The organism is Curtobacterium sp. 458, from assembly GCF_030406605.1.
Taxonomy (GTDB): domain Bacteria; phylum Actinomycetota; class Actinomycetes; order Actinomycetales; family Microbacteriaceae; genus Curtobacterium.
In genome coordinates this window covers 1,610,662-1,666,659 of record NZ_CP129104.1, presented here as the reverse complement: position 1 = coordinate 1,666,659, position 55,998 = coordinate 1,610,662, and the positions used below count along the sequence as shown (strand labels likewise).

Genomic DNA, 55,998 nt, shown 5'->3' with positions numbered 1-55,998 from the left:
ACGCCTCGCCCGCCCCGCGATCCTCGCCGCCGCCCTCAGCGGCGTGCTCGTCCTCTCCGCGTGCTCCGCCACGTCCACCGCCTCCACCGACTCGGCGGACGACTCGGCCGGTGTCACCCACGCGACCAGCCAGATCGCGGCCGCGAGCGTCGACCCCGAGTTCACCTTCGAGGGCAAGCCCTTCGACCTGTCGGGGATCGCCGGCAAGACCATCTTCAACATCCCGAACTCGTCCGCCGTCCCGTTCATCGTCTCCGTCGACGAGGCGGGTGAGGCGCTGGCGAAGCAGTACGGCGCGAAGTGGATCGAGTACACGAACCAGGGCACCCCGACCGAACAGTCGGCCGGGATCGACCAGGCGATCAGCCGGAAGGCCGACATCATCGTCCTCGCGCAGGGGGTCAACGGCGAGCTCATCGTCCCGGCGCTGAAGCGGGCGAAGGCGGCCGGCATCCCGGTGCTGATCAGCCACACCTACCAGACGGGCGAGTCGCTGCCGTCGCAGCTCCAGCCGCTCGTGGCCGCGCAGGTCACCGCGCCGTTCCACGAGGCCGCGAAGCTCAACGCCGACTGGGCGATCAAGGAGACGAAGGGCAAGGGCGACGTCCTCATCATCACGTCGTCCGAGGTCCCACCGTCCGACGGGATCGTGAAGGCGATGCAGGAGGAGTTCGACCAGCACTGCTCCGGCTGCAAGGTCAAGGTGACGAACGTCCCGGTCGCCGACTGGGCCACGAAGATCTCGTCGACCGTGCAGTCCGCGATCCAGTCGGACCCGAACCTCGACTACGTCCTGCCGATCTACGACTCGATGGCGCTCTTCGTCGAGGCCGGGGTCACGGCGGCGGGCAAGACCGGTCAGGTGCACACGTCCTCGTACAACGGGACGCCCGCGGTCATGAAGATCCTGCAGCAGGGGAACGTCATGACGATGGACATCGGCGAGAACATGGAGTGGCTGGCCTACGCCACCATCGACCAGGCCGGCCGCGTGCTCACCGACACCCCGATCATCGAGGACGGCAACGAGGAGACACCCCTCAAGGTCTTCACGAAGGAGAACGTCGACGAGGCCGGCACGCCGCCGGCCCCGAGCAAGGGCTACGGCGACGCCTACAAGACCGGGTACGAGAAGATCTGGGGCGCGGCGAAGTGACCGACACCCGGGAGGCACGGCTCGGCCCCGCAGCATCCGCTGCGGTCGCCGGGGCCGGAGCGGACAGCGCACCGGTGCTCCGCATCAGCGGACTCACCAAGCGGTTCGGCGGGCTCACCGCGCTCGACGACGTCGAGCTGGAGGTCCGGCCGGGCCAAGTCCACGCCCTGCTCGGCGAGAACGGCTCCGGCAAGTCGACCCTGATCAAGATCCTGTCCGGCACCTACGCGCCGGACCCCGGAGCGACGATCGAGGTCCGTGGCGCCCGACTGCCGCTCCCGGTGCCTCCCGGGTACTTCCGTCGCGTCGGCATCAGCTTCGTCCACCAGGACCTCGCCCTCGTGCCGTCGCTCGGGGTCACCGAGAACCTGCGGCTGGCGACCGTCGTCGCCGGACACGGGCCGTTCGTCCGGTGGCGCTCGGAGCACCGTTCCGCAGCCGAGCTGTTCGCCCGGTACGGCGTGGACATCGACCCCCGCGCCCGGATCGAGCAGCTCACCGACACGCAGAAGGCGCTCGTGGCGATCCTCCGGGCCGTCGCCGAGCTCGGGGACGAACGGGCACTCATCGTGCTCGACGAACCGACCGTCTTCCTGCCGAAGGAGGACGCGGACCTGCTCTTCCGCGTCGTGAAGGACCTCGTGTCCGACGGCCGCACCTCGGCGTTGCTCGTGTCGCACGACATGGCCGAGGTCCTCGAGCACGCCGACCGCGTGACGGTCCTCCGCGCCGGGAAGGTGCAGGCGCACCGCGACACCGCCGACACCACCGCCGACGAGCTCGTGTCGCTCATCGTCGGCCGCGGTCTCGAGGCCCCGGTCGCCCGACGCACGCGTCCGGCGACCACCGGTGACGCGGTCGTGCGCGTCCGTGACCTCCGGGTCGGGGTCGTCGACGGGCTCGCGTTCGACGTCGCCGACGGCGAGGTCGTCGGCGTCACCGGGCTCGCCGGCTCCGGCGTCGAGGACGTCCTGCCCGGCCTGTACGGCGCGCGGTCCGCGACCGGGTCGCTCGTCGTGCACGACGTCGACACCGACCTCGCCCGCGCGACCCCGGCGGCGTCGATCGGCCGCGGCGTCGTCTACGTCCCGGCCGACCGCAAGCGGGAGGGCGGGGCACTGGCCCTGTCCGTCGAGCAGAACGTGACGCTGCCCGTCCTCGGGAAGCTCCGCGGACTCCTCGGCCTCTCCCCCGCCCGCGAGCGGTCGCACGTCGAGGGCCTCGTCCGCGACTGGGACGTCCGCCCCGCCGACCCCGCCGCGCTCTTCGGCACCCTGTCCGGCGGCAACCAGCAGAAGGCCGTCCTCGCCAAGTGGATGCAGGACGACCCACGGCTCGTGCTGCTGCAGGAGCCGACGCAGGGCATCGACGTCGGCGCCCGCGCCGCCATCTTCGCCATGCTCCGGAAGACCGCCGAGCAGGGCGTCCCGATCGTCTGCGCCTCGACCGACTACGACCAGCTCGCCCAGATGTGCGACCGGGTCGTCGTCCTCGCCCACGGCCGCGTCCACGACGTGCTCACCGGCGACCGCATCGACCGTGACGTGATCGCCGCGGCGGTCGTCGCCAGCCTGGTCGACCCGCCGACCCCCACCCCCGTCGACTCCTCCCGACTCAAGGAGAACGCCTGATGTCCACCACCGCCGACAAGGTCCTCGAGACCTCCGTCATCCGTGCAGCACGCCCGCGCTTCTCGTGGGGGCACACCGAGCGGTACGCGCTGCTCGGTGCCTGGCTCGTCATCGTCATCGCGTTCAGCGTGGCGCTCCCCGACACCTACCCGACGCTCGGCAACCTGCAGAACATCCTCGGGTCACAGTCGGTGCTGCTCATCCTCGCGCTGGGCTTCCTGTTCCCCCTGACCGCCGGCGAGTTCGACCTGTCCGGCGCGTCCACCATGTCGCTCTCGGCGATGACCATCGCCGTCCTCAACGCCAAGATGGACGTCCCGCTCCTGCCGGCGATCGCCGTCGGGCTCGTGATCGGCGTCGTCGTCGGCCTCGTCAACGGCCTGCTGACGGTCGCGTTCCGGATCGACTCGTTCATCGTCACCCTCGGCACGTCGACGTTCATGATCGGGATCGTCCAGTGGATGAGCGCGTCGTCGTCGGTCACCGGCGTCGACGCCGCGCTCGTGAACGCCACGGTCGGCTGGCGCGGGCTCGCGGGGCTGCCGCTCGCATTCGTGTACGGCCTCGTCGCGACGATCGTCGTGCTCGTCGTCCTGAGCGCGACGCCCGTCGGACGCCGCCTGCTCTTCGTCGGGACCGGCCGCGCCGTCGCCGAACTCTCGGGCCTGAACGTCCGCCGCCTCCGTGTCGGCGCGTTCGTCGGCGCGGGCTTCACCGCCGCGGTCGCCGGGGTCGTCTACGCCGGCACCCTCGGCGGCGCGGACCCGTCGAGCGGGCAGTCGTTCCTGCTCCCCGCGTTCGCCGCCTGCTACCTCGGTGCGACGGCGATCATCCCCGGCCGGTTCAACGCGATCGGCACGTTCATCGCCGTGTACTTCCTGTTCTCCGGCGTCGTCGGCCTGCAGATGCTCGGCGCCGACAACTTCGTGCAGCAGCTCTTCTACGGCGGCGCACTCATCGTGGCCGTCGCCGTGTCGCAGACGATCCGCCGTCACGCCGTCGCGAGCGCCGCCAAGGCCGCCGCGAAGCAGTCCTGACCCTCCACCACACACAGAAAGCGAGTCCCCCATGGACATCGGAGTCTTCATCCCGATCGGCAGCAACGGCTGGCTCATCTCGACCACCTCGCCGCAGTACAAGCCGTCGTTCGACCTCAACCTCGAGATCGTGCAGAAGGCGGAGGCGTACGGCTTCGACTTCGCGCTCTCGATGATCAAGCTCCGCGGGTTCGGCGGTCCGAGCGGCTTCTGGGACGAGAACCTCGAGTCCTTCACCCTGATGGCCGGGCTCGCCGCACGGACGGAACGGATCCGACTCTTCGCGACCACCGCGGTGCTCACGATCCCGCCGGCGATCGCCGCCCGCATGGCCGCGACCGTCGACTCGATCTCGCACGGCCGCTTCGGACTGAACCTCGTCGCCGGGTGGCAGAAGGCCGAGTACGACCAGATGGGGCTGTGGCCGGGCGACGAGGTGCACTTCGGGCGTCGCTACGCGTACCAGACGGAGTACATGCAGGTCATGAAGGAGCTGTGGGAGGACGGCGTGAGCAACTTCCAGGGTGAGTACTTCCAGATGAACGACTGCCGGATGCTCCCGAAGCCGTCCGCGCACATCCCGATCGTGTCCGCCGGACAGTCGTCGCAGGGCATGGCGTTCGCCGCGGAGTACTCGGACTACAACTTCTCGATGGGCGTCGGCGTGAACACCCCGACCGCGTACGCCGAGCAGAACACGGCCCTCCTCGAGGCCCGCGCGAAGACCGGACGCGACGTCGGCTCGTACGTGCTGTTCATGGTCATCGCCGCCGAGACCGACGAGGCCGCGCAGGAGAAGTGGCAGCGCTACAGCGACGGCGTCGACGTCGAGGCCATCGCGTGGATGACCGGTCAGGCCCTCACCGACACGAACGGCGAGGACGGCAACACCGCGAAGCGCATCTCCCTGCCGGAGGGCGCCGTCAACATGAACATGGGCACACTCGTCGGGTCGTACGAGCACGTCGCAGCGATGCTCGACGAGGCCGCCGGGGTCGAGGGCACGAAGGGCATCATGCTCGTGTTCGACGACTTCCTGCAGGGCATGGACGAGTTCGGCACCCGCATCCAGCCGCTCATGCGCACCCGTGAGGGTGTGGACTCCGTCGCCCCGAGCGCGGTCACGGCATGACGGCCCCGACGAGCCGCCCGGTCATCGAGGTGGCGGTCGTCCAGGCGGGCGAGACCCCCGCGGACGCCGGTGCCGCCCTCGACGAGCTCATCGCGCTCTTCGAACGGGCAGCGGAGGGCGCCGACCTCGTCGTCTTCCCGGAGCTCGCGACCACGCCGTACTTCTGCGGTGTGGTGAACGACAGCCGGAAGTCGTGGGCACAGCCCGTCCCCGGTCCCGCCACGGCGCGCTTCGCCGAGGCCGCCCGCCGGCTCGGCACCGCGGTCGCGTTCGGGCTGTACGAGGACGCCGGCGACGTGCAGTACAACAGCGCGGTCCTGATCGACGCGGACGGCACGCTCGTGCACGGCACCGACGTCCACGGCGAGACCGTGGCGACGTACCGGAAGACGTCGATCCCCACGAACGCGATCTCGGACGTCGACGAGAAGCACTACTTCGCACCCGGGTCCGGCCCGGTCGTGTTCGACGCGCTCGGCACCCGGTTCGGCATGCTCATCTGCTACGACCGGAGCTTCCCCGAGTACTGGCTCGCCTCCCGCGCCGCGGGGGCCGAGGTCATGCTCGTGCTCGTGTCCTCGATGGGCTTCCGCGAGACGCTGTTCACGCAGGAGCTGCAGGTGCGCGCGCTGGAGACCCAGACGTGGGTCGTCGCGCCGAACCGCGGTGGGCAGGAGACGATCGACGGCAAGACCGTGAGCTACTTCGGTCGGTCGTCGGTGGTCTCCCCCCGTGGTGACCTGCTCGTCTCGGCTCCGGCGCACGAGGCGGGGCCGATCGTCCGCGCCACGCTCGACGTGGCCGAGGTCGCGGCAGCGCGCGAGGACTTCCCGCTCGGCCGTGACCGTCAGGCGGGGGTCTTCCGCTACCTGGCCGACGCACACGAGGCCGACGCGCACGAGGCCGACGCGCACGAGGCCGACGCGCACGAGGGCGCCGCCCAGGCGGTGCCGGTGTGACCGGGGCGACCGAGGCGACGGACGTGTTCACGGTGGTGCGAGGCACGATCGCACCGGAGTTGGAGCGGGCGCTGGCCGCCAGCCGCGCCCGCCCGCTCCCGGCTGCCCCGTCCGCACTCGCCGCCGAGCCCGGGCACAGCCACACGCTGTTCGCCCGGCTCCTCGACGGGACGCCGGACCGCCCCGGGACCAGCCGGACGCCACCGCCCACGAGCGCTGCCGACACGGCACGCACCGCGGCGGACGCCGCCGGCGCCTCGGTCACCGAGCTCCTCGCCGCCTTCGCAGACGGCGCCACCACCCCCGCGGCGGTCCTCGCGGCCCTCGAGCCGCACTGGACGGCCGACGCCGTCTGGTCCGACGCGGTCCTCCGACTCGTGGACGGTGCCCGTGCGGCCGCCGCCGGGTCGAGCCGACGCTGGGCCGACGGCACCGCGCGACCGCTCGAGGGCATCCCCTTCGCCGTGAAGGACATCATCGACGTCGCGGGCGCCGTCGTCACGAGCGGCTCCCTGCAGACCGGGGACCGGGTCGCACCGACCGACGCCACCGTCGTCGCACGCCTCCGCGCGGCCGGCGCGATCCCCGTGTTCATGGCCGCGACGACGGAGTTCGCCTGCGGCGGCCCGCACAACGCCCGGTACGGCGCGGTCCGGAACCCCTGGGACGCCGAGCGCTGGACGGGCGGGTCCTCGACGGGCTCGGGCTCGGCGCTGGCCGCACGGATCGTGCCGCTCGCGCTCGGCACGGACACGGGCGGTTCGATCCGCGTGCCGTCGGCGTTGTGCGGCACGACCGGCATCAAGCCCACGTACGGACTCGTCCCGCGCACCGGCGTCACGAGCCTGTCCTGGACGCTCGACCACGTCGGGCCGATGGCGCGCACCGCCGAGGACCTCGCGCTCGTGCTCGACGTCATCGCCGGCGGCGACGACCAGGACCCGACGTCCCACCCGACGGTACCCGGCCTCACGGCGGACCCGGACCGGGTCGTCGGGATGCGCATCGGCGTCCCCCGGACCTGGTTCACCGAGCGGGTGGACGCCGCCGTGCTCGAGGCCCACGCGGCCGCGGTCGAACGCTTCCGCGAGCTCGGTGCCGACATCGTGCCGATCGAGTTCGACGACCTCGAGGCCGTCGACTCCGAGTGCTGGACAGTGTTCTACGGCGAGCTCGCCGCGAACCAGGAGGCGAACGCCCCGACCGCCGAGCGCTTCGACGACGGCACGCGCGCCCGCTTCGACGTCTCGTTCACGCCGACGGCGGCCGACTACCTCCGGGCGCTCCGTCGGCGGCCGCTCGTGCAGGCGGCGATGGTCGCCCGGATGGAGGAGGCCGGCGTCGACGTCGTGCTGACCCCCGGGATCGGGGCGACGGCACCGCGGCTCGACGACCTGACCATGTCGGTCGACGGGGAGCGGTTCAACCTGCACGAGGTGGTCCCGCGGAACACCCGCCTGTTCGACTACGTCGGCTTCCCCGCGCTCATGATGCCCGCCGGCACCGCGCCGGACGGTCTCCCGGTGGGGGTGCAACTCGTCGGCCGACCGTGGTCCGACGGCACCGTGCTGTCCGCGGCGGTCGCGTTCCAGCGCGCCACCGACCACCACCTCCGGGTGCCGCCGGCATCCGCCTCGGGAGGGCCGTCCCATCCGTAGTCGCACCACCGACGAGGGCGCCGCCCGCCGCCGTGCCTGGCAGGTGCTCTGCGCCTCGAGCCTCAGCGTCGTCCTCGTCTTCATCTCCTCCAGCGCCCTGCTCGTCGCGCTCCCGGACGTCAGCGCCGACCTCGACGCGAGCGCACTCCAGTCGAGCTGGGTCCTGCTCAGCTACATGCTCACCACGACGACCCTCATCCTCGTGTTCGGTCGCATCGCCGACCTCGTCGGCCGCCGTCGGCTGTACCTCGCCGGGATCCTCGTCTTCCTCGTCGCCTCGCTCGCCTGCGGGTTCGCGCCCGACGCCGCAGTCCTGATCGCAGCCCGGCTCGTCCAGGGCATCGGTGCGGCGGCGATCGTCACCAACACCACGGCCCTGTTGACCGACGTCTTCCCGGAGTCGATCCTCTCGCTCGGCCTCGGCGTCAACGCGACCGTGGCGGCGGTGGGGCAGGTCGTCGGTCCCGTCGTCGGCGGCCTCGTCGCCGAGTCGCTCGGGTGGCGCTGGATCTTCCTCGTCGGTGTGCCGGTCTCGCTCGCCGGACTCCTGTGGTCGATCCGTCTCGTCCCCCGCAGCGTGCACCCGCGCACCGGCGAACGGCTCGACCTGCCCGGTGCCGTGCTGTCGATCGCGACCGTCGGGCTGCTCGTCGCCGCCGTCTCGATCGGCGGGTCCTCGGGGTGGACCAGCCCCGGTGCACTCGCGTCCGGAGCGAGCGCCGCCCTGCTCGGGTGGCTGTTCGTCCGGACGCAACGCCGGGTCGCCCACCCCCTCGTCGACCCCGGGATCTTCCGCGACCGCGCCACGATCACGCTGTTCGCCGCGGCCGGGCTCTGCGCGCTGTCGAGCTACGCGCTCGTGCTCCTGGCATCGCTGACGTTCCAGGCCGTCTCCGGCAAGGACGCGGTCGAGGCGGCACTCTGGGTGCTCCCGACCCCGATCGGCACGACGATCGCCGCGGCGAGCGCCGGGGTCCTCGCCCGTCGGGTGCCTGCACGGACGCTGTCCACGATCGGCATGCTGCTCATCGCGCTCGGCGCTGCGGTGCTCGCGGGTTCGCTCGCGGACGACGGCGCCTACACGCTGACAGCGGTCGGGCTGGGCGCGGTCGGCGTCGGGACCGGCGTCTTCATGACGCCGAGCACGTCGGCCCTGATGGTCCGGGTACCGGTGCACCGCCGCGGGATCGCCAACGCGATCCGGTCGGCACTCCAGAACGCCGGGTTCCTGTTCTCCACCGCGCTCGGTCTCGCCATCGCGACGAGCGGCCTGTCGGCGGCGCAGCAGGCGGCCGCGTACGACGGCAGTCTGCTCGCGCTCTCGACGACCGAGGTGCAGGCGTTCGTCGACGGCGTCCGGGCCGCTGCGCTCACCTTCGCCGGCTGCGCCCTCGTCGGGGCGCTCATCGTCGCGTTCGGCCCGTTCGGTCCGCCCGACCGGGAGGCTCCGGTCCGGCCCGAGACACCGGGTCCGGTTCCCGAGGCGGGAGCCTCCGGATGACCGGGCCGGTGCCGGTACCGGCACGGACGACCACGGCGGAGGCGGCCGCGACCACGGGCCGGACCGCTGGCCGACCCGACGGGCCCGGACCGGGCCTCCAGGCCGACACGACCAGACCACACGACGGGAGCAGGACCGCATGACCGACGACCACGAGGACTACGCGGCGGCCGGGTACACCGGTTCGCTGGAACCCGGACGGCAGGCGGCGCTCGTCGTCGTCGACCCGGTGACCGCCTACGTCGACCCGACCTGCGGGCTCTACGCGGGGGTCGAGGAGCCGGTCGACCGCATGCGGGAGCTCGCCGCGGCGGCGCGGACCGCGGGCGTGCACGTCGCGGTGACGACGATGGCGCTGTCGGCCGACGGGTCGAACGCCGGGGTCTTCTTCCGCAAGGTGCCCGCCCTCGCGGCGTACCTGCCGGGTGCGCCGACCGGGGCGTTCATCGAGGGGCTCGCGCCGGAGCCCGGCGACACGCTCGTCCCGAAGCAGTACCCGAGTGCGTTCTTCGGGACCTCGCTCGCGGCAGACCTCGTCGCACGCGGCGTCGACACGCTCTTCATCGCGGGCCTGTCCACGAGTGGGTGCGTCCGGGCCACGGCGACCGACGCGATGCAGCACGGGTTCGTGCCGATCGTTGTGCGGGAGGCCGTCGGCGACCGGCTGCCGAGCGTGCACGAGGCGAACCTGTTCGACATCGCCGCGAAGATCGGCGAGGTGTGGCCGATGGACCGTGTGCTCGAGCACTGGAGCGCCGCGTGACCGCCGTCGACGTGCGTCCGACGACCGCGCCGCGCGGCCGTCCCCGGGACACCGGCGTCGATGAGGCCGTCCACGCGGCGTGCACGGCGATCCTCGCCGCCGGTGGCCCTGGCGACGTCACCGTGCGGGCGATCGCGGACGCCGCCGGGGTCGGTCCGGCGACGATCTACCGTCGGTGGTCGAGCAAGGACCTCCTGCTCACCGACACCGTCATCCGGCTGATGGAGGAGTCGATCCCGACCGTGCTCGACGCACCGATCGACGAGGGGGTGCTCGGACTCACCCGGGGCTGGGTGCACGCCCTCGTCGCGACGCCGGTCGGACGCGCCCTGCCGATCATCGTCGAGCTGGCCGCGCACGAGCCACGGGTCGCGGAGGCCGTCGCAGCGTGGCACCTCGACCGCCGCGTGCGGGTGAACGCGATGCTCCAGCGGGCGATGGACGCCGGGGACCTCCGGCCGGACGTCGACCTCGGCATCGCCGTCGACCTGCTCGGAGGGCCGACGTTCTACCGGCGGGTGTTCGTCTCGCTGGACATCCAGGACCCGGACTACGCGGTCCGGCTCGCGCGGGAGTTCCTGCGCTGGGCCGGCTGGACCGGGGACACCGCGACCGTGGGGGTGGCCTCGTGACCGACACCGTGCCCGAACCCGACTTCGCGCTCGACGAGCGCGACCACGACGACTCCATGACACGCCGACCGACCCCGCCGTGGACGGACATGGGCATCGGTGACGTCCGGCCGGGTCACTGGATCGGCTTCAACCGTCGGTCCGACGCGGCGCGGCAGGTCTCGGACCTCATCCGCGCCGACATCGTCGCCGGGCGCTTCACCGGTCCGCTCCCCTACGAGTGGGAGCTGCTCGACCTGTACGGGACCACGCGGAACGTCCTCCGTGCGGCCCTCACCCTGCTCAAGGAACAGCGGCTCATCACCCGGGCCCCGCGGTCCGGGACCTTCGGCGTCCGCCCGGTCGCGTCCGTGAACCTCGCGCGCACGACGGACGAGGTGACCATCTACGGCGAGACCGCCGGCGGCAGCATCTTCGACTCGCCGCGGTTGAGCATCGTGCACCTCTGCGTGCAGCTCGTGCCGGCGCCGGAGACCGTCCGGCGCAACCTCGAGATGTCCGGGGACGCGGCGTACTTCGTCGAGAGCCTCATCTCGTTCGACGGCGAACCGAGCCGCGTCCGGACGAGCTGGGTGCCGCAGGAGCGCTTCCCCGACCTCGTGTCGGAGCCGCTCACGGAGTACGTACCCGACGTGCTCGTCCGGCGCAGTGGCGAGCGTCCGGTCGCACGTCGCCTCCTGCTCAGCACGGTGAACGCGGACCAGTGGACCGCGGACCTGCTCGACATCGACCCCGGTCAGGCGATCTTCCACATCGAGCGACTCATGTGCCTCGCCGACGGCACCCCGGTCGAGTACGGGTTCTCGCGGTACCGGGGCGACCGGGCGGTGATCGACTCTCGGATCGTGTGAGCGGTCGTGGCCGCCTCGTGCGGTCGGTGGCCGCCGTGACGCGGCCGCACTGGAGGCCCGGATCACGTGCGCGGGTCGGCTCACGTGCTCCGGGCCTCCCGACCGGCCGTCGCGTCCAGCCGTCGCGTCCGGCGGGCGCGTCCGGCCGTCGCGTCCGGCGGGCGCGCCCGGTCAGTGGAACGCGACGATCGGGCCGCGGTCGACGGCGCGAGGCGTCAGCTTCACGAGTCGGTACTGCGTGTCGCCGCGGTAGGCGAGGACGACGGTGTGCGCGCCCCACGTGTACGGGTACGCACTCGTCCGCGGCGTCGCGGTGGCTGCCGAGAGGACGGCGGACCGGGTGATGCCGTGACCGGTCGACTCGTACAGGGCGACCTCGTCCGGGGTGCTACCGGTCGCCCCGTTGCAGGTCGTGTCGACGAGGTACCCCGTGTGCCCGTCGCCGCGCAGGTCGCCCGTGGCGGTGACGAGCGACGCGAAGTCGCCGCTGCAGAGTTCGAGGCCGGGGTGGCTCGCGCGGTCCACGGCACGGGTCAGACCCGGCACCGAGTCGGTCGACCGGTAGTGGTCCTGGCGACCCGGCTTCGGCGGCTGGGCGGTCCGAGCGGCGAGGACGTGTGCGGCAGCGTGGACCGTGGTGTCGTGCGCGGGTGCCGCCTGGGCGGAGGCCGACGTGACGACCCCGCCGAGCACGGCCACCGCGGCCGCCGACGCCAGGAGCGCTGTGGTGGAGAGCTTCATGGTGGTCTTCCCTTCCGTCCGCGCCAGTCGTTCGCTCGCGCCGGACAGGTGGGACGGTAGGGACCGTGCGTCGCAGGTCCGCGGCGGACGGTCCGCTCGGCGGCGGTCGACGGTGGCCGATCGCCGTGGCCGCGCGGACGACGTCGTCACCGGATCGTCACACGGCGGCCGGGGCCGTGCGGGTGCTCCGGAGTGTCGGCGTTCGTTCGGCTCGCAGCACTACGTTCGGCCACGATCGTCCGCCGTCGTCTGTCATGATCGGGCAGTCGGCACCCGAGGGAGGGCTTCGTCCAGTGCAGATCCGGTTCACGACGACCGACGACTCGCGGCTGTGGGATTCGCTCGTCGCAGCGAGTCCGGGCGGGACGAGCTTCCACGACTGGTCATGGCTGCACCTCATGACGGACATGTTCGGGTGGAGGTTCACCCCGCTCCTCGTCCTGCGGGACGGTGAACCCGTCGGGGTGTTCCCCGTGATGATGCGATCCTCCCTGGTGCCGAGGGCCGTCGAGCCCCCGTTCCCCTACGTCGGACCGCTCGTCCCCGAATCCCTCCTCGTGCCCACGCTGCGGGCGTTCCGGAGCTGGCAGGTCCGGCACGGGCGCCCCTTGGTCCGGTTCGAGTTCGGGCCGGGGGTGGCGGGCAGCGCCGAGCGTGCGCTGGCTGAGACACGGTGCGAGTGGCACGCCGACCGCACGATCACGGTGGACCTGGTCGGTGCCACCCCGGAGTCGCTCACGGCCGGGATGAAGAGCAACACCCGGTACCACCTGCGCTCCGGCCTGCGGCGGGGCGTCGAGGTGCGGCCAGCGCTCCCGGGCGAGATCACGACGCTCCTGCCCCAGCTCCTCGAGGAGGCCTACCGCAGCCGCGGGGTGCCGTCGCCCTACCCGACCGACCTCGGCGCACGCCTGGAGCGCTGGTCAGCGGGCCGCGACGACTTCTACGCGTCGACCGCGGTGATCGACGGCGAGGCGGTGGGGTTGCTGGTGGCGCTGGCGAGCCACCCCGTCGTCTGCGGGTGGGTCGGTGGGTCCCTCCGCGCTCACCGCGCAGCCAGTCCCAGCACGGTCCTCTACCACGACGCACTCCAGTGGGCGCTCCGCCGAGGGCACACGGCGGTCGACCTCGTCGGCTACATCGACGACGGCGTGGCCAAGTTCAAGACGGGGTTCGGAGGCAAGGAGGAGCCGTACCTCCGAGCCGTCTCCTCGACCGTGCCCGGTGTCGTCCGGTCGGCCGTCGGCGCCGTCCGCGCCCGCACCTGAGTCGACGCGGGCGCGGCCGGTCATGCCGCGCCGAGCACCTTCCGCCAGGCCGCGGTCAGTGTGTCGTACTCATCGTCGGAGACGAGGTCGCGCACCCCGGTCGCGAGCACCGCGGACCGGACTGCTTCCTCGGCACCGGCGCGGTCGCGCAGTCGCGCGTCGGAGTGCCGGACCGCGCGCCCGGCCTCCTGCGCAGCTTCGATCTCCTCGACGCGTCCCGCTGCGCCGGCGGCGTCCAGCGCGTGCTGCCAGGCAGCGATGAGGTCGGCGTTCGTGACCATCCGCCCGTCCGCACCGCCCTGGATGGCGAGCGACGCACTCGGTTCCGGGAGCAGGATCCCCTCGTCGGCCTTCCAGGTGACGTCGAGCGTCTCTGCCTCGTCAGCAGTGATCCGCCCGGCGCGGTCGATCATCGCCTGCAGGGCGGCGTTGCTGGTGTCGTCCGACACGGTGTCCTCTCCGACCGACGCGCTCGCGTGGTCCGGTCCATCTTGCTGGGTGGCCGCCCTCGCGCGTCCAGCGGTCACACAAGGGCGTGCGTGACCGGGGTGCCCGGTCAGAGCATTCCGAACGCCGCCTGCACCCCGAGGCTCGTCCCCGCCACGAGCGCCCACAGCACGATGCCGAGCACCATCGGCCGGAACCCCGCCCGCCGGAGCGCACCGAAGTCCGTCGACACCCCGATCGCGGCGAGCGCCACGGTGATGAGGAACGTCGCCACGGACGCGAAACCGGGGGCAGCGGCCGCCGGCAGCACCCCGACGGTCCGGAGCAGCACGACCACGAGGAACCCGATCAGGAACCACGGGACCAACCGGAACACGCGGACGCCCCCGGCGCGACCGGCGGCGTCACCGACCGCAGCCTGTGTGCGGGCGGTGCGCCGCGCCTCCAGTCCGGCCAGCCCGATCACGATCGGGATGATCATCAGCGTGCGCACGAGCTTGACGACGACGGCGGTGTCGGTCGCCTGGCGACCGTAGACCGTCGCCGTCGCGACCACCGACGAGGTGTCGTTGACCGCCGTGCCGGCGAAGACGCCGAAGGCGTGCTGCGACAGGCCGAGCGCGTGTCCGAGCAGGGGGAAGAGGAACACCGCGGCGATGTTGCAGAGGAAGATCGTCGACATCGCGTACGCGACGTCCGCTCCGACGGCGCCGATGACGGGCGTGACGGCCGCGATCGCGGAGGCGCCACAGATGCCGGTGCCCACGCCGATCAGCGTCCGGAGCGTCGACGACACCCGGAGCGCTCGGCCGAGGAGCCAGGCACCGACCAGGCAGACGACGAGCGTGGTGAGCATCACCGGCAGCGTCTCGGCGCCGATCCGGAGGACCGCTCCGATCGAGAGCTGTGCACCGAGCAGCACCACGGCCGCCTGCAGCACCCGGCTCGACGCGAACTTCACGCCGGGGGCCAGGTTCCCGAGCTCCCCCTCCGTGCGACGGCGGACGAGCCAGCCGACGAGGACGCCGAGCACGACCGCCGGGACCGGACCGCCGACGACGGGCACCAGGGTGCCGACGACGGTCGCGACGATGCCGACAGCGAGGGCGACGACGATGCCGGGCAGGGCGGGACGGAGGGTGGCGAGGGGCGCTGGCACCGTCCCAGCATGGTCGTCTCGGACCGCGGTCGCCAGCGGCGGGGCCCGGCGACACCGCGACGACGGGGCGCGGCCCCGGCATCGCACCGGCGACGCGACCTGGAGGCACGGGTCGTGGACCGCACGCAGCACACGTGGGCAAGATGGCCGGGTGGAGTACGAGGCCGACCGGTGGGTGCAGCGGCTGCGGGACGGGGTGGCGCCTCCACGCTGGGGGCTCATCGTCGCAGTGGTCCTGCTCGTCGTGGTCGGAGGCGGGTCGCTCGCGCTCGAGGTCCCGCACCTCGACTGGTTCACGAGCGGACACCGCCGCCTGTCGTTCCTCCTGCTCCCGCTCGTGCTGCTGGTGTGGGGTGTCTGGATCGCCGTCGGGTCGCGCTCGCGCGGTCGGTCGGACCGCCGCACGCTCGCCCGCATCCGAGCACACGGGCCGGTGCGCTTCCACCTCCCCGTCGAGCCGGTCGGTGACCCCGCGCCGACGATCTGGACGGTGGACGGCAGCGGGTTGCACGGCTGGACGCCGGACAGCTCCGAGCCCGTGGCCGACCTGGCGTGGGACGACGTCGACCACATCGACCTCGTGACCGAGGAGCGACGCGGGCAACGGGTCGACGTCGCGCTCCGCATCACGCGGACGGACGACGGGGTCCTCGTGTTCCTCCCCCGGACGGCGCTCGGCCGCCCGTACACGGCCGGGCAGGTGAAGCTCGACGTCCTGATGCGCGTGCTGCGCTCGCTCCGACGCGAGCGCGCCCGCTGACGGTCCGGCGGGGTGCTGCACGTCCTGCCCGTCCTGCCACCAGCCTCGGCGACACTCCTCGCGGCCATGAGCGCGAGGAGTGTCGCTCACCGCGAGACTCGCGCGCCGCATCGCGAGACTCGCGCCCCGCTCGGGCTCCCCGGGATCGTCCGCCCGGCGCGGAACCGCACAGATGATCCACAGGTCGTGACGCACCGACGGGGTCGGACGTATCCTTGACTCCCGGAAGCAACGGCGGTTCCGCGTCCCCACCCTGATCCCTCCAGCACGAAGAGCTTCCCGTGTCCGAACACCGCATCGAGTACGTCGCCCGCGACCGCACGGGCATCACCGCCGTCGTCACGACCACGAGCGTCATCGACGTCGACACCGTGATCCGCAACATCAGCGCCGGTCACTCCGGCTACTACGTCGCCCGGAACTGGAAGCGCACGCCCGTCCGGAGTCTCACCTCGTTCGGCGGCGCGTACCTCTTCGCGAACTGGGACGGCTCGAAGCGGAACATGCTCCACGACCTCGCGTTCCCGAACCACACCCGCGCGGTACCGCTGACGGTCCGACGCCCGTCACGCCTCCGCGACGCCGTCGCGGCCCTGCTCGGCCGCCGCTGACGCCCGTCCCGCGACGGGGAGACGGCGGGAGGCCCGGACCACGTGAGCTGACCTGCTCGCGTGATCCGGGCCTCCCGTCGGTCCGTCGACGTCGTCAGACGTCGCGCGACCGCGCCGCGGCGAGCGCGATCGCGCCGATCACGACCACCTCGCCCGCGAGGACCCCGAAACCACCCCAACCGCCGAGGTGCAGGCCGTCGCCCTGCTGCGCACCCGAGTCGAACGTGTACAGCTGCGCCCCGGCGGAGGACGGCAGGAACTGCGAGGCGTCCATGATCCACTGCTGGTTGGTCAGCCCGCCGATGATCTGCACGATCGTCGGCAGGACGAGCAGGATGCCGAGCGTGATGGCGATGCCGCCCGCGCTCGACCGCACGAGGAGTCCGATGCCGAACGCCAGGAGCGCGACGAGCGTCACGTACACCGACGAGCCGAGGATCGGCATGAACACCGCCGGGTCCGCGAGGTCGGGGCGGATGTCCCGATCGGCCTGCAGCGCGGTGGTGATCGCGACGCCGATCCAGGTGGCGACGGCGCTGACCACGAAGGTCGTCAGCGCGAGGACGAACGCCTTCGCGAGCACGACGCCGGTGCGCCCGGGGTCCGCGGTGAAGGTGGACCGGATCTGCCCGGTGCCGTACTCCCCCGTGATGATGAGCACGCCGAGGACCCCGACGACGAGCGCGGTCAGCGACACACTGGCGGCGCTGACCTGCACGATGAGCTCGTTCGCCACGGCGGTCGGTGCACCACGCTGGACGCCGGTGTCGACGGCGCCGAGCAGGGAGGCCATCGCGAGGGTCAGGACGACGACGATGGCGTAGCACCAGACCGTCGACCGGATGCTGCGCAGCTTGATCCACTCGCTCCGGACGAGGCGCGGGAAGGAGAGGCTCGTGGAGCGGGGCATGGTGACGGCGCTCATCGGACGCCCTCCGATCGGTACTCGACGTCGTCGCGGGTGAGTGCCATGTAGGCCTCCTCGAGGCTGGCGCCCATCGGGGTGAGCTCGTGGATCGGTGCGCCGACCTGTGCGGCGACGTCGCCGATGCGCTGCGCGTCGGGGCCGACGACCACGAAGGCGCCGTCCTCGCGCGGGGTGATGGCGGACGCGGCGGAGCCGATCGCGCCGAAGAGCTGGTCGGGCGCGGGCGTCCGGACGAGCACGCGGTTGCCGCCTCCGTTGCCACCTCCCGCGACGAACTCGGCGATCGGGGCGTCGGCGAGCACCCGGCCGCGACCGAGCACGACGACACGGTCGGCCGTCTGCGCCATCTCGCTCATGAGGTGGCTGGAGAGGAACACGGTGCGGCCGTCGGCGGCCATGCGGCGGGCGAGCTGGCGGACCCAGAGGACGCCGTCGGGGTCGAGGCCGTTGACCGGCTCGTCGAGGATCAGGGTCTTCGGGTCACCGAGCAGTGCCGCCGCGATGCCGAGGCGCTGCCCCATGCCGAGCGAGAACCCACCGACGCGCTTCTTCGCGACCGCGTCGAGGCCGGTCATGTCGATGACCTCGTGCACCCGGGCCTTCGGGATGCCGTGCGTCGCCGCGAGTGCGAGCAGGTGGTTGTAGGCGCTCCGCCCGGAGTGGACCGCCTTCGCCTCGAGCAGCGCCCCGACCTGCCGGAGCGGGTCGGAGAAGCTGCGGTAGGGCGCGCCGTTGACGATCGCCCTCCCCGAGGTGGGGCGGTCGAGGCCCATGATCATGCGCATCGTCGTGGACTTGCCCGCGCCGTTCGGCCCGAGGAAGCCGGTGACGCTCCCGGGTCGGACGACGAACGAGACGTCGTTCACGGCGATCTTCTGGCCGTAGTGCTTGGTGAGGTGCTCGACTTCGATCACGCAGCCAACGCTAGGGGGACGCTCAGGCCACGCGCGTCCCCCGCACGACGGAGATCTGGTCCGAGCCACGCACCCCCAGAAGGAGGGGGGCCAGTCCGCCGAGCGCAGTGACCCGAACCGGGTCCACAGGCAACGTGCAGGCTGGACCGGCACAGCACACCTGGAGCACGACGGAGCAGCAGCCGGCACGGCAGGAGTTCGCACGAGCCCCTCCAAACCACCGGATGGTCCGCTCCGAAGAACCTGTGCGACTGGGACAGTTCCGTGGCGATCTCCGCCTCGGGCCCATCGAGTTCGAACCCACCGTTCGGAAGGACCGCACCATGACCGCACACACCTCCCCCGCCCGCACCGGCTTCGCAGCCACGCTGACCCAGAAGGTCGCGCTGCTGTTCGGCGTCGTGTTCCTGCTCGTCGGCATCGCCGGCTTCATCCCGGGCCTCACGATGGACATGGGCTCGATGTCGATGGCCGGCCACGGCTCGATGGCCCTGCTCGTCGGCGTCTTCCAGGTCTCCGTCCTGCACAACATCGTGCACCTGCTCTTCGGCGTCGTCGGCGTCGTCGCCGCCCGCTCCCACGTCGGCTCGCGGAACTACCTCGTGATCGGCGGCATCGTCTACTTCGTCGTCTTCATCTACGGCCTGTTCACGGCAGGCATGGCGACCGGCGCGAACTTCGTGCCGCTGAACAGCGCGGACAACGTGCTGCACCTCATCCTCGCGGTCGCGATGGTCGTCCTCGGCCTCGTCGTCCCGCGCATCGGCGCGCGCACCGCGCGCTGACGTCGTCGGGTGGGCCGGGCGACCGGCCCACCTGCGGTCGCCGGGGATCAGGGGTGGCCACACGACGGCCTGGAGGCCCGGTACCAGCTGGTACCGGGCCTCCAGTGCGTCAGGCGGTCACGTCGGCCGCGGGGCGGACGTGCAGTGCTCGGACCTCAGCCGTCGCGACGGTCGTCGCGACGTGAGCGCGTCCGCTGGAAGCGCTTGCCCGTCTCCTCGTCCACGGCGATGCTGCCGGTCGGCAGGTTCGACATGTCCGGCGCGATGACCGTCGGCTCGCGGCCGGAGTCCGGCAGACCCATCGTCGGGAGGCCCTCGGGGGTGTCGAGCACGAGCACGGGGGTCCGGGCCGTGAGCGTCCGGCCCGCGAAGAAGTCGGGCGACCGCAGCCACCACACCACCATGAGCACGACGCCGATCAGGATCGCGCCGATCCCGACCACCGCGACCGCTCCGATCCCGAGGATGGTGACGTCGTGGCCGGCGTCGTCCTGCAGCCAGTCGGGCTGAGCGAACTGCACGAGGCCGTAGACGAACGTCACGGCGAGGACGATCCCGCCGGCGAGGGGAACCAGGCCGCGCATGACGGCGTTCCGGACGCTCGAGAACAGGGTCCGCCGGTACACCCACACGCACGCGAACCCGGTGAGGCCGTAGTAGAACGCGATCATCAGGCCGACCGACCCGATGAGGGCGGTGAGCAGGTTCGTCGAGATGACGGTGAAGAGCACGTAGAACCCGATGGACGCGAGGCCCATGCCGACCGTCGACCACGTCGGGGTCAGGAACCGCTTGTGGATCCGGGCGAACTGGGTCGGCAGTGCCTTGTACGCGGCCATCGAGAGCGCGGTGCGGGCGGTGGGCAGGATCGTCGTCTGGGTGGACGCCGACGCAGAGGTCAGGATCGAGAACGCGAGCAGTGCCATCGCGGCGTGCCCGATGAACGAGTCGCCGAAGAGCGTGGGGCCGATGGCCGAGAACACGTCGTCCGCGTTGGTCTGCGACCCGAGGCCGATGCCCTTCGTGCCGACCCCGGCGAACGCGATCGCGGCGATGGACACCAGCGCGTAGATCACGAGCAGCAGCACGGTGCTGATGACCGCGGCGCGACCGGGGGTCTTCTCAGGGTCCTTCGTCTCCTCGTTGAGCGACACCGCGGTGTCCCAGCCCCAGTAGATGAAGATCGCGGTGAGCATGGCGGGCGCGATCACGGACCCGAAGTCCATGCCGCTCGGCCAGAGCCAGCTGAGCGACGGGGTGATCGATCCGTCGACGCCGTGGCCGGTGCCGACCCGGACCAGGGCGACCGACGCGAACATCACGAGGACCAGCACCTCGACGCCGAGCAGCACGTACTGCAGGCGAGCCGAGACCTCGACGCCGACGTAGCAGATGAAGGTCATCACGGCGATCCAGAGCACGCCGGCCACCGTCGACCAGAGGGTGCTGCTCCCCAGCGCGCTGATCGCCTGGTCGTTCGTCATCACCCCGACGAAGGTGTACCCGTACGAGCCGGCGATCTGCGCGAGGTTCGCCATCACGATGATGTCCGCGGCGATGATGCCCCAGCCGCCGAGCCACCCCGTGACCGCCCCGAACGCCCGGGTCGCCCACGTGAAGGTCGTGCCGCAGTCCGGGTCCTCCTTGTTGAGCTCCTGGTAGGCCACGGCGATCATCCACATCGGGATGAACGCGAGCAGCATGATCGCCGGCGCCTTGACGCCCGCGAGCAGCGCCCCGCCGCTCGCGACCACCAGGCCGAGGCTCGCAGCCAGGCTGTACGCCGGCGCCGTGGACGAGATGCCCATGACGACGCTGCCGAACAGGCCGAGCGCGCCCGTCCGGAGGCCCTTGTCGACCGCCGTCGTGTCGGTGGCCGCAGTCACCACTCCGCCGTCCCGCATGACCAGCCACCTCTCGGATGTGTCACGCGACGAAATCCGTCGCCGAGGATCCACTGCACCGTGCATCCGAGCACTGAAACTAGCGCCTCGCGACGGGATCCGCACTACCCTGTGATGATCGTGATCCGCCGCCGAGAGGAGCACCAGCGTGGGAACCGCCTCGTGGGACGTCGTCGTGGTGGGTGCGGGGGTGGCCGGGCTCACCGCGGCACGGCTGCTGCAGGACGCCGGGCGCCGGGTCGTGGTGCTCGAGGCGCGCGACCGTGTCGGCGGGCGGGTGCACACCGAGCGGACCGGCGGGCAGGTCACCGACCGCGGGGCGTCGTGGATCCACGGGATCGACGGCAGCGCGGTCGCGGACGCGGTGCGGGCGTTCGGGCTGCCGACCGTGGAGTTCACCGTCGGCGGCTACCAGGTGGACGGCCGTCCGATCGCGTACCACGCGCCGGACGGCCGCCGTGTGTCCGACGCCGAGGCCGTACGGTTCGCCGACGACGTGCACGCCGTCGACCGGACCCTCGTGGACGTCATCGCGGTGTCGGCCCCGGCGGACTCGTACCGCATGGTCGTCGAACGGGCGGTGGCCGCGCAGGGGTGGGACGCCGAACGCGCCGAGCGGGTCCGCGAACACCTCGAGCACCGCAGCGAGGAGCAGTACGGGGTGGGCGCGGACGAGCTGGCGGCGCACGGCCTCGACGACGACACCATCGAGGGTGACGAGGTCGTGTTCCCGCACGGGTACGACGAGCTGCCGGCGCACCTCGCCGAGGGGCTCGACGTTCGGCTCGGGCACACCGTCACCGCGGTGTCGCGCGGTCTCGGAGGGGTCGTCGTCACGGTCGACGACGGCGCACGCTCCACGCCGTTCGCCGCGGGCAGCGCGGTCGTGACCGTGCCCGTCGGTGTGCTGCAAGCGGGCACGATCACGTTCGACCCGCCGCTTCCTGATCGACACCGGGAGGCCCTCGGCCACCTACGGATGAACGCCTTCGAGAAGGTGGTGCTGCGGTTCCCGGAGCGGTTCTGGGACGAGGACGTGTACGCGGTCCGCCAGCTCGGTCCCGAGGGATCGTGGTGGCACTCCTGGTACGACCTCACCCGGATCGACGGCGAGCCGACGCTGCTGACGTTCGCGGCGGGGCCGGCGGGGCGGGCGATCCGCGGGTGGTCCGCCGAGCGGGTCGCCGCGTCGGTGCTCGACCAGCTGCGACGGCTGTACGGCGACCGGGTGGCCGCGCCGACCTCGGTGCTCGTGACCGCGTGGCAGGACGACCCGTGGGCGCTCGGGTCCTACGCGCACATGCTGCCGGGGTCGACCACTGCCGACCACGACGACCTCGCGGAGCCGATCGACGGCGTGCTGCACCTGGCTGGCGAGGCCACGTGGACGGACGACCCGGCGACGGTGTCGGCAGCGCTGTGCTCGGGGCACCGTGCGGCCGAGCGGGTCCTCGGGCACGCCGTGCCGGTCGAGCGGCTCTGGGCCTGATCTGCGCCCGCTGTACGCGCCGGCTCAGGCGGTCGCGGCCTCGGAGTCGTCCTCGATCCGGAGCGCCGTCGCGACGAGCTGGTCGACCTCCGGTGTGCGCCGCCCCTCGGGCCAGCCGAGCACGGTCGTGGCGATCGGCGCATCGAGCACGGGCACCGCGGAGTGCTCCGGCCACTGCCACGCACGGCTCGACCGGGGGATGACGAGGAGCGTGCGGCCGAGGGCGACGAGCTGGGCGAGCTGCGACTGCGAGTGCACCTCCGGGCCCGGACCCGGCGGGTAGCTCCAGTCGGCGAGGGGCCACCGGGCGATCGGGAGATCGGGTACGGACGACACCTCCGCCATCGTCAGCGAGCGGCGTGCGGCGAGCGGGTGCGACGACGGCACGATCGCGACCTGCGGCTCGGAGTGCAGGTCGACGGACTCGATGCCGGTGAAGTCGTCGAACGGACGGTGCATCACCGCGACGTCCGCCGTACCGTCGAGCAGGAGCCCCGCCTGCTCGCCGATCTCGCACAGCTCGACGTCGATCGGGACGGCGTCTGGGACACCGGCGTCGACGGCGGCCTGGTGTGTGTCGAGCAGGGACTGCAGGAACGCGTGCGACGATCCGGCCTTCGTCGCGAGCACGAGCCGCCGCTCCGGAGCACCCGCGCGGCGTGCCCGCCGGACGGCCGCGCGCACGCTGTCGAGGGCGGCAGGAGCGTCACGGAGGAGCACCTCACCCGCCGGGGTCAGGCGCACGCCACGTCGATCGCGGTCGAAGAGCTGCACGCCGATCCGCGCCTCGAGCTGCCGGATCGCACGCGACAACGGCGGCTGCGCCATCCCGAGTCGGAGCGCTGCTCGTCCGAAGTGTCGCTCCTCCGCCACGGCCAGGAAGTACCGGAGCTCGCGGGTCTCGACGTCGTCCACGTCCAGAGCGTACGCCCGGTGATACCCGTGGGGTACCACCGATGACCGGATTGGTGTTGGACACAGCGACCTGCTCGGACCGACGATCGGGTCATGGACGAGCACGACGACGCAACAGCCACGACAGCCACGACAGCCACGAACGACAGGACCACCGCGCTGGTGACGGGCGCGAACAAGGGCATCGGGTACGCGATCGCCGAGGGCCTCGGCGCCCGGGGCCTCCGCGTGCTGGTGGGTGCCCGTGACGACGACAGTCGGTCGGCGGCCGTCGAACGGCTGCGCACGCAGGGCATCGACGCGCACGGCGTCCGGATCGACGTCACGGACGACGACGGGGTCGTCGCTGCCGCCGCGGAGGTCGAGCGGCGGTTCGGGCGTCTCGACGTCCTCGTGAACAACGCGGGCATCTCGGGTCCGTTCGACCCCGTCACCTGGACGCAGGACCCGACGACGCTCGACCTCGACGTGGTCCGCCAGGTGGTCGACGTCAACGTCTACGGGGTGGTCCGCGTGACGAACGCGTTCCTGCCGCTGCTCCGCCGCTCCTCCGCGCCGAGGATCGTCAACGCCTCGAGCAGCATGGGTTCGCTCGGCCGGCAGCCCGGGCCGGTCATGGCCGCGTACGCGCCCTCGAAGACCTTCCTCAACGGCATCACCACCCAGTACGCCCGGACCTTCGCGGACACGCCGATCATCGTGAACGCGGCCTGCCCCGGCCTCGTCGCGACGGACTTCAACGGCTTCGCAGGCGACCGGACGGCCGCGCAGGGCGCGGCGACCGCCATCCGGCTCGCCATCCTGCCCGACGACGGCCCCCGCGGCGGGTTCTTCGAGGACGACGGCGTCGTCCCCTGGTGAGCCGCGGCGTCGCCGCGCTGACGCGAGACTCGCCAGGACGGACAGTTCCGCGGCCGCGGAGCCGCGGAACTGTCCGCCGAGCCGAGACTCGGGGACCGGGCAGGTCGGCCTGGCCCGGCACGGTGCGGCGCGCGCCGTGACGGACGGACGGGAAGCCCTGCCCGTTCCGCACACAGCGGACGTGAGCAGGGCCTCTCCCCACCGACACGGCCTGCACGCCGCTGGCGCGTCGCGCAGGAACCGGCGGCGTAGGCCCTGGTCGCGACCGCGGGTCGTCAGACCGCGGCGGCGACCGTGTCGAGCGTGGCCGCGAAGGGGTCGAAGCCCTCGGGCAGCGATGCGATCGGCGCGACGGTGGACTCGACGTCGACGAACGCGCGGCGCTCGACGGACTCCTCCACCGCGACCATCGTGTCGAGGACGTGGTAGCCGACCTCGCCCGTCGCGATGTGCGAGCCGCCGCCACGGATCGCCCGCGCCATGTCGAGCACGCCGAGCCCACGGCCGGCGGTGGGCTCCTCGTCGAGGACGGTCTCCCACTCCTGCTCGAACGGGAACGAGACGTCGGCACCGAGCGGCCGTGCGATGCGGATCGGGTGCCCGCCGCCGAAGGTGTTCGGGTCGGGCAGGACGATCGTGCCCTCGGTGCCGTTCACCTCGAAGACGCCGTGTCGGAACAGCGGGGTGTCGAACGAGAGCAGCGACTGGGCGGAGCCGCCCTGCTCGAACGAGGTCAGGACGGAGAGGTGGGTGGGCACCTCGACCGGGAACTCCTGACCGGCGTTCGGCCCGACGACGAGCTGGCGGGTGTCCCGCGACGTCGAGCCGGTCGCGACGACCGACGCGATCGGGCCGAGCAGGTGCACGAGCGCCGTGAAGTAGTACGGGCCCATGTCGAAGAGCGGACCGGCGCCCTTCGCGTAGAGGAACGACGCGTTCGGGTGGAACACGTCCGGCCCCTGCCACTGGAAGCTCGTCACCGCGGTGAGCGGGGTGCCGATCGCGCCGGACTCGATCGCGCGCTTGGCGGTCTGCCACCCGGAGCCGAGCACGGTGTCGGGCGCGATGCCGAGCCCCAGCCCGAGCGACTCGGCGAGGGCGACGAGCCCGGCGGCGGACGCACGGTCGACCCCGATCGGCTTCTCGCTCCACACGTGCTTGCCGGCGCGGAGGGCGGCGGCCGAGACCTCGACGTGCGTCGCCGGGAGCGTGAGGTTGACGACGATCTCGACGTCCGGGTCCGCGAGGACGTCGTCGCCGGTGCCGGACGCTGCGACGCCCCACTTCGCGGCCGACGCCGCCGCACGCTCGCTGTCGATGTCGCCGATGCGGACGACCTCGACGTCGGGGAACTTCGTGAGGTTCGTCAGGTACTGCTCGCTGATCATGCCGGCGCCGATGAAGCCGACGCCGACCTTCCCGGTGCGGGTCATGCGGAGACCGCTTCCTTGTTCAGCGTGGCGTCGAGCCACCGGTAGGACTGCTCGACCCCGTCGAAGATCTCCCCGTCGAACCCGTCGAACTCGATGACGGCGTACTCGAGCGCAGGGGATGCGGCGATGGCTTCGGCGAGGCGGACGTCGCCCTGGCCGGCCGGGGTCTGGTCGGTCGGGATCGACGCGGTGGAGATCCCGTCGTGCATCGGCCCGTCCTTCACGTGTACGGCGATGATCCGGTCCCCGAGCTCCTGGATGAACGGCACGAGGTCGATGCCGGCGGCCGACGCCCAGTACAGGTCGAGCTCGAGCACGACACGGGGATCGAGCAGCTCGGCGAGCACCTGGAGTGCTGGCTTGCCGTCGATCTGCGGCCGGAGCTCGTGGTCGTGGTTGTGGTAGCCGACGCGCATGCCGTGCTCGGCGGCCTCGGCGGCGGCTTCGTTCAGCCGCGCAGCGACGCGCTCGACACCCTCGCGCGTGGTCCACTCGTCGGCGCCGACGAACGGGTCGATCACGATCTCGAGGCCGAGCTCAGCCGCGGCGGCGAAGGTCTCGGCGTGGGACGGTGCGGTCATCACGGAGCCGTCGGGCAGCGGGATCTCCTGCTGCACGAGGAAGGCGTGACCGGTCTTCGCGGTGATGCCGTGCGCGTCGAAGGCCCGCTTGAGTTCGGCGGACCGGCCGACGAACGCGAAGGCCTCGACGGTGTCGAAGCCGATCTCGGCGAGGCGGCGGACGCCGCCGTCGAGGTCGGGCGCCAGCGCGGCGTTCACCGTGTAGAGCTGCAGGGAGATGGCGGGTGCCATGGTGGGTCCTTTCTGCCCGCGTCGTCGCGGGGTGGCGGTGACGGCCTGGAGGCGCGACTCGCGTCGTCGACGCGGGTCGCGCCTCCAGGTTGTTGCGGTTGGTCAGCCGCTACTTGACCGACTTGATGGGGAAGATGACGAGGGCTCCGAGCAGGACCGCGACGCCGGCACCCCAGAGCATGAGCGTGTAGTTCTGCCCGCCGCCGATGCCGAGGAGGAAGAGACCGACGGCCGGAGCGAGCGACTGCGGCAGCGCGTTGGCGATGTTGATGACACCGAGGTCCTTGCCGGGACGCTCCGGGTCGGGCAGGACGTCCACGACGAGCGCGGTGTCGATCGCGGCGTAGATGCCGTAGGCGAAGCCGAGGACGATCTCCGCGAAGTAGAACCCGCCGACCGAGTCGACGTGCGCCAGGATCACCAGGCCGACCGCGGTGAGGGCAGTGGAGCTCCAGACGAAGACCTTGCGGCGCCCGAGGCGGTCCGACACCCAGCCGGAGAGCGCGGCGCTGGCGAGCAGGGCGACGGTGTAGAGGAGCACACCGAACGCGACGACCGCCACGGCGTCCTTCTGCGCGAGACCGATCCGGTCCTGCATGTAGAGGAGGCGGTAGGTCGTGAACATGAACGTGCCGAAGGTGATGAGGAAGCGGCCCCACCAGGCGAGTCCGAAGTCCGGGTGCCTGATCGGGTTCGTCCAGAACGAGCTGATGAGGTTGATCCAGCTGAACGGCTTGATGGTCGTCGTCGGCAGCTCGTCGCGGGCGACGAACGCGTAGATCAGGACGGCGATGATCGCCAGGACGCCGGGTGCGATGAACAGCAGCGGCAGGTTGCCGACGAGGTAGACGGCCAGGTAGAGGCCGGCCAGGATCGCGATGTTCTGCGCGAGCGCGATGACGCTCGACGCCTTGCCACGCTGGAACTCCGGCACGTTGTCCGCGAAGCTCGCAGTGAGGGTGGCGAGCACCGTGTTGGCGGCGATCTGCGCCAGCAACCACCCGAGGGTGAGCTGCAGCACGCTGTCCGAGAACGCGATCCAGGCGAGAGCGCCGACGAAGACGACGACACCGCCGACCATGTAGGGGCGGCGACGCCCCCAGCGGGTGCGCGTGCGGTCCGAGATCGCGCCCAGCAACGGGTTGGCGAACAGGGCACCGAGGGCACCGAACGGCAACACCGATCCGACGACGGTCTCGGGGCTGCTCGGGTTGAGCTGCTCGGCCTTGATCGACATGCTCACGAAGACCGGGGTGAGCAGGGCGACGAACAGGCCGAACTGGGCGAAGCTCAGTGCCCAGAGGTAGCCGCGACCGACGCGGACCGCGCTCACGGCCTGCGTGATGCCCTCGACCGAGAACGCACGCGATGCCGCTGCCGGGTCGGCGCTCGTCGCGCCGGCGGCCGCGGTGACCGGCGGGGTGGCGGTGCCGGCGAGACCGGACTTGGGTTCTTCCTTCGACGTCGGTGTCGACATGACTCCTCCTCGAGCCACAGGGGCTGGTGCCCATCTGAATACCTAGTGCTGGTAGGTGACGGTGACAGTAGCACCGAAAACCTCCGCGCGGAAGTTTTTTGCCCGACTGTTTCGCGGCTGCACTTCCCCCAGCCGGCGCGCCGTAGCCTGGAGGCGTGAGTTCCAACGGGGGAAGCGGCGTCCGGGGCCCGTACGCCAAGGGGATCCAGCGGCGACAGGAGATCCTCGACCGGACGCTCGACGTTGTCGCGAACCGCGGGATCGACGGCACCTCGCTCCGGGCCATCGGCGACGCGATCGGCATCTCGCACGCGGCGCTCCGGCACTACTTCTCGTCACGCGAGGCCCTGCTCGTCGAGGTCCTCCGGGAGCGGGACGTCCTCTCGGGCAAGACCCTCACCGAGGTCCCGGGGGTCGTCGCCGGCATGACCGCAGTGGCCGACCGGAACGTGCAGGAGCCGGCCCTCGTGACGCTCTACACGACGCTGCTCGGCGCCTCCGTCGAGCCGGGGAACGAGGAGGCGCGGGTGTTCTTCACGGAGCGGTTCGACTCGGCACGGGCGGACCTCGCGGCGCAGCTCCGGGACGAGCTCGTGGCGTCGGGGCGGTACTCGGACGCGGACCTCGAGCAGGTGGCGTCGCTCATCATCGCGGCGTTCGACGGGCTGCAGGTGCAGTGGTTGCTCGACCGGAGCATCGACATCGCGGGGACGCTGCGGTTGCTCGAGCGGGTGCTCTGAGTCCTCCGCGCGGTAGGCTGTTTGCATGCAAACACCGATCGGCGACGCGGCACACACGACCCCGATCTACTCCCTGACGGAGGCAGCGCAGATCGTCCGCGCCCCGTCGACCTCGTTCGCGCGGTGGGCGCACGGGCACCGGTTCAGGCAGCGGAGCGAAGGCGAGTGGGGGTGGAGTGCGCCCATCCTCACCGGGGTGCGACCGGGGCGGAGCTTCACGGTCCCGTTCAACGCGCTCGCAGAGGCCTACATCGTGGAGTCGTTCCGCCGTGCCGGTCTCCCGATGGCTCGGATCCGGCCCGCGGTCGACGTCCTCCGCCAGGAGATCGGACTGGAGGATGCCCTGCTCAGCGAGAAGCTCCGGACCGACGGCGCCGAGATCCTCATCGAGAACGGCGACCGAGACCTCGTCGTCGTCCGGAACCACCAGGGCGTGTTCCGGGACGTCGTCGACCAGTACCTGCAGAGCATCGTCTACCGCGAGGGGTTCGTGGACTTCCTCCGGCTCCCCGCCTTCGAGCACATCGAGGTGGTCGTCGATCCACACCGCAACTCGGGTCAGCCGACCGTGGCGAAGATCGGCGTCCGCGTCGAAGACGTGATCAGCCGGGTCCGCGCCGGCGAGGCGATGTCGGACGTCGCGGACGACTTCGGCCTCGAGCCGGTGGAACTCCGGTCGCTCCTCCTGCAGGCCGCGTGACGATGGGCGAGTGTCGCTTCCTGCTCGATCGTTCCGTCGGCGGCCGCCTCCTCATCGCGCGCCTCCGGGGCGCCGGGTGGGACGCCGTCACCCTCGCGGAGCAGTTCGGCGACGAGCGTGCGCAGCGGATGGCCGACGAGGAGTGGATCGCGGCGGGGACCCGGGCCGGGTTCGTGCTCCTCGCGAAGGACCACCGGATCGCGAGCCGACCACTCGAGGCGCTGGCCGTCCACGTCAACGACGCACGTGTGGTCACCTTCGCGCGAGGCGAGCTCACCGCTGCCCAGATGGGCGACCTCTGCTTGCTGCACGAGGCTGCGATCCACCGGCTCGCCCGCGTGCAACCCCCGTTCGTGATGGCGCTCACCGCAGCAGGGCTGCGACGGAAGCGGCTCAACGTTCCCTGAGACGCAGTCGCCGGCTCCGGCTCCGGCGGTCAGCGCGCCGTCGGCGCCGGCTGGCAGCGGGGACACCACCACACCCGCCGCGCGGGCGACCCCGCCACCTCGACGTCGTCGCGCGCCCGCACCCGGGTCCCGCACCGGAGGCACGGTCGCCCGGCTCTCCCGACGACCCAGTGTCGCTCCCCGCGTCGCAGTACCCCGGTCGTCACCTGGTAGGCGTCCGGCACGGTCGCCGAGTGCCGCAGCATCCGGCGCGCCGTGTCGAGGGCCGACGGGACGTCGACGTCGCCGACCGGACGGTCCGGGTGGACGCCGCGGACGAAGCAGAGCTCGTTCGCCCAGAGGTTCCCGAGGCCCGCGACCCGGCGCTGGTCGAGGAGGACCGTCCGGATCGTCGCGTCGGGGTCGCTCGTGCAACGACGGACGGCTTCGTCGCGGTCGAAGTCGTCGTGCAGGAGGTCGGGGCCGAGGTACCCGATGACGCGGGACTCCTCGGCGGTCGGTACGAGCTCGACGACCGGCAGGTCGATGCCCCACACCGTCCGGCCGTCGTCGAGCGCGAGTCGCACGCGGGCGTCCCGCGCCACGTGGAGCGGCAACCGTCGCCCGCGGGCGGTCACGGTCCACGAGCCCTGCATCCGCATGTGCGTGTGGAGGGTCGTGCCGTCGTCGAAGCGGGTGAGGAGGTGCTTGCCGTGTGTGGCGTGGCCGCTGACGCGCTGCCCACCGAACGCGTGCCCGGCGTCCGGGCCGCCGCGGAGCTCACCGGCACGGACCCGTGCCCCGTCGACCGCTCGGAGCCGCGCGGCGAGCCGGTGGACGGAGTCACCCTCGGGCATGGCCGCACAGTACGTCCGACGACCGACAGCGACCGCCGTCGGTCGTCAGTTGATGATCTCGGCGCGGTCGCGCTGCATCGTCGCCAGCCGCTCCCGCCACGTCTCACGCGCCTCGGGCGTCAGCCGCGTCCAGTCGTGGACCTCGCGTACGATCCGCAGCGGCGCCGTCGTGCGGTACGACCGCGTGGGGTTGCCGGGGAACTTCTTGTCGGTGACGTTCGGATCGTCCTCGAAGGGCCCGGTCGGCTCGACCTCGTAGACGTGCGGGGCACCGGCGCCGGCGAGCAGGACCGCGAGCTCCGCGGCGAGTCCACCGCCGTCGGGGAGCGCCGTGAAGTAGACGTGGTTCATCACGACCTCGGGGCGGTAGTTCGAGGGCCGACCCGCCACGAGCAGGTCCCCCTCCCGCAGCACCGCGAGGGTGCCGTGGAAGAACGGTCCCGTCTCGTCCGCTGCCGCCACGGTCAGTCCTGCGGCCGGAACACGGCGATCGGCGGGCCGTCGTCACCAGGGTCGTGCGTCTCGTCGGTGGCCACCCAGGTCCGGCCGTCGTGCTCGACCGACTCCGGCAGCTCGCCACGCACCAGCAGGCGGACGGACGGCTCGTCGCCGTCGACGAGGTCGATGCCGTACGCGTCCGGCTCCTCGGGTCCGGCGGCCGGGTTGTCCCTCACGAACTCGCTCATGCGCCCAGCGAACTCCCACGCGGCCGGGAATCCGCCGACCGTCCGAGCAACGCCGCCACCGCGTCGACGACGGCCTGCCGCCGCCGCTGCGGGGACACTGCCGCGACGGGACCCTCGGCCTCCGGCGCGGTCTCCGCCCAGAACGCCGCCAGGTGCTCGACCAGCCCGAGCAGCACGGCCGGTCGGAAGGTCCGGGGCAGCACGCCAGCTCGCTGTGCTGCCTCGACCGTGGCGACGGCGTCCGCCCGGGCGCCCTCGAGCGACTCGACCGGACGGCCCTCGAGCCGGTGCCAGGTCAGGAGCCGCGGCACCCACGGCCGACGGGTGTAGGCGTCGTGCAGACGACCGGCGTACTCGGCCAGGTCGTCGACGTCGAGCGGGGCCTCGGCGGCGAGCTCGGTCGCGGTCTGCTCGAGGAGCGCCTCGTACAAGCCGTCCTTGCCGCCGAAGTAGTGGAACAGCTGGGCCTTGTTGCTGTCGGCAGCGGCGGCGATCCGCTCGACCTTCGCCCCGGTCACCCCCTGCGATGCGAACTCGTCGCGGGCCGCGTCCAGGAGTCGTCCGCGGACGGCGTCGGCCGGCGGCGGTGTGAAGCGGGGCATGCCGACACGCTACCGGTGCGCCTGCACCACCGCGTCGCGGACGGCCTCGACGACGGCGCGGACGGTCGCCGAGCGGGCATCCGGATCCTCCGTCTCCGACTCGTGCAGCCAGGCGGTCGCGCCCCTGCGAGCGCCGCAGTAGTCGACGATGCCGTGCTCGACCTGCGCCGTGAAGGCCTGGTCGTAGCCGTGCCGTCCGTACCGTCCCGCGTCGTCGCCGGCGATCGGGACGAAGTGCACGGTGAGGTCGCCGAGGAGCCGCACGATCCTGCCGTCCGGTCCGACGCGGAATGCCCAGCCGTTGCCGAAGACCCGGTCGACCCACCCCTTCAGCAGCGCCGGCATCGACCACCAGTACACGGGGAACACGAGGACGAGGTCGTCGACGTGGTCCAGCCGCGCTCGCTCGGCCGCGACGTCGGCCGGAGCGTCGTGCCCGGTCCGGTACGCATGTCGGTCGGCGAGCGTGAAGCGAGGATCGAACGCCTCCGCGTCGAGGTCGGCCACCGCGACGGGCGCCGCTCCGTCGCCCTCCAGCGCGCGAGCGAGTGCCCGCGCGATCGCGCGGGTCAGCGACTCGGGATCGGGGTGGGCGGTGACGATGAGCACGGACACCACCCCATCCAACCGGTACCGTGCGGTCGTGACCACCCGTGTCCCCGGCCTTCCGCCCCTCCACTGGACCGGTCTCGACGGCACCGCTCACCTCGACTCCGACACCGGTTCACTGACCCTCGTGTCGGCCGCAGGGGTGGACTGGACGAACGACGCTGCCGGCGGGCCGCAGCAACACGGCGCCACCGCCCTCGCCTTCCCCGCACCGGACGGCGACTTCGTCTTCTCCGCCCGCGTGACCGTGCACGGTGAACGGACCACCTTCGACGCCGGAGCACTCGCGCTGTGGTCGGATCGGGACCACTGGGCGAAGCTCTGCGACGAGCACTCCCCGCAGGGTGAGGACATGGTGGTCAGCGTCGTGACGGACGGCTTCTCGGACGACGGGAACGGCCGGCTGCTCTCCGGTCCGAGCGTTTCCCTACGGATCGCCCGCGTGGGTCCCGTGTTCGCGTTCCACGCGTCCGACGACGGCGTGACGTGGGACTTCGTCCGGACCTTCCGCCTCGACCCCGGCGCGCAGCCGTTCTCGGTCGGCTTCCTCGCGCAGGCCCCGCTCGGGGACGGCTGCACGGTGACCTTCGACCTCATCGCCTTGGCCGCCGGAACGCTCGCCGACCTCCGCGACGGTTCCTGAGAGCGGACACCGCCTGAACGAACCCGCTGCCGGACCCGGACGGATCTCCGGCTCCCTCATCGACGCGGGCACCACATTGCCGTCATGACCATGCCCGACCGCACCGGTGCGCGTCCCGCCCGCTGGCTGCACCAGCCGCGGCGCCAGCTCGCCGTCCTCACCCTCGTCGTCGTGCTCGGCGCCGTCCTGACGAGCTGGAACCTCGCACGGGGCGGCGACTCGGACTTCTACGCCGCCGCGGCCCGCTCGATGTCCGAGTCCCTGCCCGCGTTCCTCAGCGGTTCGTTCGATCCCGGCGCGACCGTCACGCTCGACAAGCTCGCGGGCTTCGCGGTCCCCCAGGCGATCAGCGTGCACGTGTTCGGCATGTCCACCGCCGCGCTCGCGCTGCCGCAGGTGGTCGAGGGCGCTGTCACGACCGTGGCGGTGTCGGTCGTGGGGCTGCGCTGGACCGGCGCCCGGGTCGGACTCGTCGCGGCGGCCCTCGCGGCGGCCACCCCGATCTTCGTGTCGATGTTCGGCCACCCGATGGAGGACGGGCTCCTCACGATGGCCCTCGCCGTCGCGCTCGTCTGGTGGCAGCGTGCCGCCCTGACCGGGCGCTGGTGGCCGCTCGTGCTCGCGGGGCTCTTCGTCGGGGTGGGTTTCCAGGCGAAGATGCTCCAGGCGTGGCTGGTCGTCCCCGCGCTCGTGGTCGGGACGGTGGTGGCGCTGTCGGCCCCGGGGGCGCGGTGGCGTCGCACGCTCGGGCACGTCACGGTGCTCGTCGCGTCGACGCTCGTCGCGAGCCTCGCGTGGTCGGTGGTGGTCGAGCTGCTGCCGACGGCGGACCACCCCTACGTCGACGGCTCGACGGACGACAGCGTGTTCGCGATGGTGTTCGGGTACAACGGCGTCGACCGGTTCCTGCCCGGCGCGTGGCCCGGCGCCGTCAACGCGCTCGGCGGTGCGTTCGCCCGCGCGGGTGCGCACCTGGCCCACGGCTTCCACGGCCTCGGCGGGGTGCCGCACCGCACCGGGACGACCCTGCTGCAGCTCTTCTCGCCGCGGTACGCCTCGCAGGTGGGCTGGTCGTGGCCGGCCGCGGTCGCCGGCATCGGGATCGGTGCTGTCCGGTGGTGGCCCCGTCGCACCGGCCGGGAGGCACGTCCCGCCTTCGCAGCGCTCGTCACGGTCTGCGTGTGGCTGATCACGGCGGTCGTGGTGCTGTCCGTCATGCGACTCCCGCACACCGCCTACGTCGCCGGCATCGGCGTCCAGCTCGCCGTGCTCGCTGCGGTCGGCTGGTGGGGCGCGGCGTCCCTGGTCGACGCTGCGGACCGACGGCTCCGCGCCGTCCCGGTCGGGCTCCTCGTGGTGCAGGGCGCCTGGTGGACGTGGCTCGCGCGGTCGTCCGCCGAACCGGTGGTGCTCGGCGCGGTGGCGGTGGGGCTGACGATCGCCGCGCTCATCGCGCTGCTCGTGCACTGGGGCGGTGTCTCCGTGCGGACCGGCACGCGCGGGCGACGGGCGACGACGGCTCTGCTCGTCGCCGCGGTCGTCGCCGGGCCGGCCTGTTTCTCGCTGCAGGCCCTCGACGCGGCTCGGGACGGCAGCGGCGGCGATGCCTCGGTCGGCACCGGCACCGGGGCGTACGCCTTCGGTGGTCGCACTCCGGAGCGGGCGTTCGCTCTCGCCCGACAGGGGATGGCCGGGGCGGACCGGAGCGTCGTGCTGCACTCGGCGTTCCACGTCTCGGTGCCGGACGTCTGGGGTGGTCACCCGTCGTTGTCGGCGAGCGAGGCCTCCCTCGTCCGCACGGCCGAGCAGGACGGTGGCGGGCAGGACGGACGGCCGCTGTTCCTCACGGACTCGTGGCGCATCTCCGCGGACGTCATCGGCGACACCGGGCGCGAGGTCCTCACCGACGGCGGGTTCTCCGGGCACGTGCCGGTGTTCACCGCGGCCCAGATCGAGCGACTCGTCGCGACCGGGACCGACCGGCTCCTCGTCGTCGCGTCCTCGGCCACGAGCAGCGACCCCGTCGTGCAGGCGACCGACGCGCTCGGGTGCACGACCGTGCGGCACTGGGGGTCGACGTCCACGTCGAGCGGCCCGTCCGGAACCGTCCGCGGTGGGTTCGACGCCGAGCCGTCCTTCACCCTGGAACGCTGCCACTGAGCGCGGACCGGCCACGTGCCGCGACACGGCCCGCGTGCGGTCGAGCGGTGCGTGGCGGAGTCGAGCCGTGCCTCCAGGCCGGTAGCGTGCGGACGTGTCCGCCCTCCCGTCGTTCGACGCCGTCCTGCTCGCAGGCGGACGCGCCGCGCGTCTCGGGGGCATCGACAAGACCGCGCTCGGCGCGCCCGGTGACACCCTCCTCGACCGCGCGGTGCACGCCGCCGCCGGCGCCCGGCGGACGGTCCTGGTGGGGTCGAGGGAGGACGCCCGAACGCCGACCGGGATCGTGCTCGTCCGTGAGGACCCGCCGTTCGGCGGTCCGGTGAGCGGGCTCGCAGCGGGCTTCGGCGCGGTTCCGGCGAGCGCCCCGCTCACGCTGGTGCTGGCCTGCGACCTGGTCCGGCCGGTGGAGGCCGTGACGCTCCTGCTCCGAGCCGTCGATCCCGCAGACGACGATGCAGATCGGGACGGGTGGGTCGCGGTCGACGACGACGGACGCCGCCAGCCGCTCCTGGCGTTGTACCGGTCGACGGCCCTCCGGACTGCGGTCGACAGCCTCGACGAGGTCGTCGGTGCGTCGCTCCGTCGGCTGACCGCTCCGCTCACGCTCGTGGAGGTGCCGGTGCCCTCCGCACTCTGCGCGGACGTCGACACCCCGGACGACGCCGAACGGCTCACCTGAGCCCGTCGCGAGGCCCGGTGTCCCCGGCACTGCTTGACTGGCGACATGACCACAGACGACGTCCTCGCAGGGTGGAGGGCCGAGCTCGCCGAGGCGCTCGGTCTGCCCGCAGACTCCGCCATCGACATCGGTGTCGTGCTCGACCTCGCCCGCGACGCCGCGCACGGGGTGGCACGGCCGGCCGCGCCGCTGACCACGTTCCTCGTCGGGTACGCGGCCGGGCTCCGCGGCGGCAGCACCGAGGACCTGTCCGACGCCGTCGCCACCGCGACCCGCCTCGCCGCGGCGCGCGCCGAGCAGGACGGAGCGTGACGGGCGGCCCGGCGCAGTGGGCCGACGCCCGGGCAGCGGCGCACGCGGCCGGGGCTGCACTGTGCGAGCCCGGTGTCCGGGTGGAGCTCGCGGACGGTCTCGGGCGGGTGCTCGCGTCGGACCTGACCGCCCCCGGCGCCGTCCCCGGCCACGACGGCGCCGCGATGGACGGCTGGGCGGTGGCGGGCGAGGGCCCGTGGTCGCTCGGCGCCGCGATCGTCGCCGGGGCGGCTCCGTCGACCGAGCGGCTCGACGCGGGTCGGGCGCGGCCGATCACGACCGGGGCGCCGATCCCGCCCGGGACGACGTCGGTCGTGCGCTCGGAGGACGCCGACGTCGTCGACGGACGGCTCGTGCGGCACACCATCGGGATCCGTCGACACGTCCGGCCCGCGGGCGAGGAGATCTCCGTCGGGGAGCTGCTCTTCGCCGCAGGGACCGTGCTCACACCGCCCCGGATCGCCCTCGCCGCCGCTTCGGGCGTCGACGACCTCGACGTCGTCCCCGCGCCGACCGTCCGCGTCGCCGTGCTCGGGGACGAGATCGTCGGGCGGGGTGTCCCGGAACCCGGTCGGGTCCGGGACGTGTTCACCATGACGCTCCCCGCCGTCCTGCAGGGGTTCGGTGCGTCGACGGGCACCGCCGAGCGGGTGTCCGACGACCCCGCGGCGACCGAACGGGTGCTCGGTGACGCCATCGAGCGGTTGGTCGTGACGACGGGCGGGACGGCCGGGTCGTCGACCGACCACGTCCGCGGCGCGCTGGGACGGATCGGCGCGGAACTCGTCGTCGACCGCGTCGACGTGCGACCAGGACGGCCGACGATGCTCGCCCGACGCGGCCGGACGCTGTACCTCTGCCTGCCGGGCAACCCGATGGCGGCGATGGTCGGCGCGGTGCTGCTCGGCGGTCCGCTCGTGGCCGGGATGACCGGACGTGCCCTCGACGAGCCGGACCGGGTGCCGATCGCCGCCGACGTACCGAACGAACGCCCGGGTGCGCTCGTCCTCGCGTACCGGTCGACCCCGGACGGCGCGGTGCCGACCACCCACCAGTCGCCGGCGATGCTCCGCGGGCTGGCGGACGCGGACGGGCTGGCGGTCGTCGAGGCGGGCGGCGTGCGGGCCGGTGCCGTCGTGCCGGCACTCCGTCTGCCGTGGACGTGACCCGCACCGCACTGGTGGGCGACGGGTGCGGGTGGTAGACCCGAGCCATGAACCGGATCACCGCACGGAAGCGGGTCACCCGCATCACGGTCGGCACCTCGCGGTCGGTCCGGGAGGACCTGCTCGCCGTCGAGGAGCCGCTCGAGATCCGGGTCGGCGGCTCGTCCCTCGCTATCACGATGCGGACTCCGGGGAACGACGTCGACCTCGCCGCGGGCTTCCTCGTGTCCGAGGGGGTCATCGCACGCGGTGACGACTTCCTCGCTGCCCGGTACTGCGCGGGAGCGACCGAGGAGGGGCTCAACACGTACAACGTGCTCGACGTCACCCTCGCGCCCGGTGTCCCCGCGCCGGATCCGAGCCTGGAGCGTGCCTTCTACACGACGAGCTCGTGCGGGCTCTGCGGCAAGGCGAGCATCGACGCCGTCCGGACGACCTCGCAGCACGCCGTCCTGCACGACGACCTCGTCCTCGACCCGGCGCTCCTCGCGACGTTCCCCGACCTGCTCCGCGACCAGCAGGCCGTGTTCGAGAAGACGGGCGGCCTGCACGCCGCAGCGCTCTTCGACGGACGCACCGGGCGGATGCTCGTCCTCCGCGAGGACGTGGGCCGGCACAACGCCGTCGACAAGGTCATCGGCTGGGCGGTGAAGGACGGGCGTCTGCCCCTCACCGGCACCGTGCTCATGGTGAGCGGCCGCGCGAGCTTCGAGTTGACACAGAAGGCCTCGATGGCCGGGATCCCGGTGCTCGCCGCGGTGTCCGCACCGTCGTCGCTCGCCGTCGACCTCGCGAACGAGGTCGGCATCACGATCGTCGGGTTCCTCCGCGGCCAGAGCATGGTCGTCTACAGCCGACCCGAGCGCATCGTCGAACCCGACACCACCACCGACAGCAGCAGCGACCGAGAGACCGTGAACGCCCGATGACGAAGCAGCCCCCGACCGACGACGTGACGGACGCCGGCCTCGAGGTCGGTGAGCCGAAGGACTGGGCCGCCGGGGTCCCCGGCGTCCTGCACTCGATGGGGCCCGCGCTCGAACAGCTCGGTGCCGCGCGGACCGCCAAGCTCATGCTCGCCCTGAACCAGAAGGGCGGGTACGACTGCATGAGCTGCGCCTGGCCCGACCCGGACAAGCGCAAGACCGCGGAGTTCTGCGAGAACGGCGGCAAGGCCGTGGTGTGGGAGGCCACCCCGGTCACCGTGCCGCGGACCTTCTGGGCGGAGCACTCCGTCGACGACCTCGCCGGCAAGACCGAGTACTGGCTCGGTATGCAGGGTCGCCTGACCGAGCCGGTGTGGAAGCCCGCGGGGAAGGACCACTACGAGCCCGTCAGCTGGGAGCGCGCGTACGAGCTCATCGCAGAGCACCTCAACGGCCTCGACAGCCCGGACCAGGCGTCGTTCTACACGTCCGGACGCACCTCGAACGAAGCGGCGTTCGTCTACCAGCTCTTCGTCCGGGCCTTCGGGACGAACAACCTGCCGGACTGCTCGAACATGTGCCACGAGTCGACGAGCCTCGCGATGGCCGAAGTCGTCGGCATCGGCAAGTCGACCATCGCCTACGACGACTTCGAGCAGACCGAGCTCATCATCGTGATGGGGCAGAACCCCGGCACGAACCACCCCCGCATGCTCACCGCGCTCGAGGACGCCAAGCAGAACGGCGCGGAGATCGTCGCCGTGAACCCACTCCCCGAGGCCGGCCTCCGCCGCTACAAGAACCCGCAGCGCGTCCGCGGGGTCGTCGGCCACGGCACCCAGATCGCCGACCAGTTCCTGCAGATCCGGCTCGGCGGCGACATGGCGCTGCTGCAGGCGGTCGCGAAGCGGGTCGTCCTCGCCGAGCAGGCGGCCCCGGGCACCGTGGTGGACCGGGCGTTCATCGACGAGCACACGAGCGGCTACGACGCCTTCGTGCAGCACATCCTGCAGGTCGACGACGACGAGGTCGTCCGCGCCACGGGACTGTCCCTCACCGAGATCGACGAGCTCGCCGACCGCTACCTGCGCTCGGAACGGACGATCATCACGTGGGCGATGGGCATCACCCAGCACACCAAGGCCGTCGACACGATCAAGGAGATCATCAACCTCCTGCTGCTCCGCGGGAACATCGGCAAGCCCGGCGCCGGCGCCTCCCCGATCCGCGGGCACAGCAACGTGCAGGGCGACCGCACGATGGGGATCTGGGAGCAGATGCCCGACACCTTCCTCGACGCCCTGGCGGAGGAGTTCCACTTCGACCCGCCACGTGAGCACGGCGTCGACGCGCTCAAGGGCATCCAGGCGATGCAGCGCGGCGACGTGCGGTTCTGGATGGGGATGGGCGGCAACCTCGTCGGCGCGATCTCCGACTCCCAGCTCGCCGAAGCGGCGTTCCGCGGTACCGAGATGACCGTCCAGGTGTCCACGAAGCTGAACCGCTCGCACGCCGTCGTCGGGAAGGAGGCCCTCATCCTGCCGACGATGGGCCGCACCGAGGTCGACGTCCAGGCCTCGGGACCGCAGTTCGTCTCGGTCGAGGACACCGTCTGCTCCGTGCACGGCAGCCACGGCCAGGTGCCGCCGGTCGCACCGGGCCTCCGGTCCGAGGTCGCGATCGTCTGCGAGCTCGCCCGCGCCGTCCTCGGCGACCGGGTGCCGATCGCGTGGGAGGCGATGCGCGACGACTACGGCGTCGTCCGTGACCACATCAGCCACGTCGTGCCGGGCTTCGACGACTACTCCCGCCGAGCCGGCAGCAAGGAGGGCTTCGTGCTGCCGAACGGCCCGCGCGATTCGCGGACCTTCGCCACGAAGTCCGGCAAGGCGATGCTCACCGTCAACGAGCTCGAACACGTCGAGCGCCCCGAGGGCACCCTGCTGCTGCAGACCCTGCGCAGCCACGACCAGTACAACACCACCATCTACAGCCTCAACGACCGGTACCGCGGCATCAAGAAGGGGCGGCACGTCGTCTTCGTGAACCCGGAGGACCTCGCCGAGCTCGGACTCGAGGACGGGCAGCACGTCGACGTCACCACGGTCTGGCACGACGACGTCGAGCGGGTGCTCCGCGACCAGCGCATCGTCGCCTACCCGAGCGCGAAGGGCTGCGCGGCCGCGTACTTCCCCGAGGCGAACGTCCTCGTGCCGCTCGACAGCGCCGCGAGGGGCAGCAACACCCCGGTGTCGAAGGCCGTGCCGGTGCGGCTCACACCGGTGGCCGGCTGACCCCTTCATGTGGCCGACGGAGGACGACTGGCGCCGGACGGTGCCGGACCGGCTCGCCGCCGCCGTCGCGCGGTGGGACCTCCGGCTCGGTCCGGAGATCACGGGCGGCAGTGTCTCGCACGTCCGGACGGTGACGACCGCCGACGGCCTCCCCGCTGTGCTCAAGCTGTCGTTCCCGCACCGTGAGGCCCGCGACGAGGCCGCCGCGCTCGCCTGGTGGGACGGCCGCGGCGCGGTCCGCCTGCTCGCGTCCGACCCGGAGGACCCGTTCGTGCTGCTCCTCGAGCGCTGCGCGCCGGGCACACGACTCGTCGACCGGGAGGACCTCGGCCCGACGGAACGGCTGACGATCGGGGCGGACGCCGTCGCCCGGCTCTGGGCCGCCGGTGTCCCCGAGTCCTCCCCGTTCGAACGGCTCGTGGACGTCTGCGACGAGTGGGCGGACCTCGCGGAACACCGGATGCAGACCCTCGCGCCGCCGCTCGACCCGGGGGTGGTCCGGCAGGGCGTGGCGCTGCTCCGAGAACTCCCCCGGACCGCCACGCGCGAGGTCGTCGTGCACGGCGACCACAACCCGGGCAACGTCCTCGCCGCGGAGCGTGAGCCGTGGCTCGTGATCGACCCGAAGCCGATGACGGGCGACCCCGCCTACGACCTCTGCCCGCTGCTCATGCAGGTCGACGACCCGTTCGCACTGCCCGATCCGGTGGCCGCCGTCGTCGACCGGACGGCGCTCGTCGCGGACCGGACGGGCCTCGCCCCGGATCGCGTCCACGCCTGGTCGGTCGCGCGGCTCGTCGAATCGGCGCTCTGGTACGTCAGCCGAGGCGAGGTGCCGGAGGCGCAGGACAACGCGGCACGCGCCGCGCGCATCGCTCACCTGCTCGGGTGAGGCGGTTCGCCCCCGGCGCACGGCCGGGTCGCACCGGACGGGAGGCACGGTGCGGGCCCGCCCCGCGCCTCCCGTCCGGTCCCCCCAGCGGATGACGACATCGCGCGAGCCGATCCGTAGGGTCGATCGGACGCACCGGGCCACCGGTGCGGGAAGGGGGAGGACCTCGTGTTCTCAGGCATGACCGGTGCTCACGTGCTCGTGCTGCTGGCGCTGCTCGCGCTCGACGCGATCGCGCTCGTGCAGGTGTGGCGCGACCGCCGGCGGAGTGACGTCGTCAAGTGGCTCTGGACGGTCGTCATCCTGTTCGTGCCGGTGATCGGCGTGCTCGGCTGGGCCGTGAACTGGCTGCTCGGCAAGGCCGCTGATCGTCTGAACCGCGGCTCGTCGGCCTGACGCGGCCCGCGGCTCAGTCCACCCTGAGCGTCGTCCCGACCACCGTCGCCAGGTCCGCGGCTGCGGGGTCGGCTCGGTCGACCAGGACCGCGCGCATGCCGGCACGGCGTGCGCCGGCGACGTCCCGCTCGGGGTCGTCGCCCACGAAGAGGCATGCCGCCGGATCGACCCCGAGCCGCGCGGCGAGGAGCGTGAACGCGCGTGGGTCGGGCTTCTGCACGCCGATCTGCTCCGAGATGCACACGGCGTCGAACGCAGCGTCGAGGCCGATCGGGGCGAGCTTGTCGAGCTGCTGCGCCTCGGAGCCGTTCGTGAGGAGGCCGATCCGGTACCCGCGCTCCCGGAGGGACCGGAGCAGCGGCGCGACGTCCGGGAAGACACACCAGGCGTCCCGGTAGGCCGCGAGGTAGTCGTCGAAGAGCGCGTCGAGCCCCGCCTCGTCCGCCGGCAGCGCGACGCCGAGGGGCGGGAGGACGATGCGGAGCCGTTCCCGCCGCTGCTCCGCGAAGTCGATCTCGCCCGTCCGCCACCGTTCGTACTGCTCGTCCTCAGCTCGGAACCACTCCGCGAGGACCGCCTCGTCGACGTCGACACCGAGGTCGCCGAGGAACCGTCGGACGCCCGTGCGGGCCGCTCCTCGGTGGTCGAACAGCGTGTCGTCGAGGTCGAAGCAGACCGCACGGAGCTGGTGCACGTTCAGCCCGCGGAGACCGCTCGGGTGCGGAGGTCCGACGCGAGCATCATCTCGGTCGCCGCGTCGATCAGGCCGTCGGCGTCCGCACGCGCGATCCGGCGTGATGCGACGAGCGCGGCGATGCCCTGCATGGTGGCGGCGAAGAGCATCTTGAACGCGGTCCGCGAGGCCTCGTCGACAGCGTCGTCCGGCCGGGGTCCCATGGCGCCGTCGAGCACCGTGAACAGGGTCGCTGCGGACTCCCCCGCCGGTCCGACGCCGCCGCCGGCCTTGGCCTGGAACATCAGCTCCATGAGCGCGGCGTCGTCGATCGCGAAGTCCACGTAGGCGTGCGCGACCGCCCGGAACCGCGCTGCGAGGTCGGCTCCGGAACCGCCGAGCGCCCGGCGGACGGCAGCGGTCAAGCGTTCGAAGCCGCTGGCGGCGAGCGCGTCGAGCAGGGCCTGGCGGTCGACGAAGTGGCTCCGGGGTGCGCCGTGACTCACGCCGGCCCGTCGGGCGAGGTCACGCAGGGACAGCCCGTCGACGCCCGACTCGCGGAGCACGGCGACGGCCTCGTCGAGCAGCACCGCTCGCAGGTTGCCGTGGTGGAAGGGCCGGCCGGTCACGCCCTCATCCTAGTCCCGAACTAGGCATTGACTACTTACTAGTCAGTGCCTAGATTGGCATCATGCAGATCCTCGTGTTCGGCGCCACCGGCCAGACCGGCCAGCACTTCGTCCGCCTCGCCCTCGCAGCGGGGCACTCCGTCCGGGCCGTCGCCCGCACCCCCTCCAAGCTCGCGGTCACCCATGACGCCCTCGACGTCGTGCAGGGATCCGTCACCGACCCGCTCGACCTCGACGCACTGCTCGACGGTGTCGACGCGGTGGTCTCGATGCTCGGGGACCGGCAGACGCAGGAGACCCGGATGGTCAACACCGACTTCGTCCAGCGCCTCGTCCCCGCGATGCGACGGCACGGTGTCCAGCGCTTCCTCTACCAGGCCGGAGGCCTCAGTGCCAAGCCCGGGAAGCGCCTCCCGCTCGCGCTCCGGATCGTCCGGCGGACGATCGCGAAGAGCTACGACGGCCAGCACCGGGACAACGAGGCGGTGATGCGGTACCTCGACACCGAGGCCCGCGACCTGCAGTGGGTCGCACACCGTGCGGGCATCGGTTCGGACGGGCCCTCCAAGGGGCAGCTGCGCCGGTCCTCGTGGTGGATCAGCATCGGGACGTTCGTCGACTGCGCCGAGTACTCGCTGCGGTTGCTCGTCGACGACGATGCTGTGCACACGTGCGACGGCAGCGCGTACGCCCGGGGTCGGCGCAGCTGACCGCACCCACGTCAGGCTGCGGCGGTCCGCACGTCGACCGACTCCGCCCGCCCCTCAGCCGCGTCGATGAACCAGTCGAGCCGCTCCCGCAGCTCGGTCAGCTCCGCGATCTGCGCCGCCAGCTTCGCCCGCTCCCCCTGCAGCAACGCCCGCTGCGAGCCGGTCGTCGTGCCGCTGTGCATGCACGGCATGATCTCCGCGATCACCTTCGTCGGGAGCCCGGCGCGCAGGCAGCACCGGATGAGCCGCACGTACTCGACGGCATCATCCGCGTAGTCCCGCTGCCCGCCGCCGGTCCGCTCCGACCGCAGCAGGCCCTGCTGCTCGTAGTACCGCAGCGACCGGACGCTCGCACCGGTCGCCTCCGCGAGCTCGCCGATCCGCATCCCGCACTGCCCTCCGTCGCCCTGCTTGCACCTGACACTGATGTCAGGTCCTACGGTCACCGTACAACCCACACGGAAGGACCACCACCATGCAGATCACCGGAGCCGTCGCCCTCGTCACGGGAGCGAACCGAGGTCTCGGACGCGAGTTCGCTCGCCAGCTCGTCGAACGCGGCGCGACCGTCTACGCGACCGCCCGGCGGCCGGAGACCATCGACCTCGAGGGCGTCGTGCCGCTCGCGCTCGACATCACCGACCCGGAACGGGTCGCGGCGGCAGCCGAGCGCGCGCAGGACGTCACCCTGCTCGTCAACAACGCCGGCATCTCGACCGGGGCCGATCTCGTCACGGGCGACCTCGAGCTGGCACACCGCGAGATGGACACGCACTTCTGGGGCACCGCGTCGATGCTCCGCGCGTTCGCCCCCGTCCTCGGCCGGAACGGCGGCGGCGCGGTCGTGAACGTCCTGTCCGCCCTGAGCTGGTTCAGCATCCGTGGCGCCGGCGCCTACCACGCGGCGAAGGCCGCGGAGTGGGCGCTGACGAACAGCGCGCGGCTCGAGCTGGCAGAGCAGGGCACGCTCGTCACCGGTGTGCACCTCGGCGCGGCGGACACGGACATCGCCCGCTGGTACGAGGGACCGAAGGCCACGCCCCGCGAGGTGGTCGACGCCGTCCTCGCCGGTGTCGAGGCGGACGCGACGGAGGTCCTGGTCGACCAGTGGTCGGAGCTCGTCAAGACGACGCTCGCGGACGCACCGGAGGTGCGCGACGCGCGGATCGCGACGGCGCTGGCCGGCTGACCGACGCACCGTCGCGCCGAGCAGGCGGCCGACCAACGGTCTGGAGGCACGGGTCGGACCCGACCCGTGCCTCCCGTCCGTCTCGTCGCACGCCGCCGCAGGGGCGGACCCGTCAGCGACGGACCGTGAAGGTCCCGGAGACCGTACGACCCGAGCCGTACCCCTGGGCGGAGACGGTGTGCTTCCCGACGGTCCGGGTCACCCCGATCTTGAGCGTCGCGGTGCCCGCCGCGTTCGCGGTCACCCGCTGGGGCGCGCCACCGTCGATCCGCATCGTCACGGACTCGCCGGCGCGGAAGCCGGTGGTCGTGAGGGCGACGCCCTTGCCGCGCTTCGGCTGGGTCGGGTTCGCGGTGACGGTGCCCCTGGCAGCCTGCGCCTCGGCGCAGGCCTCACCTGCCTTGCCGACGGGAGGCGCCGACGCCCGGGTCCGACCGTCGACCGTGACGCCGTCGTCCTCGCGGAGCGTCAGGGTGCCGGTCCCGTCGCCGAGCACCGCGCCGCCTTGCGTCAGGCTGACTGAGAGGGGGTAGGCCGTGGTCGGGGACTCCGACGCGCGACGGTTCCCCACTTTCCTGACCGCGACCGAGTGACAGGTCTCGCCCGGCTGGAAGACGACGGACTGCACGGTCGACCGGACGGCCCCGTCGTACGCGTCGAGGTCGAACGCCACGGTCGCGGTCTGCTCCGCCGGACGCGAGAGCACGATCGCCACCCCGGTCGTGCCCGTGGCGTTGCCCTCGTCGACGAACCGGTCGACGACGCGGACGCTGGGGCGGTCGACCACCTTCGGGGTCCCGAGCGACGACGCGGGCACCGCGGAGAGGTCGCTGAGCAGCAGGCCGCTCTTCCCCTTCGGCACGACGACCGCGACCTGCCGGACACTCGAGAGGTCCACGCCGGTGAACGAGGCGAGCGGCACGCGGGCCTCCTGCAGGAGCGTCTTGCGCACAGCGTCCCGGGAACCCGGCAGGAGTGCACCCGCGCGGCTGACGTCCGACAGCCGCACGCTCGCCGTCGCACCGGCGGCGTCGGTCAGGCGGACGCTCACGTCGGCGGCCGACGTCGCACGGTCGTCGGGCGTGAGGCGCAGCGAGAGCGCCGAGAACGACGACAGGTCAGCCGAGGACGGGCTGACGGCGACCCGGACCTCCCCGCCGGTCGCGCTGCCGGTCGGGGTGACGTGGAGGGCGGGTGTCGCCGGGACGGACGGTGCGAGCCACGCCGGCACGTAGTCGGGCGCGGTGGTCTCCCCGGTGACGCAGGTCGGCAGCGCGGCCGTGACGGCGATCCCGTCCGAGCTCGCGCACGTGGCGGCCCGGAGCGCTCCGTTCGTCGTGACGGCGGGGTCCGGCGCGGTGAAGAGCGCGAGGTCGCGGCGGGTGCTCCCGGGCAGGGACGCCGTCACGCGGAGGTCCGCCTTCCCGAGCGCGGCCGGGACCCGTCCGCTGCCGTCGAAGTACGGCAGGAACTGCTGCTCGCCACCGAGCGTCAGGCGGAAGAAGCCGCTGACGAGGCTCGTGCCGACGGCGTACTGCGCGGACGACGACAGCCGGGTCGTGCCCTTGGCCTTCGCACCGCACACCGGATCGGAGTCGTCCCACCAGTCGTCCGAGGACTCCTTCGGGTAGGTGGCCGGGGTCCACACACTGTTGAAGAAGTTGTGGTTCGCGCCCATCACGAGCACCGAGGAGCGGAGGACGTCGTCGCCGTACGCCGTCCGCGAATCGTCGAAGAAGTGCTGCCCCTGAAGGTCGGACACGTCACCGTCGCAGTACGGCAGCACGACGGCGGTGTCGACGTCCGGCAGGGTGGTCCGACCGAAGTCCGTCGGAGCGAGCGGCAGCACCGACAGGATGCCGAACGGCTGCTTCCGCTGGCTGTTGAGCAGTGCCGCAAGGACGACGCCGTCGCCGCCGCGGGAGTGCCCCATGAGTCCGACGTGCCGGAGGTCGAGCTTCCCGACGAGCTTCGACGACAGCTTCGGCTCCTGACCGGCATCCGCGCGCTGCAGGAGCGCGAGGTGGTCGAGGACGAGCTGCCCGCGGGCCTCGGCGCCCCCGTCCTCCGCGTAGGTGCCGTCGAGGGCGTTGATCGCGTTCGCGGAGATCGACACGACGACGACACCGTTGCTCGCGAGGGCCTGCGCCGCCGCGGTGTAGCCGAGGTAGCTCGGGATCACCGTCTGCCCCTTGCCGCACGGCCAGCCGGCCTTCGACGGGGTCCCGCCCGAGCACACCTCGTGACGGCCGTGCAGGAACACCGCGACCGGACGCTTGCCCGGGGCGTTCGTCGGCAGCCAGACCGCCGCTCGCATCTCGCCCTTGCGCCCGGCGAACCCGCGGATCGTCTCCGCCTGGTCACCGAGGTCGTAGTCGGCACGGACGACGGAGTACGGCCCCGCTGCGGCCGGGTCGGCGTCGAGCGGCGCCGGGGTCTCCCGCGGGACGGCCTGTGGCTTCGTCTGCACCTGCGGGGTCGAGCCGCTCGGCCGCTGCACGCCGCCGGTCGACCCGAGCACGACGCTCGTCGCGTCCGCCACCGACGGGTCCGTCGTGGTGACCGTGAGGGTGCGCTGGTCGAGGCTCGTCGTCGCGACGCCGATGTCGGTGCCGTCGACCACGAGCGTCGGGGCCGCGGCGCGGACGGGCAGCGGCTCGTCGAGCGTCAGGGTGACCGTGTACCCACCGTCGGTCGGGGTCACGGTCCAGCCGGGCCCGGACGCGACGGGCGCCGCACCGGTCGAGATCGTGGTGCCGGAGCCGCCGGAGGTGTCCGTCGCCCCGCCCGTCGCGGATGTGCCGCTCGACGCGCCCCCGACCGCGACGGCCGTCGGGTCGTCCGACGGGGCGGCGACGGCGGGCAGCGCGACGAGGCTCCCGGCGAGGGCGGATGCCGCGACGAGGGCGGCGGCCACGGTCAGGTGCGTGCGACCCGCGCGGCGGTGGCGGCGAGGGCGGAGCTGGCGGTGGTGACGGTCCACGTCGGGGTACCCCTGTCTGCGAGCGCACGCCCCGAGCGGCACGCGGTCGAGGTCACCGTAGCGAGACCGGTCGGCCAGCCGGATCATCCCGCAGGATGACCGTCCCGGACGGGGGTCAGGACCTCTCCGCGCACGATGTCGAGCGTCGCGCGCTCGGTTCCGAGCGTGGGTCCCCCGGGCGCGCAGGAAAGCGCCGGAAAGTGGCAAGAATGCCGCTCGGACTCCTCATTAGGATTCCGTCAGGACCGCCGTTCGAGGCGGTCCGGCCATGTACGCCGGCCCAACGACGGGAGGTTCGAGATGTCGCAGTTCGTCCAGAGGTTCACCCAGGACGCCATCGTCGGAGAGCCCGAGGTCGTCGAGGACCGCCCGCTCCGCGAGGACCGCCCGACCGCTGCGGACCAGCCGGTCCGCGAGGTCGCCACGCACCCGGCCTGGCTCCGACTCAAGGACGCCGTCGTCACGCTCCAGGGCCTGCAGGCAGCGGACGGCTCCGTCCCGGACCCCGCCGACCACGCCGCCGCGTCCGAGCTGCTGGCCGTGGTCGTCCCCGCCATCGCCGAGCTCGCCCCCGCCTTCCCGCACGACGCCGAGTACCTCGACCTGCTCGCGCGGGACTTCGCAGCGTGGCAGGACCGGGGCTTCGGCGTCCCGGACTTCCTCGACTCGCTGAACGCCTTCCAGCCGCAGCAGCACCGGGTCGACGGCCTCGGGCACCTCGTCGTGTTCCCCATGTACACGCAGAACGGGAGCGCCTCGCGCTTCGTCGAGGCCCTGCTCGTCGAGGTCATCTGGCCGGACTTCATCGCCGAGCTCGAGGCCGGCGACTACGGCAACAAGCTCTTCGTCGCCCTGCGCTTCGTCGACTTCACGCCCGGGTACGACACGAACTCCGCCGTGCTCTTCCCCGAAACCGTCTCGATGCGCGAGGTCCCGGCGTTCACCTGGGGCGCGATCTTCCAGGACCGCGAGGCCGCCCGCTACCGCCGGGTCGTCCGCGCCGCCGCCGAGATCACGAAGCTCGACCTGCCCACGGACGCCGCGGCGATGCTCGACGACCAGGAGCTCACCGAGCGGGTGTTCGTGATGTGGGACATCATCCACGACCGCTCGCACATGCGCGGCGACCTGCCGTTCGACCCGTTCATGATCAAGCAGCGGATGCCGTTCTTCCTCTACTCGCTCGAGGAGCTGCGCTGCGACCTCACGGCGTTCCGCGAGTCGGTTTCGCTGCAGCGCTCGCTGTCGGAGGTGCCGGACGCCGAGCTCTCGGACGCCCAGCGTTCGATCCGTGACCACGCGAAGCTCGTGCAGTACGCGGTGCTCTTCGACCGGGTCTTCCGCTTCGCCATCACCGGCAGCCGCGTCCGCAACTACGACGGGCTCGGCGGACAGCTCCTCTTCGCGTGGCTGCACCAGCACGGGGTCCTGCACTGGACCGACACCCAGCTCACGATCGACTGGGACGCCGTCCCGGATGTGGTGATCTCCCTGAGCGACCAGATCAACGAGCTCTACTGGCGCTCGATCGACCGCCCGAAGTCGGCGCACTGGCTCGCCGCCTACGAGATGCTCACGCAGACCCTCACCCCGCACCCGGCCTCGGCCTGGGCGAAGGGGCTGCCGCAGGAGACGCTCGCCGGGCCGCCGAGGGGCTACACGGACGCCGTGCTCGACGACGAGTTCCCCCTCTCGATGTTCTACGAGGCGCTCAACAAGAAGATGGCGACCGTCATCCAGTCCACCGCGGGCATCACCGGGACGACGGACGACGCCCCGGCTGCCGCCGCGTGAGCGGCGGCCCGCTCGTCGGCCGCACGGTGCTGGTCGCGGGAGCGACCAGCACCAGCGGCGCTGCCGTGTCGCGAGCACTGGTCGCCGCCGGCGCGGCGGTCATCGCCGTCGGCGCCCGGGAGGACGGCCTGGAGGCACTGCGCGCGTCCGTCCCGCAGGTCACGACCCAGCGGTGCGACCTGGCGGACCGCGACGCGGTCCACGGACTCGTGTCGCGCCTCCGGTCCGAAGGAACGCACGTGGACGGCCTCGTGCACCTCGTCGGCGGTTGGCGGGGCGGCGGCGGGCTCGCCGGCCAGTCCGACGAGGACTGGGACTTCTTCGACCGGCGCTTCCGCACGCTCCGGAACACGACCCGCGCCCTGTACGACGACCTCGTGGCCTCGCCCGCCGGGCGCCTCGCCACCGTGTCGTCGACGAGTGTCGAGTCCCCCACCGCCGGAGGTGCGAACTACGCCGCTGCCAAGGCGGCGGCGGACGCCTGGACCCGGGCCGTCGCCCAGGGCTTCCGGAAGCACGCCCCGGCCACCGCCGCCGCGGCCGTCTTCGTCGTGAAGGCGCTCGACGGGCTGGAGGCACGCCTCGGGGACGAGGTCGTCCGACTCTGGGACGCCGAGCCGGCCGCGGTGAACGGCATCCGGATCCCCCTGGCGCCCGAGCCCTCCGCCACCGAACCTAGGATCGACGCGTGACCCTCCGACTCCACGACCTCGACCTCCGCGGCTTCGCCTCCGACAACTACGCCGGCATCCACCCGGAGGTCCTCGACGCCATCGCCGCCGCGAACCAGGGCCACCAGATCGCGTACGGCGAGGACGTCTACACGGCACGGCTGCAGGAGGTCTTCACCGAGCACTTCGGCGACCAGGCGCAGGCGTTCCCGGTGTTCAACGGCACCGGCGCGAACGTCGTCGGCCTGCAGTCGATGCTCCCCCGGTGGGGCGCCGTCGTGTGCACCTCGACCGCGCACATCCACACCGACGAGGCCGGCGCACCCGAGCGGGTCGGCGGCATCAAGCTCCTCACGGTCGACGCCCCCGACGGCAAGCTCACACCGGAGCTCATCGACCAGCAGGCCTGGGGCTGGGGGGACGAGCACCGCGCGCAGCCGCTCGTCGTGTCGATCACGCAGACGACCGAGCTCGGCACCGCGTACACGGTGAACGAGGTCCGCGCGATCGCCGACCACGTGCACGGCCTCGGCATGAAGCTGCACATGGACGGCGCCCGGATCTCGAACGCCGCCGCGACCCTCGGCCTCCCGCTCCGCGCCTTCACCACCGACGCCGGGGTCGACGTCCTGAGCTTCGGCGGGACGAAGAACGGCCTGCTGTACGGCGAGGCCGTCGTCGTGCTCAACCCGTCGGCGTCGGAGGGGCTGCACTACCTCCGGAAGCTCAACATGCAGCTCTCGTCGAAGATGCGGTTCGTGTCGGCGCAGCTCATCGCCCTGCTCACCGACGACCTCTACCTCCGATCGGCCCGGCACGCCAACGCCATGGCCGCCCGGCTCCGCGGCGCCCTCGAGTCGGGCATCGCCGACGGCAGCATCCAGGGCGTCGGGTTCAGCCAGGACACCCAGGCGAACGGGGTGTTCGCGACCCTGCCAGCAGGGGTGGCCGATCGGCTCCGCGAGCACTTCCGGTTCTACGACTGGGACGCCAGCCGGAACGAGGTGCGGTGGATGTGCTCGTTCGACACCTCGGAGCAGGACATCGACGACTTCGTGGCGGCGTTGACACGGGAGCTCGCCGCCGCCTGATCCCACCAGTTGCTGCGCCCGCCGGTTCTTCACCAGCGTCGCCGTCGCGATGTCCATCAGCGTCGGGCTGGTCGTCCTGGCGTCGCTCCTCCTGACGCCTCCGCCGGCCGCTCGGCCGAGGCTCGCCACCGCGGGAGCAGCGATCGCGTTGGGGTCGGCCGCGATCTACACGGGCACCGCGCTGCGACTCCGGCGCTCGCGAGGGCGGCGATGACGGGTGCCGCGACCCGGACATCGGCTCTCGCGATCTTCGGCGGGGTCGTCGCCACTGCCGCGGCCTGGATCGCGCTGGGCTTGCCGTTCGCCTGCGTCGGCGCGCTCGCCACGATCACGTACGCGGCGTCCATGCCGAGCGTGATCGGCACGACGCGCGTCGCCCAGGGCGCCGCACCCGACCACCGCGAGGTCAGGAAGTGGCGCAAGGAGCATCCCGGAGCGACCATCACCGAAGCGATCGCCGCCGTCTCCGAACGGTGACCGGACGACGGACGGGAGGCACGTGGCGGACCCGCCCCGTGCCTCCCGTCCGGTCGTCGGTCGCGTCAGCGACCCTGCCACTCAGTCGTTCTCGACCTCGAAGTCCCACTCGGCGAGGGTCTTCCCGCCGCCGGGAGCCCAGCGGAGCACACCCTCGCCGACCTTCATGACGGTGCGGACCTCGAACGTCGTGCGCTGCCCAGGACGGAGCACGCTCGGCGGTGTGCCCTTCCCCGGGACCGGGGACAGCCGGTAGGCGTTCCCGAGCTGGTCCGTCGTGGTCAGGTCGGTCAGGGAGACCGGCACGCTGCCGGAGGCGTCCCGCAACGACACCGTCCACGTGCACGTCGTCGTCTCGCCCTGGTACGGCAGCCCCTCACCGGGGACGACCGGACCGGTGACGGTGGCGAGCACCGTCGCGCCGCCGTGCAGGTGCACGCGGACCGCGTCACCCTCGGAGGTCAGGGCCGGCCGAGCCTCGGTGCCGTCGAGCACCTCGTCGGTGGTCGACGAGATCCCCGCGAGGTACGACGGCATGCCGCCGTAGGTGTCCTCGGCCTTCGGCTGCGCGTGGGGGGACGACGAGCAACCGACGAGTGCACCCGCGAGGACCGCTGCCCCCGCCGCCGCAACTGCAAGGACCGCGGAGCGAGACCGGGTCACCGGTGCCTCGCGTTGTTGAACACGTCCGGTCCGTAGGGCTCGAGGCCGGCCTGGCCCGCGTACCCGAGGTGACCGCGACCGTCGACGCCGCCGGACACGGTGCCGCCGGGCAGCCGCTGGTGGTCGTCCCCTCGGCTCACCCCGAACACGTCCTCCATCGTCCGCAGCCAGCTGTAGTGGTTGTAGTACGTCGTGGACACGGTGCCGGGCTTGATGAGCGGGCTGATGAGCACGCTGCCGGTGTCGCCGCCGCCGGGGGTCGCGTCGGTGGCGTCGTACAGCGGGTCCGCGGTCTGCCCGGTGCTGAGGAACCCGGGCGCTCCCTCGGCGCTGAGCGTGAGGCTCGTGACTGCCCCGGTCGGCGTGACGGGGTTGCCCGAGGCGTCGAGGAGCTGGAACGAACCGTTGACGACCGAACCCGAGGAGGTCGTCGGGAACTGCGGACCGGTGTCGCTGACCGCTCCGACGAAGGTGTCCGCGGGGATCGGGCTGGTGCCGCCGGGACCGGTCGTGTCGGTCGTGTCGACCACGCCGCGGCCGGTGTCGGTCGCGACGATCGACTGGTCGGAGACGTAGCTCGACGCGGTGTTCGCGGCGACGGCGTCGGTGCGGGCTCCTGGGGTGTTGCCCGAGCCGCCCCGGACGATGCCGGGCACGCAGTTCGCGGGCACGAGCGTCGGGGAGGTCTGCGTGCACACCGGCGGACGGTCGATGAAGGCGTTGTCGCCGGGGCCCGGGTAGAGCTGGTTGCCCTTCGCGTCCTTGCCGAGCGTCGAGTTCGGGCCGGTGGGCTCGAAGGCGACGTTCTTGCCGTACAGGTTCTCGCCGGCACGGTCGGCCGCGATGCCCGAGGAGGCGTTCGGCTTGTCGGACAGCGTCGGTCCGTAGTGGTCCGCGTTGTTGAAGCTGTTGCCGGTGTAGGTGAACGGCGGGTTCGCCTCGTCGAACGTGATGTCGATGAGGCCGCCGTCCTTGAACGCGGCCGAACGCTCGATCATCGGGACGTAGTACTTGAGGAAGAGGTCCGAGGCGTACAGGCCGCCGGTGTGGTTCTTCGGCGTGGTCGACTCCGGCGCGGGCGTGCCCGACTGGTAGACCGGCTGCCCGCTGCTCGTGAACGACCCGGACAGGTTGTTGCCCTTGCAGACCGCGTCGTGCGCGTCACTGCAGTTGTTCGGCGTGATCCAGCTGAACGCCGGGGTGGTCTTCTCGTGCTGCAGGTCGCGGAAGAGCCCGCTCGAGGACGAGTCGAGGTTCGCGATGTGCGCCGAGTCGCAGTCGGTGCCGCCCTGGGCGGGCTTCGTCAACGAGGTCGCCGCACGACCCTTGGCCCCGGCCGCGCCGGTCAGTCCCTCGAACCACGGGAACGGGAAGTGCTTGGCGACGTACTGGTCGTTCGCCTGCGCCCCGGTGAAGCTCGTCACGCCGGCCGGTGCCGGGTGGTCGGACGTCGGGGTGAGGTAGGTCGGGTTGTTCTCGGGGTTGTTCTCGGCGGTCCCGGGTGCACCGCAGACACCGTCCTCCCGACCGGGCTGGTTCCCGAGGTCCTGCGCGTAGCCCTTCCACGTCTTGTGGGCGGCGTCGAGCTGGTTGAAGAGGGTCGGCGTGGAGTGCGGGTAGGTGCAGCCGTTCGAGCCGTCGGGCGCGTTCGCACCGCTCGGCTGCGCAGCGTTCGCCAGCGACCGCACCTGGCCCTTGTCCGAGCCGGAGCGGATGACGCTGTGGTCGGACCCGAAGCGGGTGTTCACCACGTTGCAGTCGGACTGGGTGTCGGCCTGCGGGGCCTGCCCGGACACCATGGAGATGTAGTTGTCCATGCTGTAGTGCCCGGTGCCGTAGGAGTTCTTCAGCAGCACCCCCTGCGCCGGCAACGTCTTCCAGAGGTAGCTGTTCTGGTTGAGCCCGGTGAACGTCGCGTCGTACGACTTGTTCTCGAGGATGATCAACCAGACGTGCTTCACCTGCCCGGGACGCAGCCCGGTCGAGGTGATGGTGGCCCCGCGCTGCGCCGTGCTGGCGTCGGCGGCTGAGGCGGTGGAGGTCGCGATGCCCGCGACGGCGGCGGCGAAGATGCCTGCCGCGGCGACGAACGCTGCTGCGCGACGCCGACCCTTGGTCCTGCCGGAGAACTTCATGTGGGAAGTCTCGCGCTGTGCTCACCCCCGCTCGGGGGACGGCAGGTGAACGGGTCGTGAGGGACCGCACAGCGTGCGGCTGTCCGTGCGGCTGTCCGTGCGGCTGTCCGTGCATGGGACGCCGCGGCGACTCGCCCCGCGCACGGGCGTCCGGTCAGCTCGTCAGCCGCTTCCGACCGGCCACCCGGACGATGAGTCCGGCGACCACACCGCCCACGATCGGCGCGACGATGAAGACCCAGAGCTGCGCGAGCGACGTCGCTCCGCCGTAGACGGCCGCGGCGATCGAGCGGGCCGGGTTCACCGAGGTGTTGCTCACCGGGATGCTCACGAGGTGGATGAGGGTCAGCGTGAGGCCGATACCGAGGGGCGCGACGGCCTGGTACTCCTTCTTCGCGGTGATCGAGAGGATGACGGCGATGAACACACCCGTCAGGATCGCCTCCGTGAGGAACACCGAGCCGAGGCCGAAGCCGCTCGGGCTCCCGTCGCCGTAGCCGTTCGAGGCGAAGCCGCCCTCCCGTGCCGCTGCGAACGCACCGGGCTTGCCGCTCAGCACCGCCGCGAGGATGCTCGTCGCGACGAGGCCGCCGACGACCTGCGACACGATGTACCCGGCCACGTGCCGGGCATCGGTCCGACCGGCGGCGAGGAGGCCGAGCGTGACGGCCGGGTTGAAGTGGCCGCCGGAGATGTGCCCGACGGCGGAGATGCCCGCGACGAGCGTGAGCCCGAACGCGAGGGCGACACCGAGGTAGCCGACGCCCTGCTGGTTGTCGGTGGCGCTCGGGACGTCGGCGGCGAAGAGCGCGGTGCCGACGCCACCGAGCACGAGCAGGAAGGTGCCGAAGAACTCGGACGCGTAGCGCGCGAGCGGCGACCAGGTGGTCGCGTCCTCTCGACGCTGCTCGGACGTCGAAGCGCTGACGGGGGCCTTCTTGGCCATGGAGGTCTCCTCGTACGGAGCGGCAGGACGCTGCTGCGTCCTGCCGCTGGGGATGGTCGGGTCGGTGGGCACACCGGACCGGCCGGGAGGCGGGGGTCGTCTCCCGGGGTCTGGTGTGGTGGGTGGGTGGTGCGGTCTACTGCACGCGGGTGGGTTTGGCCA

At 72.3% G+C, this 55,998-nt stretch carries 57 protein-coding genes (1 of these 57 only partly in view); 35 read left to right on the top strand and 22 right to left on the bottom strand.

Annotation, left to right across the window (positions count from 1 at the left end; genetic code table 11):
• The 10 genes from QPJ90_RS08315 to QPJ90_RS08270 form a co-directional block, all read left to right on the top strand.
• A protein-coding gene (locus QPJ90_RS08315) for a sugar ABC transporter substrate-binding protein (protein WP_290133955.1) crosses the window boundary here: on the top strand, positions 1–1,156 show its 3' portion. Its footprint begins 26 nt before the window's first position; only the last 1,156 of its 1,182 coding nucleotides appear in the window; its start codon lies off the left edge, out of view; the stop codon is at positions 1,154–1,156.
• Entirely contained in the window at positions 1,153–2,787 is a 1,635-nt protein-coding gene (locus QPJ90_RS08310; protein WP_290133954.1) for a sugar ABC transporter ATP-binding protein, read from the top strand. The genes QPJ90_RS08315 and QPJ90_RS08310 overlap by 4 nt, the downstream gene beginning before the upstream one ends.
• Positions 2,787–3,824, top strand: a complete 1,038-nt coding sequence (locus QPJ90_RS08305) for an ABC transporter permease (protein WP_290133953.1) — start codon at positions 2,787–2,789, stop codon at positions 3,822–3,824. The genes QPJ90_RS08310 and QPJ90_RS08305 overlap by 1 nt, the downstream gene beginning before the upstream one ends.
• Before the next feature lie 31 nt (positions 3,825–3,855).
• On the top strand, positions 3,856–4,956 hold the full coding sequence (gene rutA, locus QPJ90_RS08300) for a pyrimidine utilization protein A (protein ID WP_290133952.1): 1,101 nt from the start codon (positions 3,856–3,858) through the stop codon (positions 4,954–4,956).
• Complete coding sequence (locus QPJ90_RS08295; RefSeq protein WP_290133951.1) at positions 4,953–5,915, top strand: carbon-nitrogen hydrolase family protein; 963 nt, start codon at positions 4,953–4,955, stop codon at positions 5,913–5,915. Before rutA ends, QPJ90_RS08295 begins: the two co-directional genes overlap by 4 nt.
• Positions 5,912–7,573, top strand: a complete 1,662-nt coding sequence (locus QPJ90_RS08290; protein WP_290133950.1) for an amidase — start codon at positions 5,912–5,914, stop codon at positions 7,571–7,573. The genes QPJ90_RS08295 and QPJ90_RS08290 overlap by 4 nt, the downstream gene beginning before the upstream one ends.
• 43 nt (positions 7,574–7,616) lie before the next feature.
• Positions 7,617–9,074: an MFS transporter gene (locus QPJ90_RS08285; protein WP_290133949.1), complete on the top strand. Its 1,458-nt coding sequence runs from the start codon at positions 7,617–7,619 to the stop codon at positions 9,072–9,074.
• Between the two features lie 139 nt (positions 9,075–9,213).
• Positions 9,214–9,837 (top strand): isochorismatase family protein, encoded by a 624-nt coding sequence (locus tag QPJ90_RS08280; RefSeq protein ID WP_290133948.1) that lies wholly within the window; start codon positions 9,214–9,216, stop codon positions 9,835–9,837.
• Positions 9,834–10,469, top strand: a complete 636-nt coding sequence (locus QPJ90_RS08275) for a TetR/AcrR family transcriptional regulator (protein ID WP_290133947.1) — start codon at positions 9,834–9,836, stop codon at positions 10,467–10,469. The genes QPJ90_RS08280 and QPJ90_RS08275 overlap by 4 nt, the downstream gene beginning before the upstream one ends.
• Complete coding sequence (locus tag QPJ90_RS08270; protein WP_290133946.1) at positions 10,466–11,320, top strand: GntR family transcriptional regulator; 855 nt, start codon at positions 10,466–10,468, stop codon at positions 11,318–11,320. The genes QPJ90_RS08275 and QPJ90_RS08270 overlap by 4 nt, the downstream gene beginning before the upstream one ends.
• 171 nt (positions 11,321–11,491) lie before the next feature.
• Here QPJ90_RS08270 and QPJ90_RS08265 read toward each other — a convergent pair whose 3' ends face one another.
• Positions 11,492–12,061, bottom strand: a complete 570-nt coding sequence (locus tag QPJ90_RS08265) for a hypothetical protein (protein ID WP_290133945.1) — start codon at positions 12,059–12,061, stop codon at positions 11,492–11,494.
• Between the two features lie 293 nt (positions 12,062–12,354).
• Between QPJ90_RS08265 and QPJ90_RS08260 the strand changes: the two genes are divergently transcribed.
• Positions 12,355–13,329: a GNAT family N-acetyltransferase gene (locus QPJ90_RS08260; RefSeq protein WP_290133944.1), complete on the top strand. Its 975-nt coding sequence runs from the start codon at positions 12,355–12,357 to the stop codon at positions 13,327–13,329.
• A gap of 20 nt (positions 13,330–13,349) precedes the next feature.
• Here QPJ90_RS08260 and QPJ90_RS08255 read toward each other — a convergent pair whose 3' ends face one another.
• Positions 13,350–13,778 carry a hypothetical protein gene (locus QPJ90_RS08255; protein WP_290133943.1) on the bottom strand — a complete coding sequence of 143 codons (429 nt, stop codon included), beginning with the start codon at positions 13,776–13,778 and terminating at the stop codon, positions 13,350–13,352.
• A 107-nt stretch (positions 13,779–13,885) separates the two neighbouring features.
• Complete coding sequence (locus QPJ90_RS08250) at positions 13,886–14,935, bottom strand: putative sulfate exporter family transporter (protein ID WP_290133942.1); 1,050 nt, start codon at positions 14,933–14,935, stop codon at positions 13,886–13,888.
• A gap of 151 nt (positions 14,936–15,086) precedes the next feature.
• Here QPJ90_RS08250 and QPJ90_RS08245 point away from each other — a divergent pair, with 151 nt between their 5' ends.
• Both QPJ90_RS08245 and QPJ90_RS08240 read left to right on the top strand, forming a co-directional pair.
• Positions 15,087–15,695, top strand: coding sequence for a hypothetical protein (locus QPJ90_RS08245; RefSeq protein ID WP_290133941.1), 609 nt, complete (start codon positions 15,087–15,089; stop codon positions 15,693–15,695).
• A gap of 281 nt (positions 15,696–15,976) precedes the next feature.
• Positions 15,977–16,306 carry a hypothetical protein gene (locus tag QPJ90_RS08240; protein WP_290133940.1) on the top strand — a complete coding sequence of 110 codons (330 nt, stop codon included), beginning with the start codon at positions 15,977–15,979 and terminating at the stop codon, positions 16,304–16,306.
• Between the two features lie 94 nt (positions 16,307–16,400).
• Here QPJ90_RS08240 and QPJ90_RS08235 read toward each other — a convergent pair whose 3' ends face one another.
• Together QPJ90_RS08235 and QPJ90_RS08230 are read right to left on the bottom strand one after the other, a co-directional pair.
• Positions 16,401–17,231, bottom strand: coding sequence for an ABC transporter permease (locus tag QPJ90_RS08235; protein ID WP_290133939.1), 831 nt, complete (start codon positions 17,229–17,231; stop codon positions 16,401–16,403).
• Positions 17,228–18,148 (bottom strand): ABC transporter ATP-binding protein, encoded by a 921-nt coding sequence (locus QPJ90_RS08230; RefSeq protein WP_290133938.1) that lies wholly within the window; start codon positions 18,146–18,148, stop codon positions 17,228–17,230. Before QPJ90_RS08230 ends, QPJ90_RS08235 begins: the two co-directional genes overlap by 4 nt.
• 323 nt (positions 18,149–18,471) lie before the next feature.
• Here QPJ90_RS08230 and QPJ90_RS08225 point away from each other — a divergent pair, with 323 nt between their 5' ends.
• Positions 18,472–18,933 (top strand): DUF4383 domain-containing protein, encoded by a 462-nt coding sequence (locus QPJ90_RS08225; protein WP_290133937.1) that lies wholly within the window; start codon positions 18,472–18,474, stop codon positions 18,931–18,933.
• A 155-nt stretch (positions 18,934–19,088) separates the two neighbouring features.
• Here QPJ90_RS08225 and QPJ90_RS08220 read toward each other — a convergent pair whose 3' ends face one another.
• A complete protein-coding gene (locus QPJ90_RS08220) occupies positions 19,089–20,837 on the bottom strand; it encodes an APC family permease (protein ID WP_290133936.1) in 1,749 nt (582 codons plus the stop codon).
• A gap of 148 nt (positions 20,838–20,985) precedes the next feature.
• Here QPJ90_RS08220 and QPJ90_RS08215 point away from each other — a divergent pair, with 148 nt between their 5' ends.
• Entirely contained in the window at positions 20,986–22,326 is a 1,341-nt protein-coding gene (locus tag QPJ90_RS08215) for an NAD(P)/FAD-dependent oxidoreductase (RefSeq protein ID WP_290133935.1), read from the top strand.
• Positions 22,327–22,350: 24 nt separating this feature from the next.
• Here the strand turns inward: QPJ90_RS08215 and QPJ90_RS08210 are convergent, their stop codons facing one another.
• Positions 22,351–23,241: a LysR family transcriptional regulator gene (locus QPJ90_RS08210; RefSeq protein WP_290133934.1), complete on the bottom strand. Its 891-nt coding sequence runs from the start codon at positions 23,239–23,241 to the stop codon at positions 22,351–22,353.
• 93 nt (positions 23,242–23,334) lie between these two features.
• Here QPJ90_RS08210 and QPJ90_RS08205 point away from each other — a divergent pair, with 93 nt between their 5' ends.
• Complete coding sequence (locus QPJ90_RS08205; protein ID WP_290133933.1) at positions 23,335–24,102, top strand: SDR family NAD(P)-dependent oxidoreductase; 768 nt, start codon at positions 23,335–23,337, stop codon at positions 24,100–24,102.
• A 275-nt stretch (positions 24,103–24,377) separates the two neighbouring features.
• Here QPJ90_RS08205 and QPJ90_RS08200 read toward each other — a convergent pair whose 3' ends face one another.
• From QPJ90_RS08200 to QPJ90_RS08190, 3 genes are all read right to left on the bottom strand, one after another.
• On the bottom strand, positions 24,378–25,535 hold the full coding sequence (locus QPJ90_RS08200; protein WP_290133932.1) for a Gfo/Idh/MocA family oxidoreductase: 1,158 nt from the start codon (positions 25,533–25,535) through the stop codon (positions 24,378–24,380).
• Entirely contained in the window at positions 25,532–26,347 is an 816-nt protein-coding gene (locus QPJ90_RS08195; protein ID WP_290133931.1) for a sugar phosphate isomerase/epimerase, read from the bottom strand. Before QPJ90_RS08195 ends, QPJ90_RS08200 begins: the two co-directional genes overlap by 4 nt.
• 109 nt (positions 26,348–26,456) lie before the next feature.
• Entirely contained in the window at positions 26,457–27,824 is a 1,368-nt protein-coding gene (locus QPJ90_RS08190) for an MFS transporter (RefSeq protein ID WP_290133930.1), read from the bottom strand.
• Between the two features lie 155 nt (positions 27,825–27,979).
• Here QPJ90_RS08190 and QPJ90_RS08185 point away from each other — a divergent pair, with 155 nt between their 5' ends.
• From QPJ90_RS08185 to QPJ90_RS08175, 3 genes are read left to right on the top strand one after another with little or no spacing between them, the layout of a single operon-like run.
• Complete coding sequence (locus QPJ90_RS08185) at positions 27,980–28,564, top strand: TetR/AcrR family transcriptional regulator (RefSeq protein ID WP_290133929.1); 585 nt, start codon at positions 27,980–27,982, stop codon at positions 28,562–28,564.
• A 25-nt stretch (positions 28,565–28,589) separates the two neighbouring features.
• Complete coding sequence (locus tag QPJ90_RS08180; protein ID WP_290133928.1) at positions 28,590–29,264, top strand: DUF433 domain-containing protein; 675 nt, start codon at positions 28,590–28,592, stop codon at positions 29,262–29,264.
• A gap of 2 nt (positions 29,265–29,266) precedes the next feature.
• Positions 29,267–29,671, top strand: coding sequence for a hypothetical protein (locus tag QPJ90_RS08175; RefSeq protein WP_290133927.1), 405 nt, complete (start codon positions 29,267–29,269; stop codon positions 29,669–29,671).
• 29 nt (positions 29,672–29,700) lie between these two features.
• Here the strand turns inward: QPJ90_RS08175 and QPJ90_RS08170 are convergent, their stop codons facing one another.
• Genes QPJ90_RS08170 through QPJ90_RS08150 form a run of 5 tightly spaced genes read right to left on the bottom strand, consistent with a single transcriptional unit; the run spans position 29,701 to position 32,410 of the window.
• Positions 29,701–30,507 (bottom strand): DNA-formamidopyrimidine glycosylase family protein, encoded by an 807-nt coding sequence (locus QPJ90_RS08170; protein ID WP_290133926.1) that lies wholly within the window; start codon positions 30,505–30,507, stop codon positions 29,701–29,703.
• Between the two features lie 45 nt (positions 30,508–30,552).
• Complete coding sequence (gene arr, locus QPJ90_RS08165; protein ID WP_290133925.1) at positions 30,553–30,969, bottom strand: NAD(+)--rifampin ADP-ribosyltransferase; 417 nt, start codon at positions 30,967–30,969, stop codon at positions 30,553–30,555.
• Positions 30,970–30,971: 2 nt separating this feature from the next.
• The gene (locus tag QPJ90_RS08160) at positions 30,972–31,193 is read right to left on the bottom strand and encodes a hypothetical protein (RefSeq protein WP_290133924.1); all 222 of its coding nucleotides are present in this window, start codon (positions 31,191–31,193) and stop codon (positions 30,972–30,974) included.
• A complete protein-coding gene (locus tag QPJ90_RS08155) occupies positions 31,190–31,795 on the bottom strand; it encodes a TetR family transcriptional regulator (protein WP_290133923.1) in 606 nt (201 codons plus the stop codon). Before QPJ90_RS08155 ends, QPJ90_RS08160 begins: the two co-directional genes overlap by 4 nt.
• Before the next feature lie 9 nt (positions 31,796–31,804).
• On the bottom strand, positions 31,805–32,410 hold the full coding sequence (locus tag QPJ90_RS08150; protein WP_290133922.1) for an NAD(P)H-dependent oxidoreductase: 606 nt from the start codon (positions 32,408–32,410) through the stop codon (positions 31,805–31,807).
• Positions 32,411–32,438: 28 nt separating this feature from the next.
• Here QPJ90_RS08150 and QPJ90_RS08145 point away from each other — a divergent pair, with 28 nt between their 5' ends.
• The 9 genes from QPJ90_RS08145 (at position 32,439) to QPJ90_RS08105 (ending at position 41,875) form a co-directional block, all read left to right on the top strand.
• On the top strand, positions 32,439–33,047 hold the full coding sequence (locus tag QPJ90_RS08145) for a DUF1349 domain-containing protein (RefSeq protein WP_290133921.1): 609 nt from the start codon (positions 32,439–32,441) through the stop codon (positions 33,045–33,047).
• A gap of 84 nt (positions 33,048–33,131) precedes the next feature.
• Positions 33,132–35,207: a glycosyltransferase family 39 protein gene (locus QPJ90_RS08140; protein ID WP_290133920.1), complete on the top strand. Its 2,076-nt coding sequence runs from the start codon at positions 33,132–33,134 to the stop codon at positions 35,205–35,207.
• Between the two features lie 94 nt (positions 35,208–35,301).
• Complete coding sequence (locus tag QPJ90_RS08135; RefSeq protein ID WP_290133919.1) at positions 35,302–35,889, top strand: NTP transferase domain-containing protein; 588 nt, start codon at positions 35,302–35,304, stop codon at positions 35,887–35,889.
• Positions 35,890–35,934: 45 nt separating this feature from the next.
• Positions 35,935–36,201 (top strand): DUF6457 domain-containing protein, encoded by a 267-nt coding sequence (locus tag QPJ90_RS08130; protein ID WP_290133918.1) that lies wholly within the window; start codon positions 35,935–35,937, stop codon positions 36,199–36,201.
• Complete coding sequence (locus QPJ90_RS08125; RefSeq protein WP_290133917.1) at positions 36,198–37,367, top strand: molybdopterin molybdotransferase MoeA; 1,170 nt, start codon at positions 36,198–36,200, stop codon at positions 37,365–37,367. The genes QPJ90_RS08130 and QPJ90_RS08125 overlap by 4 nt, the downstream gene beginning before the upstream one ends.
• A 47-nt stretch (positions 37,368–37,414) precedes the next feature.
• Positions 37,415–38,296, top strand: a complete 882-nt coding sequence (gene fdhD, locus QPJ90_RS08120; protein WP_290133916.1) for a formate dehydrogenase accessory sulfurtransferase FdhD — start codon at positions 37,415–37,417, stop codon at positions 38,294–38,296.
• Positions 38,293–40,587 (top strand): FdhF/YdeP family oxidoreductase, encoded by a 2,295-nt coding sequence (locus QPJ90_RS08115; RefSeq protein ID WP_290133915.1) that lies wholly within the window; start codon positions 38,293–38,295, stop codon positions 40,585–40,587. Before fdhD ends, QPJ90_RS08115 begins: the two co-directional genes overlap by 4 nt.
• Before the next feature lie 7 nt (positions 40,588–40,594).
• Positions 40,595–41,479: an aminoglycoside phosphotransferase family protein gene (locus QPJ90_RS08110; protein ID WP_290133914.1), complete on the top strand. Its 885-nt coding sequence runs from the start codon at positions 40,595–40,597 to the stop codon at positions 41,477–41,479.
• 180 nt (positions 41,480–41,659) lie between these two features.
• Positions 41,660–41,875: a PLDc N-terminal domain-containing protein gene (locus QPJ90_RS08105; protein ID WP_290133913.1), complete on the top strand. Its 216-nt coding sequence runs from the start codon at positions 41,660–41,662 to the stop codon at positions 41,873–41,875.
• Between the two features lie 13 nt (positions 41,876–41,888).
• On the opposite strand, the gene QPJ90_RS08100 is transcribed toward QPJ90_RS08105, so the two are convergent.
• Together QPJ90_RS08100 and QPJ90_RS08095 are read right to left on the bottom strand one after the other, a co-directional pair.
• Complete coding sequence (locus QPJ90_RS08100) at positions 41,889–42,569, bottom strand: HAD family hydrolase (RefSeq protein WP_290133912.1); 681 nt, start codon at positions 42,567–42,569, stop codon at positions 41,889–41,891.
• Positions 42,570–42,571: 2 nt separating this feature from the next.
• Complete coding sequence (locus QPJ90_RS08095) at positions 42,572–43,177, bottom strand: TetR/AcrR family transcriptional regulator (RefSeq protein ID WP_290133911.1); 606 nt, start codon at positions 43,175–43,177, stop codon at positions 42,572–42,574.
• A gap of 62 nt (positions 43,178–43,239) precedes the next feature.
• Here QPJ90_RS08095 and QPJ90_RS08090 point away from each other — a divergent pair, with 62 nt between their 5' ends.
• Complete coding sequence (locus QPJ90_RS08090; RefSeq protein ID WP_290133910.1) at positions 43,240–43,887, top strand: NAD(P)H-binding protein; 648 nt, start codon at positions 43,240–43,242, stop codon at positions 43,885–43,887.
• Positions 43,888–43,898: 11 nt separating this feature from the next.
• Here the strand turns inward: QPJ90_RS08090 and QPJ90_RS08085 are convergent, their stop codons facing one another.
• Positions 43,899–44,273 carry a MerR family transcriptional regulator gene (locus QPJ90_RS08085; RefSeq protein ID WP_290133909.1) on the bottom strand — a complete coding sequence of 125 codons (375 nt, stop codon included), beginning with the start codon at positions 44,271–44,273 and terminating at the stop codon, positions 43,899–43,901.
• Between the two features lie 89 nt (positions 44,274–44,362).
• Here QPJ90_RS08085 and QPJ90_RS08080 point away from each other — a divergent pair, with 89 nt between their 5' ends.
• The gene (locus tag QPJ90_RS08080; protein WP_290133908.1) at positions 44,363–45,076 is read left to right on the top strand and encodes an SDR family oxidoreductase; all 714 of its coding nucleotides are present in this window, start codon (positions 44,363–44,365) and stop codon (positions 45,074–45,076) included.
• A 112-nt stretch (positions 45,077–45,188) separates the two neighbouring features.
• On the opposite strand, the gene QPJ90_RS08075 is transcribed toward QPJ90_RS08080, so the two are convergent.
• A complete protein-coding gene (locus QPJ90_RS08075; protein WP_290133907.1) occupies positions 45,189–47,993 on the bottom strand; it encodes a hypothetical protein in 2,805 nt (934 codons plus the stop codon).
• A gap of 366 nt (positions 47,994–48,359) precedes the next feature.
• On the opposite strand from QPJ90_RS08075, the gene QPJ90_RS08070 reads away from it, so the two are divergent.
• The 5 genes from QPJ90_RS08070 to QPJ90_RS08050 are packed head-to-tail and all read left to right on the top strand — an operon-like array spanning position 48,360 to position 52,092.
• Positions 48,360–49,853: a DUF6421 family protein gene (locus tag QPJ90_RS08070; RefSeq protein ID WP_290133906.1), complete on the top strand. Its 1,494-nt coding sequence runs from the start codon at positions 48,360–48,362 to the stop codon at positions 49,851–49,853.
• Positions 49,850–50,545 carry an SDR family NAD(P)-dependent oxidoreductase gene (locus tag QPJ90_RS08065; RefSeq protein WP_290133905.1) on the top strand — a complete coding sequence of 232 codons (696 nt, stop codon included), beginning with the start codon at positions 49,850–49,852 and terminating at the stop codon, positions 50,543–50,545. The genes QPJ90_RS08070 and QPJ90_RS08065 overlap by 4 nt, the downstream gene beginning before the upstream one ends.
• Positions 50,542–51,615, top strand: a complete 1,074-nt coding sequence (locus QPJ90_RS08060) for a low specificity L-threonine aldolase (RefSeq protein WP_290133904.1) — start codon at positions 50,542–50,544, stop codon at positions 51,613–51,615. Before QPJ90_RS08065 ends, QPJ90_RS08060 begins: the two co-directional genes overlap by 4 nt.
• Before the next feature lie 49 nt (positions 51,616–51,664).
• Entirely contained in the window at positions 51,665–51,829 is a 165-nt protein-coding gene (locus QPJ90_RS08055; protein WP_290133903.1) for a hypothetical protein, read from the top strand.
• Entirely contained in the window at positions 51,826–52,092 is a 267-nt protein-coding gene (locus tag QPJ90_RS08050) for a hypothetical protein (RefSeq protein WP_290133902.1), read from the top strand. The genes QPJ90_RS08055 and QPJ90_RS08050 overlap by 4 nt, the downstream gene beginning before the upstream one ends.
• Positions 52,093–52,173: 81 nt before the next feature.
• On the opposite strand, the gene QPJ90_RS08045 is transcribed toward QPJ90_RS08050, so the two are convergent.
• The 3 genes from QPJ90_RS08045 to aqpZ all read right to left on the bottom strand — a co-directional run bounded on the left by QPJ90_RS08045 (position 52,174) and on the right by aqpZ (position 55,836).
• Positions 52,174–52,755 (bottom strand): hypothetical protein, encoded by a 582-nt coding sequence (locus tag QPJ90_RS08045; protein WP_290133901.1) that lies wholly within the window; start codon positions 52,753–52,755, stop codon positions 52,174–52,176.
• Positions 52,752–54,890, bottom strand: coding sequence for a hypothetical protein (locus tag QPJ90_RS08040; protein WP_290133900.1), 2,139 nt, complete (start codon positions 54,888–54,890; stop codon positions 52,752–52,754). Before QPJ90_RS08040 ends, QPJ90_RS08045 begins: the two co-directional genes overlap by 4 nt.
• 154 nt (positions 54,891–55,044) lie before the next feature.
• Positions 55,045–55,836, bottom strand: a complete 792-nt coding sequence (gene aqpZ, locus QPJ90_RS08035) for an aquaporin Z (RefSeq protein WP_290133899.1) — start codon at positions 55,834–55,836, stop codon at positions 55,045–55,047.
• Between the last annotated feature and the right edge of the window lie 162 nt (positions 55,837–55,998).

Excerpts from the sequence above, each read along its gene's own strand:
- QPJ90_RS08200 (WP_290133932.1), bottom strand. The coding sequence starts at position 25,535 with ATGACCCGCACCGGGAAGGTCGGCGTCGGCTTCATCGGCGCCGGCATG.
- fdhD (WP_290133916.1), top strand. The coding sequence starts at position 37,415 with ATGAACCGGATCACCGCACGGAAGCGGGTCACCCGCATCACGGTCGGC.
- QPJ90_RS08050 (WP_290133902.1), top strand. The coding sequence starts at position 51,826 with ATGACGGGTGCCGCGACCCGGACATCGGCTCTCGCGATCTTCGGCGGG.
- QPJ90_RS08130 (WP_290133918.1), top strand. The coding sequence starts at position 35,935 with ATGACCACAGACGACGTCCTCGCAGGGTGGAGGGCCGAGCTCGCCGAG.
- QPJ90_RS08190 (WP_290133930.1), bottom strand. The coding sequence starts at position 27,824 with ATGTCGACACCGACGTCGAAGGAAGAACCCAAGTCCGGTCTCGCCGGC.
- QPJ90_RS08220 (WP_290133936.1), bottom strand. The coding sequence starts at position 20,837 with ATGCGGGACGGCGGAGTGGTGACTGCGGCCACCGACACGACGGCGGTC.
- rutA (WP_290133952.1), top strand. The coding sequence starts at position 3,856 with ATGGACATCGGAGTCTTCATCCCGATCGGCAGCAACGGCTGGCTCATC.
- QPJ90_RS08295 (WP_290133951.1), top strand. The coding sequence starts at position 4,953 with ATGACGGCCCCGACGAGCCGCCCGGTCATCGAGGTGGCGGTCGTCCAG.
- QPJ90_RS08160 (WP_290133924.1), bottom strand. The coding sequence starts at position 31,193 with ATGAGCGAGTTCGTGAGGGACAACCCGGCCGCCGGACCCGAGGAGCCG.
- QPJ90_RS08225 (WP_290133937.1), top strand. The coding sequence starts at position 18,472 with ATGACCGCACACACCTCCCCCGCCCGCACCGGCTTCGCAGCCACGCTG.
- QPJ90_RS08085 (WP_290133909.1), bottom strand. The coding sequence starts at position 44,273 with ATGCGGATCGGCGAGCTCGCGGAGGCGACCGGTGCGAGCGTCCGGTCG.
- QPJ90_RS08110 (WP_290133914.1), top strand. The coding sequence starts at position 40,595 with ATGTGGCCGACGGAGGACGACTGGCGCCGGACGGTGCCGGACCGGCTC.
- QPJ90_RS08180 (WP_290133928.1), top strand. The coding sequence starts at position 28,590 with ATGCAAACACCGATCGGCGACGCGGCACACACGACCCCGATCTACTCC.
- QPJ90_RS08105 (WP_290133913.1), top strand. The coding sequence starts at position 41,660 with ATGACCGGTGCTCACGTGCTCGTGCTGCTGGCGCTGCTCGCGCTCGAC.
- QPJ90_RS08235 (WP_290133939.1), bottom strand. The coding sequence starts at position 17,231 with ATGAGCGCCGTCACCATGCCCCGCTCCACGAGCCTCTCCTTCCCGCGC.
- QPJ90_RS08205 (WP_290133933.1), top strand. The coding sequence starts at position 23,335 with ATGGACGAGCACGACGACGCAACAGCCACGACAGCCACGACAGCCACG.
- QPJ90_RS08090 (WP_290133910.1), top strand. The coding sequence starts at position 43,240 with ATGCAGATCCTCGTGTTCGGCGCCACCGGCCAGACCGGCCAGCACTTC.
- QPJ90_RS08040 (WP_290133900.1), bottom strand. The coding sequence starts at position 54,890 with ATGAAGTTCTCCGGCAGGACCAAGGGTCGGCGTCGCGCAGCAGCGTTC.
- QPJ90_RS08080 (WP_290133908.1), top strand. The coding sequence starts at position 44,363 with ATGCAGATCACCGGAGCCGTCGCCCTCGTCACGGGAGCGAACCGAGGT.
- QPJ90_RS08280 (WP_290133948.1), top strand. The coding sequence starts at position 9,214 with ATGACCGACGACCACGAGGACTACGCGGCGGCCGGGTACACCGGTTCG.
- QPJ90_RS08195 (WP_290133931.1), bottom strand. The coding sequence starts at position 26,347 with ATGGCACCCGCCATCTCCCTGCAGCTCTACACGGTGAACGCCGCGCTG.
- QPJ90_RS08070 (WP_290133906.1), top strand. The coding sequence starts at position 48,360 with ATGTCGCAGTTCGTCCAGAGGTTCACCCAGGACGCCATCGTCGGAGAG.
- aqpZ (WP_290133899.1), bottom strand. The coding sequence starts at position 55,836 with ATGGCCAAGAAGGCCCCCGTCAGCGCTTCGACGTCCGAGCAGCGTCGA.
- QPJ90_RS08140 (WP_290133920.1), top strand. The coding sequence starts at position 33,132 with ATGACCATGCCCGACCGCACCGGTGCGCGTCCCGCCCGCTGGCTGCAC.
- QPJ90_RS08175 (WP_290133927.1), top strand. The coding sequence starts at position 29,267 with ATGGGCGAGTGTCGCTTCCTGCTCGATCGTTCCGTCGGCGGCCGCCTC.
- QPJ90_RS08055 (WP_290133903.1), top strand. The coding sequence starts at position 51,665 with ATGTCCATCAGCGTCGGGCTGGTCGTCCTGGCGTCGCTCCTCCTGACG.
- QPJ90_RS08170 (WP_290133926.1), bottom strand. The coding sequence starts at position 30,507 with ATGCCCGAGGGTGACTCCGTCCACCGGCTCGCCGCGCGGCTCCGAGCG.
- QPJ90_RS08265 (WP_290133945.1), bottom strand. The coding sequence starts at position 12,061 with ATGAAGCTCTCCACCACAGCGCTCCTGGCGTCGGCGGCCGCGGTGGCC.
- QPJ90_RS08305 (WP_290133953.1), top strand. The coding sequence starts at position 2,787 with ATGTCCACCACCGCCGACAAGGTCCTCGAGACCTCCGTCATCCGTGCA.
- QPJ90_RS08115 (WP_290133915.1), top strand. The coding sequence starts at position 38,293 with ATGACGAAGCAGCCCCCGACCGACGACGTGACGGACGCCGGCCTCGAG.
- QPJ90_RS08155 (WP_290133923.1), bottom strand. The coding sequence starts at position 31,795 with ATGCCCCGCTTCACACCGCCGCCGGCCGACGCCGTCCGCGGACGACTC.